The organism is Streptomyces sp. NPDC048389, from assembly GCF_040706335.1.
In the GTDB taxonomy this organism is placed as follows: Bacteria; Actinomycetota; Actinomycetes; order Streptomycetales; family Streptomycetaceae; genus Streptomyces.
Genome location: NZ_JBEZKP010000031.1, coordinates 9,194 through 66,864 on the forward strand (window position 1 = coordinate 9,194; position 57,671 = coordinate 66,864).

Below are 57,671 nucleotides of genomic sequence, written 5' to 3' on the forward strand. Positions count from 1 at the left end.
GGGCCACCCCCCCCGCCGCCCGGTAGTAACCTCGGCCCGGGCCCGCGGCGCCCCGCCCGGTATTACGCGTACTCAGGCGAGGGCCGGCCCGCCGGACGACAATCGCAGAGCACTCCGCCGCCTCTTCCCCTCAGGATCGGAGCAACGCACTGTGGGACGCCCCGCACGTACCGCTGCCGTGGCCGCACTCCTTGCCGTCGCCCTGGCCGGATGCGGCACCGGGACGGGCAATCCGCCCGGTTCCGGCACCGGAACAGGCACCGGCACAGGCACCGAAACCGGAACCGGAACAGGGACCTCGGCACCGCAGGACGCGGCAGGGGCGGAGAGGGCTGCACAGGCGCGGCACGACCGGATGTTCGCGGATGTCGCGGCCCGCTGCCCAAACCGAGCGGAGACCGAGCGTCCCGCGCCGACCCGCACGGCCGGGGAGGGCCCGGCGGACGACGACCGGGCGAACGACGGCCCGCAGCCGGAGAACCCCAAGTACGCCGAGAATCATGCCTTCAAGAAGCAGTTGCCGATGGACGGCGACGCACTGTGCCGGGGCACGGCTCACGCGGAGCGGATCGCCAGAGACCTGACCGTCCCCGGCGGCTCGGCACCTCCGCACGCCCAGCGGGTCCTCGACGGGCTGATCAGGCTGGGGTACCCGAAGGAGAGCGTGCACGTCTCCCAGTCGTCGGACCGGGTCCGGTTCACGGTGTCGGTCCCGCAGGCCGGCCCGTGCGTCACCGGAGACATCGTCGCGGGGCAGGGCACGGACGTGTCACCGCATGGCGTGTACATGGAGGGCGGGTGCGTCGAACCGGTCGGCGGGCACTGACTCCAGCGGCAGCGGCCGGAACTCCCGGACCGGCGGCTGGGGCACCTGCGGTCCGGACAGTACGCGCTGCGGCTCCTTCACGCGCCGGCTGAACCAGATCACCTTGCCCTGATCCGTGGCGCAGGTGCCCCAGCTGTCGCTGAGCCTTGCGACCCTCGCGAGTCCGCCCCGGGTGGGGGACGAGGTGTGCAGCCGGGGCAGGGTCCGATCGCGGTCGGAGACGGAGGCGCCCAGATGGCGACCCGTCCAACGCAGCTCGACGACACACGTCTTGTCGCCGTCGACATGGTCGACGACATTGCCGACGAGTTCGTCGACGGCGCTGCACACCGGCGTGACATGGGCGTCGAGACCCCAGTACCTCAGATGCGCCGCGACAATGCGCCGGATCTGAGGAATGCGCTCAGGGGAGGCCGGCACTTCGATTCTGTACTGGCAGGCAACCGGAACATTCATGACCGTGGCTCCTCACCGCGACGGCCCGTCATTCGTAAATGGCCCCCGAGTACGAAGAGTGAGCCTGTGTCGCTTCTGGGTAATCCTCAGGGTGCACCGGCCCTCCGCCGCCCGCAACACGCGGCCGCAAGGGGCCGCACGTATCGCCGGGCTCTTGAGGCCCGCGCACCCGATCCCGCCGGTGGGCCCGGCCGCCCTCCGGCGCAGGCCCCGGGTTCGCCGAACCATCATGGGGCACACATCGACACATATCGCTAGAATTCGAACATGGCTGAGCGGTCCGGCACGCCGACCGCGCCCGCACTTCACGTGGAGACCGATACGGGTTCCACGGTGATGGATCCGACCCGGGCGTATCACGTCGGACGTGACCCCCTGAGCGACATCGTCATCGACGACGCGCGCGTCTCCTGGCACCACGCGGTCCTGCGCACCGTCGACGGGCACTGGACGCTGGCCGACGTGAACAGCACCAACGGCACGTACACCGAGGGCCACCGGATCCACGAGTGGGGTGTCGGTCCCGGCAGCGTCGTCCGCTTCGGCAGCGCGGTGGACGGCCCGCGGATGGTACTGACGGAGCCGGCTCCGGCATCCACCGAATCGCCCGTCGCCGATCCGCGACCCACGAAACCCCCAGCCCACGAACCGCAACCCGCGGAGCCCCCGGCCGCCGAACCGCAACCCGCGGAGCCCCCGGCCCCCGAAGCACACCCTGCCGAACCGCGCCCCGCGGGACTGCCTGCCGTCGGACCGGGGCCCGTCGAGCCGGCAGCGCCCGCCGCGGGGCGGCCGTCCGGCGTCTCGCTGCCCTCCGCCACGGGGACCTTCCGCAGGCCCACCAGCGTGCGGCCGCTGCCGGCCCGCACCGTGCGCATCGGCCGGTCTCCCGACAACGAACTCGTCGTGGACGACCTCGTCGTATCCCGCCGCCATGCCGAACTGCGCTCGCTGCCCGACGGGACGTACGAGATCGTCGACCTCGGCAGCCACAACGGCACCTATCTCAACGGCCTGCCCGTCGGCCGGGCCCCGGTGCTGCCCGGCGACATCGTCGGCATCGGGCACTCCGCGTTCGTCCTCGTCGGCGACGAACTCCAGGAGTTCGTCGACACCGGCGAGGTCTCCCTCGACGTGCAGAGCCTGGCGGTCTCGGTCGACCGGGGCCGCAAGGTACTCCTGGACCATGTCTCCTTCCCGGTGGGCGAGAGATGCCTGCTGGCCGTGGTCGGGCCGAGCGGCGCGGGCAAGTCCACACTGCTGAACGCCCTCACCGGACTGCGCCCCGCCGACCGGGGCACCGTCCTGTACGACGGGCGCGATCTGTATCGCGACTACGCCGAGCTGCGACGACGTATCGGGCTGGTCCCGCAGGAGGACATCCTGCACGCGCAGCTGACGGTGCGCCGCGCCCTCGCCTACGCCGCCGAGCTGCGCTTCCCGCAGGACACCGACCGGTCCGAGCGGGAGGCCCGCGTCACCGAGGTGATCCGGGAACTGGGCCTGGAGCAGCGGGCGGACCAGCCGATCCACAGCCTCTCCGGTGGCCAGCGCAAGCGGGTCAGCGTCGCGCTCGAGCTACTGACGAAACCGTCGCTGCTCTTCCTCGACGAGCCGACGTCGGGGCTCGACCCCGGCATGGACCGCTCCGTGATGCACATGCTCCGCGACTTGGCCGACGACGGCCGCACGGTCGTCGTGGTGACGCACAGCGTGCTCAGCCTGGACGTGTGCGACCGGCTCCTGGTCCTCGCCCCCGGCGGGCGGATCGCCTACTACGGGCCGCCGGCCGACGCCCTCGGCTTCTTCGGTTTCGCACAGTGGCCGGAGGCGTTCGAGGCGTTCGAGGGCGACCGGGGCCGGGACTGGGCGGGGACGTACCGCGCATCACGGTTCAACCGGCAGTACATCGTGGCCTCCACGGCCCAGCCGCGATCGCCGCAGGCAGCGGCGCCCGGGCCGGTGCCGCCACCGCCGAAGAACCAGAGCTGGGGCGCCCAGCTGCGCACGCTGGTACGCAGATACACCGCCGCGCTGAGCGCAGACCGCACCTTCCTCGTCATCATGATCGCCCTGCCGTTCGTCATGGGTGCGATGGCCCGCGCGCTGGCCGGGAGCCGGCTCGACCGGGAGACGGCCGTGAACGCCCTGCTCATCCTGTGCGTCGGCGGCGTGCTCACGGGCGCGGCGAACGCGGTCCGGGAGCTGGTCAAAGAGCGGCCGATCTACCAGCGGGAGCGAGCCGTCGGCCTGTCCAGGTCCGCGTATCTGATGTCCAAGGTCGTGGTACTCGGGGCGATCACCGTGCTCCAGGCAATCGTGCTGACGCTCGTCGCCCTGGCCGGTGTCGACCTCGGCGCCCCGGGCGGCGAGGGCGTCCTGCTGCCGCCGCTGGCGGAGATCACGCTCGCCGTCGCGCTGCTGTCGTTCACCGCGATGATGCTGGGTCTGCTGGTCTCCGCCGTGGTGCGCAAGGAGGAGGTCACGATGCCGCTGCTGGTCCTCCTCGCCATCGTGCAGGTGGTCTTCTGCGGCGCGCTGCTGAAGCTCGACGGTGTGGCGGTCGTCGAGCAGCTGGCGTGGCTCGTCCCGTCCCGGTGGGCGCTGGCGGCGATGGCCGGCACGATCGACCTCGGGCGGATCGTGCCCGGCGAGATGACGGCCGATCCGCTCTTCGAGCATTCGGCGGGCTTGTGGCTGCTCGACATGGGGATGCTGCTGGTGCTGTCGGCGCTGTTCGGCGTCCTCGTCGCCCGCCTGCTCCGCCGCCACGAACCCGCCGTCATGCGGAAGTAGGCCGGGACCGCCATGGCCGGCACCTGGAACTTCCGCGCCACACATGTCGTGCCGCAGTCGGGGATGTACGCCTGGGAGGCACCGGACGTGTCCCGGCCGACCACCCCGCTCGACCCGCTGCTGCCGGTCCAGCTGGCCGAGCGGCGCGGCGACTGGGGCCGGATCGTATGCGCGAACAGCTGGTCCGCGTGGGTCGACGGCCGCCTGCTGGTTCCCGTGCCGCAGGAGCCGCCGGCCGCCGGCCGGCCCCTCGCCCGCACGGAGGACCCACGGCCGCTGCTGGCCAGGATCGGCGACACGCTGGCCCGCTACCGGCGCGCCGTGGAGGACCTGGCGGACGGGCTGTCCGACGGCGAGACGTTCCGCGACCGTACGCGCGGACTGCGGGTGGGGCTGGTGGTGGACGGCGAGGCGGTGTGGCTGTACGACGCGGAGCACGAGCGCTGGGTGTACTGCGACGGGCTCCGGCTGAGCACGTTCGCGACCACGTCCGGCCCGGCGGCGCGCGCGGAGGCGGCGCCTGACGAGGAGGAGTCGGCCGGGCCCGGCCGGGCCCCGCCGCCGGCCGGCGCGCCGGCGGCGGAGCCGACGCGGGTCGTCGCCCCGGAGACCGCCTCACCGCCCGGCGGCCCCGAACCGACCCGCGTGGTTGGCCCCGAGCCACCCGACGGCCACGAACCGACCCCCGTCGCCACGCCCGAGCCACCCAACGGCCACGAACCGGCCGACGGCCACGAACCGACCCGCGTCGTCACGCCCGAGCGGCCCGAGCCGCCCGGCGGAACACCCGGCCACGAGCCCACGCGGATCGTGACTCCCGGAACACCGCCCGCCGCCGGAGACGGGGACGGGGACGGGGACGGGACCCGGCTCGTCGAGTCGGCCCCGGTGCGGGAGGAGGAACGCCCCGATGCGACCCGCGTCGTCGCGAGTCCCGAAGCGAGCGAGGTCGCGGAACCCTCCGGGACACGGGACGAGGACCGGCCCGACGCGACCGGAGTCGCGCGACGGCCCGACCCGGCCCGTGCCCCGGAGGGCCCCGACGTAGGAGGGGCAACAGAACGTGCCGACGGGACACGGGCGGTCGAACAGCCCGACGCACCACAGGTCGTGGAGCCCCCCGACGCAACACGGGCAACGGAACCCGCCGACGGGACCCGCGTCGTCGAACAGCCCGACGCCACCCAGGTCGTGCAGCGGCCGGAGGGGCCGGTCGGCGGGGGCGGTGAGCACTGATGGCGCAGCCTGCCGGCGTGTCAGGCGGCAGGCCGTCCGACCTGGTCGGCCGGCGAGTGGCGGACTACCTGGTGGAGCGCGAGATCGGCCGCGGCGGTATGGCGGTCGTCTACCGCGCCCGCGATCTTCGCCTCGACCGCACCGTCGCCCTGAAACTGCTCGCCCCCGAACTGGCCCGCAACGACACGTTCCGCAGACGGTTCACCCACGAGTCCCGTGTCGCCGCCGCCATCGACCATCCGCACATCGTGCCCGTCTTCGAGGCCGGCGAGACGGACGGTCTGCTCTACATCGCCATGCGCTACGTCGCCGGGCAGGATCTGCGCGTACTGCTCGACCGCATGGGTCCGCTGCCCGCCGTGGCGGCGGGGCGGATCGCCGCGCAGGTCGCGTCCGCCCTGGACGCGGCGCATGCGCACGAGCTGGTGCACCGGGACGTGAAACCCGGGAACATCCTGGTCGCCGAGGGAACGGACAGCGACCACCCCGAACACGTCTATCTCACGGACTTCGGACTGACGAAGAAGTCGCTGTCGCTGACCGGGTTCACGACGGTCGGCCAGTTCGTCGGCACGCTCGACTATGTGGCGCCGGAGCAGATATCCGGGCGGCCGGTGGACGGGCGGTGCGACGTGTACAGCCTCGGCTGCGTCGTCTTCGAGACGCTGGCCGGCGGTCCGCCGTTCCAGCGGGACGACGACATGGCCCTGCTGTGGGCGCACCAGTACGATCCGGCGCCGCCGCTGACCGGCGAGCGGCCCGATCTTCCCCCGGGGGTCGACGGCGTCATGGCGAAGGCCCTTGCCAAGAGCCCCGAGGACCGCTATGGCTCCTGCGGCGAGTTCGTGGCGGCGCTGCGCGCCGCGGCTGCCGCGCCCGCCGCGGACGGTGCAGCCGCGGGGAGCCACCCGGCGACGGTGGCGGCCGGGCGGAGCATGCGGCCCGGTGATGCGGGCCCTCCGCCACAACCGCCGCACTGGGCGCTGCCCGTCTTCCCCGGCCCGGCCGTGGCTCGTGGTCACTGAGAGCGGGGAGGCGCCTGTCCCCGGCGGTGCACGCGTGCGGCGAGGAGCCCGCCGATCAGACCGGTGACCAGCCCCCATGCGGCCGCGAGACCGAGCGCCGGCCACAGGTTCGGCCGCAGCGCCACCTCGCCGGCGAGGTCGCCGCCGAGATCACCGATGCCCAGCAGCGACAGTCCGTAGTGGGCGTAGAGCCGTACGAGCAGGCAGACGGCCAGCACGGTGAGGACGAGGGCGACGGCCATGTGCAGGGCGTGCTGCCACAGTCGTGTCCGGGCCGGTGAGCGGACCGCCATCAGGAAGGCGGCCGCCGTCACCAGCACGACGGCGGCGACCAGCAGCCACCAGGCGCGGCCGTCGCGTTCGGTGAGAGTGGCCAGGTCGAGACGGGACATGTCGCCGGTGCGGAGCACCTCGTCGAGGAGTTGCGGCATCGGCAGGCCGAAGGGCCCTTCCACCTTGCCCTCCCATGACGCGCCGAGGCCGAGTGTGAGGGCCAGCCAGGCCAGGTTCGGCAGACCGAGGAAGATCACGGCGAAGGTCTCGGCGGTGCTGTCGCGGGTCAGAGCGACCACGACGCCGATGACGACGCCGACCGCGACGTAGGCGAGCAGCAGGGCGACCATCGCGTACGCGGCCGGGCGCACCGATTCCTGGAAGCGCAGCAGCCGGGCGGGCAGCGGGGCGCCGCGCGACACCAGGACCGCCAGGACGAGCACGCCGGCCAGCCACAGCAGGCCGAAGACGAGCGTGAGCGGCAGGTCCGTGCGGAAGCCGACGCGCGGACCGGCGTCCAGCAGCTCTTCCAGGAACCCGCCGGTGGGGTCCTCGACGGGGATGACGAAGGTGTGGTGTGCGAGGGCGCCGAGGCCGATGAGGGCGAGCAGCCACAGGACGGCGATCCTGCCGGCCCAGCCCGCCAGTTCGCGCGCGGAGGCGACGGCCCGGTGGCGCAGCGGCCGCAGGAAGCCGGCGGCGACGGTGAGGGCTCCGGCGAGGGCCACGGAAAGCGGGAGAGCGGTGAGCCCGGCCCTGGTCTCGGCGATCAGGCCGGCGTCTCCGGCGACTTCCACGATGCCGCCGGCCGCCAGCACGACGATCGCCGCGACGACCGGGAGGAAGCCGCCGTCCGGCAGGTCCGCCGCCCCGGCCGCCCACAGTCCGAGTGCCGCGGTGGCGGCCATGACGACGAGGCCGCCGAGGACCGCGGCCAGTGCGTGGGGCCAGCCATGGGCCGGACGGGTCGAGCTGCCTGTGCTGGTGGGTGCCTGCTGACTCACGCTGCCACGCTATGCACGGCAGGTGGGGTCCGCTCCTCGGGTGGTCCGACCGCGTCCGCTTGCGGATGCCCCCGACCGGAGGAAGACAATGGGGCGTATCGGTAACGACGGAAGAAGACGCCCCCTTCCTTCCGCCTCCCCACGCCAGGGAAGAAGAACCCGTGAGTGCCGAACCTCCGTCCTCCGACCGCCCGACCGGTCCTCCCTCGGGTCCGCTCTCGGACCCGTCGCAGCCCGGCGCCACTCCTCCGCCGCCGCCACCGCCATCAGGGCCGTCCGAGCCCGGTCCGCCCGGCCCCCCGGGCGGACCGGGCAGTGGTCCGGGCGGTGGTCCCGGCGGGACCGGGCCCGGCGGTTCGCGCGAGGGTCCGGGCCGGCCCTGGTGGCGGTCCGTGCCCGGGATCGCCACGATCGCCGTCGCACTCGTCGTCGCCGTGGTCCTCGCCGTGGTGCTCACCCGACCGGACGGCGGCGCCGGACCGGAGGCCGGCGGCAGCGGGGAGGTCTTCCTGCAGGCCGCGGGCTCGACGGGGCCCGACCCCTTCACCGAGTCGACGGCGAAGGAGAGTTCACCGCCTGCCTCCACTCCCGCCGCCGAGCCCGGCGGGTCCACCGCAAGCCCCAACGTCACCCGCAGCATCGAGGGATCCGCCCCGGGGCTGTACGGCGGCACCCTCAAGGTGGCCAGCTGCGACGTGGAGCAGCAGATCAGGGCGCTCGGCGAGGACCCGGCCAAGAACCGGGCCTTCGCCGAGGTCCAGCGGATCGAGCCGGCCCGTGTTCCGGCGCTGCTGCGGTCGTTCACCCCGGTACAGCTGCGGATGGACACCCGGGTGACCAACCACGGCTACCAGGACGGCGAGCCGACCGCTTATCAGGCGGTACTCCAGGCCGGCACGGCGGTGCTGGTCGACGACCGCGGGGTGCCCAAGGTCCGCTGTGCCTGCGGCAATCCGCTGACGCCGCCCGTCGCACAACAGGACCCGCGGACGACCGGTGACCCGTGGCCCGGCTACCGTGCCTCGAACGTCGTCGTCGTCGCGCCGGCGGACCGGCCCGTCAAGGAGTTCGTCCTCCGCGACGGCGACGGATGGATCAAGCGTCCCGCGGGCGACACCGGCACCCGGGACGAGGAGACGAAGCCCCCCTCGGGCGAGCCCTCGCCGTCCGCGGACACCTCCCCCTCCGACGAGACCACCCCGCCCTCCGGCCGGCCGTCCGAGCCGCCGGCATCGGAGCCTCCTCCGCAGGAGCCGCCGCCCGAGTCGGACCCGGCGCCCGAGAGTCCTGCCGAACCCGAACAGCCCCCGTCCGAGCCGGCTCCGGAGTCCGGCGCCGACTCCCCCGACGGCCCTGCCCCCGACGGGCCCGCTCCGGACGAACCCGCCCCGGTGGCCCCCGGGCCGGGCGGGACGGCGCCCTGACGGCGGGACGCTTAGCAGCAGGCCGCCGCACCGCGCAAGGGGCCGTGGACAGCCGTCCACGGGCGAGGCTATGGGTCGCGTCACCATTCCTCGCCGCACGGGCCGTTCCTACGGTGACCGGAATCGTTCCGTCGCCTGTGGGAGGTCCCGATGCCACCGCGTCAACGCCGAGAACGCCCGTGCGGGCGTGCCCGTGTACGGGCGACCGTCCACCGCCTGGGCCGCAGCGCCGGCCGTCTGGGCACCGCACTCGCCGTGGCCGCCGGTGGCCTGCTCCTCTCCCCCGCGCCCGCCGCCCAGGCGGCCGCCGGCCTGGAGCGCGTCGCCGACTTCGGTGCCGACCCGGGAAACCTGGACATGTACGTCTACCGGCCTGCCTCCCCGGCACCGGATCCGGCGGTCGTGGTGGCTCTGCACGGCTGCACGCAGAGCGCCCGGGTGTACGCCGACAACGCGGGGCTCACGGCCTTCGCCGACCGCCACGGCTTCCTGCTCGTCTTCGCCGGCACGACGTCGGCGAACAACGTCAGCAGCTGCTTCAACTGGTTCCAGGCGACGGACAACCGCCGCGGGCAGGGCGAGGCGGCGTCCATCCGGCAGATGGTCGCGCACGCAGAGACCGCGTACGGCGCCGACCCGGCGCGCACCTTCGTCACCGGCCTGTCCGCGGGCGGCGCGATGACCTCGGTCATGCTCGCCGCCTACCCGGACGTCTTCGAGGCGGGCGCGGTGATCGCGGGTCTGCCGTACGACTGCACCAGGGACACCGGCCCGTTCGTCTGCATGAACCCGGGCACGGACCGTACGCCGGAGGTGTGGGCTCAGCGCGTGCGGGACGCGTACCCCTCGTACGCCGGACCGTGGCCGCGGGTGGCCGTCTGGCACGGCGACGCCGACGGCACGGTCGCCCCGGTGAACGCCCGCGAGCTGCGGGACCAGTGGACCGCCGTGCACGGGCTCGGCCAGACGCCTGACAGGACGTCGGTGATCGGCCCGAGCGGCACGCGCAGGGAGCAGTATCTGGACGGCAGCGGCAATGTCGCCGTCGAGGTCGACCGGGTGCCGTCGATCGGGCACGGGACGCCGGTGGACCCGGGCAGCGGCCCGCAGCAGTGCGGGCGGACCGGCACCGCGCACTTCATCGACTCCATCTGCTCCAGCCTGTGGGTCAGCGGGTTCTTCGGGCTGACCGGTGACGTCGACGACCCGGGCCCGGGCCCCGACCCCGATCCCGGTGATCCGGAGGCACCGGTGTGCTGGACCGACAGCAACTACGCGCATGTCCGGGCGGGCCGGGCGACGACCGCCGGCGGCTACACGTACGCGAAGGGCTCCGGTCAGTACATGGGTCTCTACAACACCTTCGTCACGCACACCCTCAAGGAGTCGCCGGCCGGGCACTACGTCGTCGCCGACGGCAGTTGCCCCTGACCGGCCGCGCACTCCACCTTTCCGCCATTTCCGACCAGGAGGCCCTTCCGTGCCGTTCGCCCTTCCGCCAGGCATCCTTTCCGCACGCCGCAGACGGTCCGGTACGACCGCACGCGCCGCACGCGCCGTCACCGGGGCCGCGCTGCTGCTCGGGCTGACCGCCGTCCCCGCCGCGGAGGCCGGGGAGGCCCCGGAGGTCCGGGATCCGGGACACTGCGCACACCGGCACACACTGCGGGTGCCCGGCGCCGAGCATCAGGAACTGTCCTGCCTCGACGAGTTGACCACGGCCGGGACGGTCGCCTCCGGGCACACCGACCAGGCCGACTGGGCGGGCCTGACACCGGCGGGGCTCGAAACTCCCCGTGGCGTCCCCGGCATCCAGATCGACGGCTACTTCCCCGACGGCTCGGCCACGAACACCAACCACGGCTGGATGCACGACTCCCAGTTCGTCATCCGGCTGCCCGACCGCTGGAACGGCGGCCTGGTCGTCGCCGGGTCCCCCGGCGTACGTGAGCAGTACGCCAACGACCGGGCGATCGCCGACTGGGTACTCGCCCGCGGCTACGCCTTCGCCGCGACCGACAAGGGCAACACCGGTGCCGCGTTCCACCGGGACGGGCGGCGCCCCGGCGAGGCGATCGCCGAGTGGAACGACCGGGTCACCCAACTGACCAGGGCCGCCCGTACGGTCGTCGCCCAGCGCTACCACCGTCCACCGCGGCACACCCTCGCCACCGGCATGTCCAACGGCGGATACCTGGTGCGCTGGCAACTGGAGAACCGGCCCGAGCTGTACGACGGCGGGGTGGACTGGGAGGGCACCCTGTGGCGCACCGACGGCCCGAACCTGCTGACGTTCCTGCCGCCCGCGCTGCGTGCGTACCCGGTGTACGCGGCGAGCGGCGTCGGTGCAGGGCAGGCGCACCGGGAGATGGTCACGGCCGGATATCCGGCGGGCTCCGAGTTCCTGTGGCCGTACCACCACCGGTACTACTGGGACGTGACGCAGCGGATCTACCGCGAGGAGCTGGACCCCGCTTTCGACGGGGCGACGGAGGCCGGGACACCGTTCTGCGCGCCGGGGACGCCCGCCTGCGACGCGGACTACGACTACGCCTCCCGGCCCCGGGAGGTGCACCGGGCCGTGGACCGGATCGCGCTGACGGGCCGGATCGGCAAGCCGCTGATCACGCTGCACGGCACGCTGGACGTGCTGCTGCCCATCGGTCGGGGGTCGGACGTGTACGCGCGCATGGTCCGCGACGCCGGGCGGGACGGGCTCTTCCGCTACTACCGCATCGAGGGCGGGACGCACGTCGACTCGTTGTACGACGTCTTTCCGGATCGGCTGCGGCCGTTGGCGCCGTGCCACCGCTCGGCGTTCGCGGCGATGGAGGACTGGATCACGCAGCGCGGCACGCCGGCGGCGAGCCACACGGTGGCCCTGCCGGGAGAGGGGCGGGATCCGCTCACCGAGTGCACGCTGGGACGCCGGTAGCGGCGGCGGGCAGCGGTACGGCTCGGGACGCGCCGTCGACCAGGGGCCTTCCCCGGCGTCGACCGGTCCGCTGCCGCTGAGCACGCTGTACGCGATGCGGGACGCGCAGGTCCGGTGCGTCCGGCCGCAGGTGCGCGACAGCTGGTGACGGCCGCAGCCGTTCGGCCGTCTGTGCTGCCACCGGCGGATATATCGCTGAGATTGGGTACCCGCTATGCATGGTCACTTTCAACCAGTCGGCCCAGGGCGTCGAGACCGTCTTCATGGCCGCTGACGGAGCCCCTGCGGCGATCATCTTCGGACTGATCGTGATCGGGCTGTTGGTGCTGCTCGTATGGGTCGTGTGGCAGGTGGGCGCGCGGCGTCGGCGCGACGCGCCGCCGTCGGAGGAGGAGCAGCCGAGGCGCCCCGATCACCAGACCCACTACGAGACCCGTCTGGAGCCCGACGACTTCGACCCGAGCGAGGGCCGTGAGGTCCCGGGCCGGCTGACGCCCCACGAACTCCACGGCTACGGCAACATGGGGGCGCGGCCGGCACCCGAGAAGAAGCCGCCGCGGGACTCGGACGACGGCGGCGGCGCGTTCGGCAGTGGCGGCCACGGCGGCTGAGGCGCCCGGCACCCCGGCGCCGTCGGCCGGCGGCGTTCCGCGCTGCCCTCCACAGGTGTCCGCACCACGGGAGGTCCGACAGGAAGTCCGGACTACCGCAGGTAGTCCGGACTACCGTCGGGATTCGGATCAGGTCGTCGGCAGGGTGCGGACCGCCGTCGGTCATCAGGGTGCGGACCGCCGTCGGTCATCAGGGTGCGAACCGCCGTCGGGCTCTGACCGATCGCCGCGGCGCATGACGGCCGCCGGCACCAGCCAGCAGAGCATGAGCGCCCCGACGAGGGCGGCGGCCATCACCAGCGCTGCCGTGTCGCTGATCGCGGGCACGCTGCGCAGTACGAGCAGCAGGGCCAGCCCCACCATGCCGAGCAGCAGCACGACGCCCGCGAAGGTGAGCCGGGAACCCCACCGGGCCGCCTCGAACTTCAGTCCGCGGCCGGTGACCATGCGGTGGATGCCGACGGGCGCGACGAGTACCCCGATGGCGGTCGCCCCCAGCAGCAGACAGGCGACGTACACGGCACGGTCCACGTCGCCGAGGGCGGTGAAGAGCGGCGTGAAGGCCACGGCCAGCAGGAAGACGAAGAGCAGCTGGACGCCCGCGAGGACGACCCTCACCTCGCGCAACAGCTCCCCCCACAGCCGGTCCAGGCGTTCCCCCTCGCTCTCACGACGCTCTCCCGGGCCGGTGCGAGCCATCCCCCACGGCCCGCCGCCGCTCAGCACGGTCCGGGGTCCTGCTCGCCGCCGCGTACCCGGCGCCGGCCGGAGAACCGTTTGGACCATCGGCAGACGAGTACCAGAAGACCGACCAGGGTCAGCGCCCATGTAGTGGCGAACGCCCAGATGAGGCCGGGCGCCGAGGTGGACGCCGCCATCACCAGCAGGACGCATGTCAGGGTCGCCAGCCCGCTCACTGCGGCGGCGAGCAGATGCGTGCGGAACCCGTGGGTGATCCGCGCGAGCGGCGGGCCGGGACTCATCGTCCGCAGGCGGCGGTCCAAGAGTTCGTCGGCGCGCAGATCCCGTTCGATCTCGGCGAGGATCATCCGCTCCGGCTCGGAGAGTCCGGGTCCGTCCATGACTGGCACCTCCGTACGCTGTCAGCGGCGTGTTCAGTCCTCGCCCCGGACGATATTCGCTTCCGGGTTGTTCTTCTCCGTCTGCCGGTCGGGCTCGCGCCCCTGCGTCACCACTGCGGGCCTGCAGGTACGCACTCGTTCCCGCTCGGAGATTCGGCTGCTGATCCTTCCGGTGTCGGCCCGGCTCTCCACGGCAGACACCTCCTCTTGTTGCTCGGTACCGGCAAGGGGGCCGGCGGTGCCACGTTTCTGTCCTCGCGAGTACCCGGTCCGCCCCGTATCAGTCACCCGTGGCCGGGCCGTGTACGAGTGCTTCGGCGGGCCGTCGAGGGGCACCCGGCCCGTATGTCGAACTCTCATTCTCCGCGCGCGGCCGACCGGACGCACCGGCGTACGCGCACGACGGATTCACACTGGATACGCACCGGCGGCACCACGTCCTACCCTCCCCTGACGGCCGACCTCGAGGTCGATGTGGCCGTCGTGGGCGGCGGGGTCGCCGGGCTGAGCACGGCGTGGGAGCTGACCCGTGAGGGCGGCCGGTCGGTGGTGGTGCTCGAGGCCGACCGGATCGCGGCCGGTGTCACGGGCTTCACGACGGCCAAGGTGACGGCACAGCACGGCATGCTCTACGACCGGCTGCGGCGGACCAGGGGTGCCGCGGGCGCCCGGCTGTACGCGCAGTCCCAGCAGGCGGCCGTCGAGCGCGTGGCGGAGGTCGCCTCCGTACTCGACGTCGAGTGCGAGTTCGAGCGCGGCCCGTCCTTCGTCTACGCCAGGGACCGGGCGGAGCGCGCGGCCCTGAAGAGCGAGGCCGAGGCCGAGGCGGAGGCGGGGCTGGACGCGGCGTACGTGGAGGAGACCGGACTGCCGTACCCGGTCGCGGGGGCGGTACGCGTGGCGGACCAGGCCCAGTTCCATCCCCGTAAGTACCTCCTCGGTCTGGCGCGCGACCTGACCGCGTACGGCAACACCATCCACGAGCGGACCCGGGTGACCGGCCTGCGCGAGGGCACGCCCTGCCGGCTCACCACGGAGGGCGGTCACACGGTGACCGCTCGCGATGTCGTGGTCGCCACGCACTTCCCCGTCTTCGACCGGGCGCTGCTGTTCGCTCGGATGTCGCCGCGGCGGGAGCTGGTCGTGGCCGCGCCACTGCCCGCCGACCGCGACCCGGGCGGCATGTACATCACCGAGGAGGGCGCGAAGCGGTCGGTGCGCACGGCGCCGCTGGACGACGGCCGGCGGCTGCTGATCGTGACCGGGGAGTCCTTCACTCCCGGAACGGCGGACGTCCCGGAGCGGATCGGGATCCTCGACGAGTGGATGCACGCGCACTTCGCCGTGGAGGAGACCATGTACCGCTGGGCGGCGCAGGACAACGACCCGAGCGACCGGGTGCCGTTGATCGGGCCGTTCCATCCGGGCGCCCGGCACACCTATGTGGCGACCGGCTTCGGCGGCTGGGGCATGAGCGGCGGCGTGCTGGCCGGGCGGCTGCTGACGAGTCTGATCTGCGCGGTGAAACCCCCGTGGACGGACCTGTACGACCCGCGGCGGCTGTGGAGCACCCTGCGGGAGGCGCCGACCCTGCTCTCCCAGCAGGCGGAGGTCGGCAAGCACTTCGTCGGCGACCGGCTGCGGACCACCCATGTGGACTCCGTCTCGGACATCGCGCCGGGGAGCGGTGCGGTGGTGCGCCTGAACGGTCAGCGCTGCGCCGTCCACCGCGACGACGACGGCGTCTGCCACGCGGTCTCCGCCCGCTGCACCCATCTGGGCTGCCTGGTGGCGTTCAACGAGGCGGAACGCAGCTGGGACTGCCCCTGCCACGGCTCGAGGTTCGGCGTGGACGGCTCGGTGCTGCACGGTCCGGCGGTCCGGCCCCTGGAGCAGCGGAGCGTCGACGGCCCCGACGCTCCGGACAGCCCCGAAAGCACCGACGGCCCTGACGGCGCCGTCGGCTCCTGAACGACCGGACCGCAGGATCCGCCACAGACTGGTAGGAAGAGAACAAAACGTCACCACCCGACCGGAAGGGCTGCGGCGTGGACGCAACCAGCCGACCGGAGACCTCGGGCGCCCCGACCGGTGAGGGCGCCCATCACTCCACGGTCACCCTGCACGTCAACGGAGTCAGGCACACCCTGGCACTCGACAACCGCACCACCGTCCTGGACGCCCTGCGCGAGCATCTGGACCTGACGGGCCCCAAGAAGGGGTGCGATCACGGCCAGTGCGGCTCGTGCACCGTGATCGCCGACGGCCGGCGGGTCAACAGCTGTCTGATGCCGGCCGTGTCCCACGACGAGGCGCACATCACCACGGCGGAAGGGCTCGCGCCCGGAGGCGGACTCCATCCCGTGCAGGAGGCGTTCGTCGCCAAGGACGCCCTCCAGTGCGGCTACTGCACTCCGGGTCAGGTCTGCTCCGCGGTCGCGATGCTGGCCGAGGCCGCCGACGGCCGGCCCTCCCTGGTGACCGGCCCCCGGAAGGCGGACGGGCCCGTGGAACTGACCCGACAGGAGATCAGCGAGCGCATGAGCGGCAATCTCTGCCGCTGCGGCGCGTACACCAACATCGTGTCGGCCATCGAGGACGTGACCCTGTGAAGCCCTTCGCCTATGTCCGACCCGGCACGGCCGCGGAGGCGGTCGCCGCGTTCGCCGCGCACACCGGGGCGCAGTACCTCGCGGGCGGCACGAACCTGGTCGACCTGATGAAGCTCGGGGTCGCGACGCCCGACGTGCTCATCGACGTCAGCCGGCTGCCGCTCGACACGGTGGAGGGCGTGCCGGGAGGCGGCCTCCTGATCGGCACGGCCGTGCGCAACAGCGACCTCGCGGCCCATCCGGCGGTGCGTACGCGCTACTTCGCGCTGTCGCAGGCGTTGCTCGCCGGGGCCTCCGGCCAGCTGCGCAACGCGGCGACGACCGGCGGGAACCTGCTGCAGCGCACCCGCTGCCCGTACTTCCAGGACATCTCCAAGCCCTGCAACAAGCGGGCGCCGGGCACCGGCTGCCCCGCCAGGGAAGGTGTCCACCGCGACCTGGCCGTACTGGGCCACTCCGAGCACTGCGTAGCCACGCACCCCTCGGACATGGCCGTGGCACTGGCCGCGTTCGACGCCACGGTCCATCTGCACTCGACCGACGGGGACAGGTCGCTGCCGGTCACCGAGTTCCACCGGCTGCCCGGGGACCGCCCCCAGGTGGACACCGAACTCCGTGCCGGCGAGCTGATCACGAGCGTGGAGCTTCCGCCGGTGCCACCAGGCGCGCGGTCGGCCTACCGGAAGGCGCGCGACCGTGCCTCGTACGCCTTCGCACTCGTCTCCGTCGCGGCGGTCCTCGCGGTCGAGGACGGGCGGGTCCGGCACGCGGCGCTGGCTTTCGGCGGCCTCGCCCACCGGCCCTGGCGCGCCCGTCGGGCGGAGGAGCGACTCGCCGGTGCCCCGGTCGGCCGGGAGACGTTCCTCCGGGCGGCGGAGGCGGAGCTGGTGGCAGCGCGGCCGCTGCGGGACAACGCGTACAAGGTGCGGCTCGCACGCAATCTGGCGGTCGACGTGCTCGGCCGGCTGGCCGCAGGAACCGACGACACCGGGGAGCCGTCGTCATGAGCCGGGCCGCCACGGTGCTGGGCGCCCCCGTGGAACGGCGGGAGGCCCGGGACAAGGCGGCGGGCCGCGCGCGTTACGCCGCCGAGCACACACCGTCGGGCTGCGCGTACGGCTGGCCGGTGCCCGCCACCGTCGCCAGGGGCCGCGTGGCGGCACTCCACACGGACGAGGTGCTGGAGCTGCCCGGGGTCGTGGCGGTGCTCACCCACGAGAACGCGCCCCGTCTCGGGGAGCCGGACGATCCGACGCTCCGGCTCCTCCAGGACGACCGTGTCCCGCACCGCGGCTGGTACATCGCCCTGGTCGTGGCCGACAGCCTCGAGAACGCCCGCGCGGCAGCGACCGCGCTGCGCGTCGACTACGAGACCGAGGAGCACGACGTACGGCTCACCGCCGGGCACCCGGGGCTGTACACGCCCGAGGAGGCCAACGGCGGTTTCCCGGCGGTACGCGAACGGGGCGACTTCGAGGGCGCGTACGAAGCGGCCGATGTCCGTGTCGACGCCTCGTACGGCATCACCGCCCTGCACAACCATCCGATGGAGCCGCACGCCGCCACGGCCCACTGGCACGACGGCCGGCTGACCGTGTGGGACTCCAGCCAGGGTTCCGGTTCGCTACGGGACGCCCTGGCTCAGCTGTTCGGGCTGGACAGGAAGCAGGTCACCGCGGTGTCGGAGCACGTCGGCGGCGGCTTCGGGTCCAAGGGGACGCCGCGGCCGCCGGTGGTGCTCGCCGCGATGGCGGCCCGCCACACCGGGCGTCCCGTCAAGGTGTCCCTGCCGCGGCGCCAGATGCCCGCGGTCGTCGGCCACCGCGCGCCGACGCTGCATCATGTCCGGCTCGGCTCCGGCGCCGACGGCCGGATCACGGCACTCGCCCACGAGGTGGTCACCCAGACCTCGCGGGTGAAGGAGTTCGTGGAGCAGGCCGCGGTCCCCGCCCGGGTCATGTACGCCTCCCCCGGCAGCCGTACGGCGCACCGGGTGGCCGCCCTCGACGTGCCGACGCCGTCGTGGATGCGGGCCCCCGGCGAGACACCCGGGATGTACGCCCTGGAGTGCGCGATGGACGAACTCGCCCTCGCCGCGGGGCTGGACCCCGTCGAGCTGCGGCTGCGCAACGAACCGGAGACCGAACCGGACTCGGGCCTGCCGTTCAGCAGCAGGCACCTCGGCGAATGCCTCCGCCTGGGGCAGGAGCTCTTCGGCTGGCGGCACCGCGCCACCGCCCCGGGGGTCACGAGGGAGGGCGACCTGCTGCTCGGCACCGGTGTCGCGGCGAGCACCTATCCCGTGCTGGTCGCGCCGTCGTCCGCGACGGTCCACGCGGGCCGCGACGGAAGCCGTCTGATCCGGGTCAACGCCACCGACATCGGCACCGGCGCGCGGACCGTGCTGGCGCAGATCGCCGCGGAGGCGCTGGACGTGCCCCTGGAGTCGGTGTCCGTCGAGATCGGCAGCTCGGACCTGCCGCAGGCCCCGCTGGCCGGCGGCTCCTCGGGCACGGCCTCGTGGGGCTGGGCGGTCCACAAGGCGAGTTCGCAGCTCGCGGAGCGCCTCGCGGTCCTGGGCGGGGAGCTGCCGCCGGAGGGGGTGACCGTCAGGGCCGACACGAGGGCGGAGACCGGGGCGGAGCCCGCCCACGCCCGGCACGCGTTCGGCGCCGTGTTCTGCGAGGCGCAGGTCGACACGGTCACGGGCGAGGTGGCGGTTCGCCGGATGCTCGGCGTGTACGCGGCGGGCCGCATCCTCAACGCCCGTACCGCTCGCTCCCAGTTGATCGGCGGGATGACGATGGGCATCGGGATGGCGCTGATGGAGGGCAGCACGATGGACGAGCGCTTCGGGGACTACGCGGAGTGCGACCTCGCGATGTACCACGTGCCCGTCTGCGCCGACGTCCACTCGATCGACGCCCGGTGGATCGACGAGGACGACCCGCACCTCAACCCGATGGGCAGCAAGGGCATCGGCGAGATCGGCATCGTCGGCACTGCGGCGGCCGTGGCGAACGCGGTGCGCCATGCGACGGGCGTCCGGCTGAGGGATCTGCCGCTCACCCCGGACAAGGTGCTGGAGTCGCTCCAAGGTCCGGCGGCTACCGGGGGCCGAGGCCGCTGACGCAAGCGGCGCGTTGGAGCACGTCGACGAGCATCGGGAGGGTGAGCCGCCCGGTGAACACGTTGCGCCTGCTGGGGTGGTAGCAGCCGAGCAGGTGGAGTCCGGGCCGGCCGTCACCGCCGGGCAGTACGACGCCGCCGCCGGGCAGTACGACGTGGGCGCCGTGGCCGAACGCGGGTCGCGGCCGGGGCAGCCGGTAGCCGGCGGCCTCCAGAACGGGCAGCAGCGCCTGCCATCCGAACCCGCCGAGGACGACGACGGCACGCAGACCGGTCAGCAGGGACAGCTCCCGGGCGAGCCACGGGCGGCAGGTGTTCCGTTCACCGGGCGTGGGCCGGTTCTGCGGCGGGGCGCAGTGGACGGGCGCGGTGACGCGAACGCCGTGCAGGACGAGTCCGTCGCCCCGGTGCGTGGACGTCGGCTGCGAGGCGAGGCCGACGGCGTGCAGGGCGTCGAAGAGCACGTCCCCGGAGTCGTCACCGGTGAACATACGGCCGGTGCGGTTGCCGCCGTGCGCGGCAGGGGCGAGTCCGACGACGGCGAGCGACGCGTCGGCGGGTCCGAAGCCGGGTACCGGCCTGCCCCAGTACTCCCGGTCGGCGAAGGCCGCCCGCCGGGTCCGGGCGACCTGTTCCCGCCAGGCCACCAGCCGCGGGCAGGCTCTGCACCGGCTGACGGCCGCGTCCAGCTCGCCGAGGCCGGCGCAGTGCGGGGCCGTGCGGGCCGGGAAGTCGTCGTCCGCCGGTTCGGCGTGCGGGGCGGGCATCGGGGGGCCGGTCATGGGTCCACGCTAGGGCTTGTGCGGCGGTGGGGCCGGGTCAGGCCGGGGCCGACCAGCGGGCGGCGAGGAGCAGTGCGATGTCGTCGGGTCGTTCCGCGGTCTGCCGGGCCTGGTTGATCAGCCGGTCGGCGGTGTCCGCCAAGGGGACGGAACCCATGTCGGAGAGTGTGCGGCGCAGCCGCTCGATGCCCAGGTCGATGTCGGTCCCCGGCTGTTCGACGAGGCCGTCGGTGAAGAGGGCGAGCACCGCGCCGGGTTCCAGGGTCAGTTCCGTCGCCGGATAGACGGCGTCGGCGTCGACGCCCAGGACCACGCCGCCGGGCAGGTCGAGGACCTCCGTCCTCCCGTCCGGGTGGCGCAGCAGCGGCTGGAGGTGGCCCGCTCTGACGGCCTGGGCCCGGCCCGTGGCCGGGTCGAGGACGATGTAGAAGCAGCTGGCGAACAGGCCGGGGTCGAGGTCGATCATCAGCCGGTTGGTGCCGCTCACCACCTCCACGGGGGTGTGACCGCTGACGGCAAGTGCCCTGACCGCGCTGCGCAGTTGTCCCATGGTGGCGGCGGCCTGCACTCCGTGTCCCTGTACGTCGCCGATGATCAGGGCCGGTACGCCCCCGGTGTCGATGACGTCGTACCAGTCGCCGCCGACGTCCATGCCCTGTGTGCCCGCGAGATACCGGCCCACGGTGTCGAGCTGCCGGACCACGGGGAGCCGGTGCGGCAGCAGGGCGTCCTGGAGACCCCGGGCGAGGGCCGCCTCCGAGTCGTAGCGCCGGGCGCGTTCGAGAGCCTGGGCGATGAGTCCCGCGAGCGCGGTGAGGACTGTGCGCTCCTCCGGGCTGAAACCGCGGGGCTGGTCGAATCCGAGGATGCACGAGCCGACGGGGCGGCCGGAGGCGATGAGCGGCAGAAAGGCCCTGGCACCGACGTGGGCGTCGAGGGGGATGCCGGGGTAGGCGCCGGCGAGATGCCGCATCGACTCGAAGAAGAGGGGACGGCCGGAGGTGAGGGTCTCGACGCCCGGGAGTTTCGCGTCGAGCCCGACGCCTTCGAAGCGGTCGAGGAACCCTTTGGGGAACCCGGTCTCCCAGGCGAGGTGGAGATGACGGTTGCTCAGCATGTAGATCGCCAGCTGGCGGCCTCCGAAGGCGGGCAGCAGCTCCTCGGTCACCACGGCGGACACCTGACGGGCCGTGACCGCCTCGGTCAGCGCGATGGCGAGGGCTACGGGGCGGTACAGGGCCACGGCACGGTCCGCCGGCGACCCGGCACCGGGGCTGACCATCGAGCTCGGGGCGTAGGCGGGCTCCTCTGCGCGGGTGAGGGTCACGGTCAGCCCCTCGACGTCCGGATAGAGGGCGACGGAGAGCCACGCGTCGGGGTGCCGGACCAGGAACCGCACCGGGTCGGCGGACAGCAGCGCGGCCCGGTAGTGGTCCTCGTGGGCGGGCCCGAACAGATCGGCGGCCTCCCACAGGACACGCCCGGTCAGGTCGGCCCGCTGCCGGCCGAGGAACCGCTCCGCGACCTCGTTCATGTAGGTGATCCGGCCGAGGCGGTCGAGCGAGCACACGCCGAAGGGGAGCCGGTCGGCGGATTCGGCGACGACCGGACCGGCGCCGAGGTCGATGAGGTAGCCGGTCAGATGCGTGGCACCCGATTCGTCGGTGCCGCGGCTGCGGCGGCCCGTCAGTTCAACCAGATGAGGTCGGCCGTCGGCGCCCTGCAGCCGCATCCGGCGGGTCACCGGCTGGTCGGACTCCGCGGACCTTCGCCCGAGGGCCCACAGTCCGTAGGCGTCCTCCGGTTCGATCCGCGCGGCCACCGCCTCCACGGTGAGAGGAAGCTCCTCCTGCCGTACGGCGAGGATGGCGCGCCAGCCCTCGTCACCGGTGACGGTGCCGGCCTCGAGGTTCCAGTCGAAGGCGCCGATGCGCAGCGGCGGTGAGCCCGGGGACTGCAGGGTCACGGCCAGTGGTTCCGCGTCCCACTCGATACGCGGCCGGTGCGGGGCCATGGCCGCCAGCGTGGCGCCGAGCCGGGTGCCGACCTCATGGATGCGCCGCCGGTCGGCGTCGGAGACCGGTATGCCGGGGGTGGCCGGCCGGAGCACCCCGAGCACGCCGAAGCATTCGCGCCCGTGGGAGACCGGTACGTACAGCGAACCGAAGGGGAACGGCAGGCCGGCCATGAGCTGCGGGTAGCGGCGCATGGCCTCCTCCGCGTCGCCCAGGTAGACGGGCTGTCCGGAGCGGTAGACGTCCGAGTGGGGGAACGGGCGGTTCACATGCATGGTCCACCAGTGGCGGAAGAGGTTGAGCGGCAGGCCCGCGATCACGGCGAGCCGCAGCTGCTCCGGCGAGCGGGACCGCAGGTAGAGGCCGCCCGCGAAGCCTCCGACGGCCTCGACGGCGCTCACCTCCGCCTGGGCGAGGACCATGGCGAGTTCGTTCGTCCGCGGGCCCCTCCCATCCCTGCCCACGGGGTCCGGGCCGTGCTCGGCGGGCGGCCCCGGCCCGCCCTTGCCGTTCGAGGTCACCCTGCCAGCATGCTCCCCGGCGGCCGGGCGGCGCATCTCCGTGGCGATGCCCGGCCGCGCCTCCGCCGGCGCACGGCCGGGAGCGGCGACCCGGCTGGGGAAGGCGGCACGGCCGACGGGCACGGCTTCCCCTGTCGCCGGAGCGGCACGGACGGTCCCGGACCGCCCGTCTGCGGAGCGGCACGGACGGCCCGGGCTCCCGTACGCGGGAGCGGCACAGCCGGTACGGGACTCCCGGTCGGCAGAGGAGAGCGGAGGGCCCCGGCTCCGGCCCGCCGGAGCGGCCGAGGGAGCGTCTGCCGTGCGGACGAGCACGCTGACGGACCGGGCAGGTGGGCTATGTTGAGCACGGGCTGGACACAGAAGGGGGCACACCGGTGCCATCAGGGCAGCAGGAACGTGCGCAGGCCGCCGCGATCACCCCGGGCGGGCCGACGGAGGAGCAGGAGCCCGCTCCTGCGGAGCGGGTGCTCGCACTGCTCGGCGGCCATCGTCTCTCCCCCGGCCAGAGGCGCATCGCCCAGTACATCATCGACCACCTGCCCGAGTCCGCGTTCCTGTCCATCACCGACCTCGCGGAACGCGTCGGTGTGAGCCAGCCGTCGGTGACCCGGTTCGCCACCTCACTCGGCTACACCGGCTATCCGGCGCTGCGGGAGGCGTTGCAGCCGATCGCCCTCAGCGCGGTCGCCGGCTCCCCGGAGGGCCGTGCGGAGATCCGCCGCAACGAACTGCAGGCGGCGGTCGACGCCGAGATCCAGAACCTGGAGAGCCTGCGGCGTGTGCTCGCGGACACCGACCGGGTGCTCGGTGTGGGGCGGGACCTGGCGCTGTCGATGCCACTGACGGTCCTGGGGCTGCGGATCTCGGTGTCGCTCGCGGAGTACTTCGCGTATGCCGCGCGCCGTATCCACCCCGATGTACGGCTGGTGACCCGCGGTGGCAGCGTGGCCTACGACGCGCTGCTGCAGTCCCGGGAGGCCGGCGGGACGTGGGTACTGGCGTTCGCGATGCCGCGGCACGCGAACGAGACGCTGGCGGCACTGCGGGCCGCCCGCCGCACCGGGCTGCGGGTCGCGCTGATCACCGACCGGACGCTCGGCCCGCTGGTCGAGGAGGCCGATGTGACACTGACAGCGGCGACGGGCTCGCGGCTGGTGTTCGACTCCTACGCGGCGCCGGGTGTGCTCTCGGCCGCCGTGCTCCAGGCGATGGCCGACGCGGATCCCGGCCGGACGCAGGTGCGGCTGGAGGGCTACGAGCAGGCGGCGGATCAGCACGACTTCTTCATCGACGACTGATCCGCCTGCTTTTCGCAGAGCGAACCGGTCTCTTACCGGACTTTTTCATGCCCAGCGGGGCATGTAATTTTTCATACCCTTGCTTACTCGACGGTATATATATTTACTACTTCTGGCGCCGGGTACTCCGTTGCCACGAGGGCGAGACTCGCGCCCTCCTTCGAGCGAACACCCGGGGACGGCGCTCCCTCCTCGCGCCGTCCCTCGGGTGTTCAATCCGGGCTCCGCATTCCGCCGCGGATGCCCTCGGCGGTCCCGGTCAACCCCTGGGCCGGGACCGCCGCCCCTCTCTCGATCAGAGTTCATCGGCACCACCCGGAGCGACGACGATGTCCCAGACCCTCTCCACGACGAGCCCGGACTGGCCCTGCCAGGTGAAGACCCCGGGCAGTCACGACTGGGAACGCAGCGCCGCCCGCTGGCTGCGCGATCTGCTGCCCGCCCGCTACGCCGGCTACTCGACGCTCAACCGGCACCCCGTCCTGCTGGCCCGTCACGCACAGCTCCAGGTGCAGCACGAGATGCGGGCGGTACGGGTGGCTCTGCACACCTCCCGGGCGGAGCTGCCCCCGCTGGGCGTGGCCGAGGCGGTCATCGAGAACACGATCCGCATGTACGCCGTCGAGCTGGAGCAGCTCGGCCGCCTGGCCCGCGGAGTCAGGCTCGTCGGCGACGCGCTCCTGACGGGCGGCGGCACGCACCGCAGGCGGTAGGCGCCACCCGGCGCGTCGCGGGCCCGTCATGCCAGCTGGCGCCGTACCAGCTCGTGGAGCCGGCCGCCCGGGTCGGCGAGGAGGTCGGCCGGACGGCCCTCCTCGACGACCCGGCCCTCGTCCATCACGATCACCCGGTCCGCGTCCATCACCGTGGAGAGCCGGTGGGCGATCACGATGCGACTGGCGTCCAGCCCGCGGGTGCTCTCGATGACGACGCGCTGGGACTCGTTGTCCAGCGCGCTGGTCGCCTCGTCGAAGAAGAGGATGCGCGGCCGGCGCACGAGGGCCTGGGCGATCATCAGCCGCTGCCGCTGGCCGCCGGAGACGGCGCCGCCGGACGAGATCAGGGTGTGCAGGCCCATCGGCATCCGTCTGATGTCCTCCGCAAGGCCCGCCATCTCGGCGGCCTCCCACACCTCGTCCTGGGAGAACGTCTCCGCGCCGCAGATGCAGTCGAGGATCGACCCGGTGAGGGGCTGTGCGTTCTGGAGCACCACGCCGCACTGCCGGCGTACCGCGGCGGGGTCCAGGGCGGCCAGGTCCTGACCGTCGTAGAGGACGATGCCGGAGGCGGGGCGGTCGAAGCCGATGAGCAGCCGCAGCAGGGTCGACTTGCCGCAGCCGCTGGGGCCGACGACGGCCACGAACTCCCCCTGCCCCACGCGCAGCGACACGTCGTCGAGGACGGGTGGGCCGTCGTCGGTGTAGCGGAAGGTCAGATCGCGCGCCTCGATCGCGCCGGACAGTGTGCCGGGCTGCGCACCGGCTCCGCGCACCTCCGGTGCCTCGTCCAGGATGGGGCGCACCAGCTCGAACATGGGCAGCACGGCCGCGGCGGAGACGAGTACGCCGGTGAGCTGGGTGACGGAGGTCAGCAGCATGGTGACGGCCGTGCTGAAGGTGAGGAACTCGCCCGCCGACATCGTGCCGCGGGCCGGGCCGGCGAGCAGCATGAACATGATGAGCGAACAGAGCGGAAGGCAGACGGCGTCCAGCACGGTGGTCAGGTTCTTGATGCGGCCCACCCGCTGCTGGAGTTCGCGGGAGCGGGCGAACCGCCGCGCCCAGGCGGCGTAGGCGAAGCTCTCCGCCGCCGCGACCCGTAGTTTCGGCAGACCCCGCAGGGTCTGGAACGCCTGGTTGTTGAGCTTGTTGTTCAGCTCCACGAGTCTGCGCTGCCAGCGCACCTGCCACAGGCCCATACCGAGGAAGACCGCGCCGACGACCAGCAGCATGCCGAGGGCGGCGAGCGCCAGCGGCACGCTGTACCAGAGCAGCAGCGCGACGTTCATCGCGCCGACGGTGGTGGACTGAAGGGCCACCGGTCCCATGCCGGACAGGACCCGCCGGATCGAGCTGATGCCCATGGCTGCACTCGCCAGCTCTCCGGTCGACCGCTCGGCGAAGAACCTCGTCGGGAGCCGCAGGAGCCTGTCCCACACGGCGGGCTGGAGGGTGCTCTCGATACGGCCCTCCATCCGCAGGACCGTCAGGTTCTGCAGCAGCATGAACGCGGCGGAGACGACACTCGTGATCATCACCGCGAGGGAGACCTGGACGATCAGCCCGGTCTGCGCCTTCGGCACGTACACCCCGAGGACCTGTCCGGTGGCGATGGGCACGAGCGCGCCGAGCACGACGGTGACGAGGCCGGCGAGCAGCAGGTTCCGCAGGTCCATGCGGGTGCCGCGGAGAGAGAAGGCCACCAGCCGCCGCACGTTCGCGGGCCGCTCGGGCAGCGGCCGGTAGAACATGACGGCCCGCTCCTCGAACTCGTCCGCGTTCTCCTTGCCGATCCGGGTCCGTGAGCCGGTGACCGGGTTGACCGCCTCGTAGCGTCCACGGCGCCAGGTCAGTGCGACGGGTGCGCCGGAGGCGGCCCGGCGGCCGACGAGCGGGCCGGCGTCGGAGCGCCACCAGCGGCCCTGAAGGCGGACCGGACGGGTGCGGATGCGCGACGCGACGGCGATGCGCTCGACGGGGTCGACACGGTCCTTCGAGGGCCCGTGCTTCGGCGGCTCCGTCAGGGCGATCCCGGCAGCGCGGGCGACATGGCGGCACACCGCGAGCAGCGTGTCGTCGTCGCCCGCTCCCCCGTGGCCGCGAGAGGCCCGGTCCGGTCGGCCGATGGAGGCGAGCAGCGCCTCGTCGGCGCGGGTGCCCGCGTCGGCGCCCGCCTTGATCCCGGCGGCCGTCCGGTCCTCGTGGGCCCTCTCCAGCTCCTCGATCCAGCCGTCCACCGCGGACAGCAGCCGGTACTGCTGGTTCACCATGCCCTGCCACATGGTGCCCTCTACGAGCAGGTCCCCCGCCGCCTCGGCGCTGTAGGAGGCGCCGTACTGCACGCTGCCGGGCTCGACCCGCATCCACAGGACGTCGTCGTCGGCCAGGACCTCGTCCGTGGCCGGGCGGCCTTCCAGCGGTGCCTGGAAGAGCACCCCGAGGCCGCGGCCGACGCCGAGCCCGAAGGCGTACTCGAGCTGGGTGGCGGCCGTGCGGCCGTACGGGTCCCGGTGTGCGGGCGGGTACGGCTCGGCGTACTCCCCGTGTTCCCCATACTCCGGCATGCGCAGCTCGCGCAGCGGGATGCGGTGCAGCAGGCAGTGCTGCGAGGGCCGGCCGGTCAGGGTGTGGCGGGGGCCCTCGACGGGGCCGCGGAGCAGCGTGCCCGGTTCGAGGCGGCCGAGGAAGTGCCAGTGGCCCTGTTCCGCGGCGTCCACGGCGAAGAGGTCCAGCGTGCCGTCCAGGACGAGCCACAGAACCAGCGGCCCTTCCAGTGGCAGGCTGCGCAGTCCGGTGCAGTCGACGGGCGTGCCCAGGCCGCCGAGGGCGTGGATCACCGCGTCGGTCCCTGTGGGCGCCGGGTGGTGGCCGCCGGTGGGCGGCAGGTGGAGTGACGACACGTCAGTGCTCCTTCACCAGCCGGGCGTACGGCCCCTGGGCGGCCACCAGGTCCTCGTGGCGGCCGCGTTCGACGACGGTGCCGTGGTCCAGCACGACGATCTCGTCGCTGTCGCGCACGGTGCTCAGCCGGTGGGCGATCACGACGCAGGCGCAGCCGCGCCGGCGCAGGTTGTCGATGATGATCCGCTCGGTCTCCGCGTCGAGGGCGCTGGTGACCTCGTCGAGGACCAGGATGCTCGGCCGGCGCACGAGTGCGCGGGCGATCTCCAGGCGCTGGCGCTGTCCGCCGGAGAAGTTGCGCCCGTCCTGTTCGACACGGCTGTGGATGCCGTCGGGGCGGCGCATCACCACGTCGTGGACGGCCGCGTCCCGCAGCGCGGCCTCCACGGCCTCGTCGGGTACGGAGGGGTCCCACAGGGTCACGTTGTCGCGGACGGTGCCCTCGAAGAGGAAGATGTCCTGGTCGACGAAGGAGACGGAGGCGGCGAGCGCGCCGCGGGGGATGTCCGCGAGGAGCCGTCCGTCGATGCGGATGGCCCCCTCCCACGGGCTGTAGAGGCCCGCAATCAGCCGGGAGACGGTGGACTTGCCGCTGCCGGAACCGCCGACGAGGGCGACCTGCCTGCCCGGACCCACGGTGAGGGAGAAGCCGCTGAGCAGCGGCGCGTCGAGCGGGCTGTAGCCGAAGGTGATGTTCTCGAGTGCCACATGGCCCTTGAGCCGGCGGCTGCTCGGGTCGGGCTCGTCGCGGGAGTAGAGGGGGTCGACGGGGAAGCTCTCCACGTCCTTGAGCCGGGTCATGTCCGCGGCGAAGTCCTGGATCCGGCCGGCCACTCCGTTCAGCCGGGTGATCGGTGCGGTGAAGCGTGCCACCAGCGCCTGGAAGGCGACGAGGAGACCGATCGACATATGGCCTTCGACGGCCCGGAGTCCGCCGATCCAGAGGATGAGCGCGCTGTTGAGGGTGGCCAGCGTGGGCGCGACGACGGCCAGGACCGCGCTGGGCACACCGAGGCGCTGCTGCACGTCCAGGGTGGTGGCGTGCTGGCCGGCCCAGCGGCGGAAGAAGCCGTTCTCCGCGCCGGTCGCCTTCATGGTCTCGATCAGCTGAAGGCCGGTGTACGAGGTGTTGGTGAGGCGGGCGCTGTCGGCACGCAGCTTCTGGGTGTGCGTGGAGCGGAGCCGGATGACGACGCGCATCGCCACGATGTTGAGGAGCGCGATGAGCACACCGACCACGGTGAGCTGGGGATCGTAGCTCCACAGCAGCGCCGCGTAGAGGATGACCACCACACCGTCCACCGCGGCCGCCGCCAGGTCACGGGCGAGGGTCTCGGCCACGGCGTCGTTGGACTGCAGCCGCTGCACCAGGTCGGCCGGGCTGCGCTGGGCGAAGAACGTGACCGGCAGGCGCAGCAGGTGGCGCAGGAAGCGGGCACTGCTCAGGGTGGACGAGATGAGCCGGCCGCGCAGCAGATTCGCCTGTTGCAGCCCCGTGAGCACGGCGGTCAGCGCCACCATCACGGCCATGGCGGTGAAGAGTGTCCCGAGCAGCGAGGTCCGGCCGCCGATCAGGAACATGTCGATGTAGGTACGGCTGAGCGCCGGGACCGCCGCGCCGACGGCGACGAGGAGCAGGCTGGCGAGGAAGGCCGCGAACAGAGTGCCCGTGGTCCCGCGCAGCCGTGCGGGGACCGCCGACATGATGCCCGGCTTGCGGCCGCCCCTGCGGAAGTTCCGGTCGGGTTCGAGGACGAGGGCCACCCCGGTGAAGCTGGTGTCGAAGTCCTCTGCCGGTACGAACCGGCGGCCCTTGTCGGGGTCGTTGATGTGCACACCGGGGCGGCCGAACCGGCGCCCCCGGCCGTCGTAGACGACGTAGTGGTTGAACTCCCAGAACAGGATGGCGGGCGGCTGCACCTCGGCGAGCGCGGACGCCTCCATCTGCATGCCCTTGGCGGCCAGACCGTAACTGCGGGCCGCTTTGAGCACGTTACTGGCGCGCGAACCGTCCCGGGAGACGCCGCAGGCCACCCGCAGCTCCTCGAGCGGCACATGGCGCCCGTAGTGGGAGAGGACCATGGCCAGGGCGGCGGCACCGCACTCCACTGCCTCCATCTGGAGCACGGTGGGGGTGCGGACGGTACGGACGGCACGGCGTCCGGCTATGCGCTGCTTGCGGCGCGGCGGTGCGGCACGGCGCGATCCGCGCCGGCCGCCCGGCGCCGCCGCCGGGGGCCGGTGACGGCCGCGGCCGGCGGCGGGGGCGTCGTGGTCGGTCTGTGTCACGGCAGCAGCCAATCGATCGGGCGCTGCTCTGCGAGGTGGACGGCGCCGCCGGTCAGGGTCATGGATTCGAGCGGGTACGGCGGACCGTCGGACGACGACCACCGGTAGCCGGACTCGGTGCCTTCCGTACGGTCCAGGGCGACCAGGACGGCGACGGGACGGCCGGCCGCCGAGAACTGCTCACCCAGCTGGCTGCTGCCGAGGAAGGCGGTGATCCGCTGCCCGGTCTGGGCGGTCCTGCCGACGGACTTCACACGGCCGCGCAGCACTCCGTACTGCTGTGTCGCCACCGACTGGACGCTGAGGTCGACCTCGGCGCCGACCGGCACCGAGCCGCCCTTCTCCGCGGGGACGTACAGCACGGCCATCAGGGGGTCGTCCGGCTCTTCGATCCGTTCGACCGCCGCGACGTCCGAGCCCGGGGTGACGACGGAGCCGATGGTGGCGACGAGGGCGGTCAGCCGGCCTGCGGCGACGGTACGGACGACGGTGTCGCCCTGCCGGGTGCGGACCTTCAGCAGCGGCGCGTCGGCGCGAAGCCTGTCGCCCTCCTCCCCGAGGACCTCGGTGACCTGGCCGGCGACGGGGCTCTGGAGTACGTAACTGCCCTGGGCGTGGGTGAGGATGCCGGGCGCGTCCAGCGTGGAGGACACGGTGCCCGTCACGGCCCACCCGCCCGCGGCCACCATCACCACGACGGTGACGATCAGCACGAGCAGGCCCTGTGGCCGGGCGAACCGCACCGGAAGGTCGATCTCCTCCGGCGACTGCAGCTTGGAAAGGGCCTGTTGGCGGAACTGCACGATAGCTCTTCCCTCGACTGCGGGGGACTACGGGGAACGGCGCGTGTGGACCGGCCCGCGACACGCGCGGCCGTGTACCCCGGAACCAGGCCGGCTCCGGGGCACACGGCTCGGCGATGCCGGCAGAGCGGGTGCCGGCATCGCCGAGCCGTGGGTCCTACAGGCCGGCGACGAGGCCGGTGACCGGGCCGGTGACGGCCGCGGAGTTGATGCCCGTGGCACCCTCGACGACGCCGGTCACGGTGGCGAGGGTGCCGGAGACCGGGGCGATCGCGTCAAGGGCGGCGGTGGCGTTGCCCACTGTGGCGCTGTGGAGACCGCCGGCGATGTTGTCCAGCTCGGAGTCGGCGATCTCCTGGGTGGGGACGAAGCTCATGAGAAGTTCCCTTCGGATGGATATTCCTGTGCTGCCGCGCCCGGCGCGCGAAAAGAGCAGCACCGGCCGCTGAGCGGGGGTGGGGGGATTCCCGGATCCGGGAACCGTCATCGAATCCCGCAGTGCGAAGGATCAAAGCACGTAGGGCCGTTGACCAGCCAATCGCGAAGAGTGGATCCGCACGGAAGGCGGCCACTCATTACCGCTTCGTGCGCACCCCTGCATGAATCGGCGCCATTTTCTTCACCGAATGGTCGAACACGCATCCCGCCGGTCCGCCCGACATTGGGTGGCGAAGTGGACATTCCCATGCGGCGGCAAATGCGCGCAGGTCAGAAGGTGGTCCAGAATGGGGAGACCGTGTGCCGCCTGGGCATTCGGTGTGCAGATTCACGGGAGGCGCAGACCGTTTGACGCTGCCTCACGGAGATTTCACCGGGGTGGAGCGTCCACCGCGCCCCACCCCTTTCATTGCGTCACGCGACAATTGCGGAGAGTTGCCTCAGTCGGTGTCCGCGGTCATTTCCGGAGCGGGCGCGGTGATCTCGGCGTGCAGTGCCGCGGCATACGCTTCGTCCGGGTCGAGCCGGCGCAGTTCCTCTGCGATGAGTTCGGCCGTGCTGCGCACTTTCAGGGCAAGGACCCGGGTGGGCTGCCCGGGGATGCTCAGCCGGGCGACGGGCCCCTCCGGCCGGTCGATGTGGATCTCCCCGTCCACGGTGCGCAGCCGGACGGCGGTCACCACCGGCCCGTCGGTGACGACCTGTTCGACGGGCACCGCCAGCCGGGCGGTGAACCACCGGGCGAGCAGTTCGGCGCTGGGATTGTCGGCCTCGCTCTCGACCACGGCCGAGACCACCTCGGCCCGGGCCTGGTCCAGCGCGGCGGCGAGCATGGACCGCCACGGGGTGAGCCGGGTCCAGGCGAGGTCGGTGTCGCCCGGCTCGTACCCGGCGGCGCGGGCGTCCAGTTCCTCGATCGGCCGCTCGACCGCGTACGCGTCGGTGATACGCCGCTGCGCGAGTGCCCCGAGCGGGTCCCGGGCGGGCACGGGCGGGGCGTCCACCGGCCACCAGACGACGACGGGGGCGTCGGGCAGCAGCAGCGGCAGCACCACCGAGTCGGCGCGGTGGGTCAGTTCGCCGTGCAGGCGCAGCAGTACGGTCTCGCCGGCTCCGGCGTCACTGCCGAGGCGCACCTCGGCGTCGAGGCGGGCCTCGTGGCGTTCGCGCGGCGAGCGGGCGTGGCGCTTGATGACGACGAGGGTGCGGGAGGGATGTTCACGGGAGGCGTCGCCCGCCGCCTTGATCGCGTCGTAGGCGTTCTCCTCGTCGGTGACGATGACCAGGGTGAGCACCATGCCGACGGCCGGGGTGCCGATGGCGCGGCGGCCCTGGACGAGCGCCTTGTTGATCTTGCTGGCCGTGGTGTCGGTGAGGTCCGTCTTCATGGCCTTCGCCAGCTCCGTCCGTCTCGTGCGAGCATGTCGTCCGCTTCGGCGGGACCCCAGGTGCCGGCCGGGTACTGCGCCGGCTTTCCGCTGCGGTCCCAGAACTCCTCGACAGGGTCGAGGATCCGCCAGGACTCCTCCACCTCCTCGGTCCGCGGGAAGAGGTTCGCGTCCCCCAGCAGTACGTCGAGGATGAGGCGCTCGTACGCCTCGGGGCTGGACTCCGTGAACGACTCCCCGTAGGCGAAGTCCATCGTCACGTCGCGCAGCTCCATCGATGTACCCGGCACCTTGGAGCCGAACCGCACCGTCACGCCCTCGTCCGGCTGGACCCGGATGACGAGTGCGTTCTCGCCGAGTTCCGCCGTGGCGCTGGAGCCGAACGGCGAGTGCGGGGCACGCTGGAAGACGACGGCGATCTCGGTGACGCGCCGGCCGAGTCGCTTGCCGGTGCGCAGATAGAACGGGACGCCCGCCCAGCGCCGGTTGTCGATCCCGAGCTTGAGCGCGGCGTAGGTGTCGGTCACGGAGTCGGGGGCGATGCCCTCCTCCTGGAGGTAGCCGAGGACCTTCTCGCCACCCTGCCAGCCCCCCGTGTACTGCGCGCGCACGGTGTACCGGGCGAGGTCGGCGGGCAGTTGGACGGCCTTGAAGACCTTGAGCTTCTCGGTGACGAGCGAGGCGGCGTCGAAGGAGGCGGGCTCCTCCATCGCGGTCAGCGCGAGCAGTTGGAGGAGGTGGTTCTGGATCACGTCGCGGGCGGCGCCGATGCCGTCGTAGTAGCCGGCGCGGCCGCCGATGCCGATGTCCTCGGCCATCGTGATCTGCACGTGGTCGACGTACGACCGGTTCCAGATCGGTTCGAAGAGCGTGTTGGCGAACCGCAGCGCCAGGATGTTCTGGACGGTCTCCTTGCCCAGGTAGTGGTCGATCCGGAAGACCTCGTCGGGCACGAACACCTCGTGCACGATTTCGTTGAGGTCGCATGCGCTGTCCAGGTCGTGGCCGAACGGCTTCTCGATGACCGCCCGCCGCCAGGATCCCTCGGGGGCGTCCGACAGCCCGTGGTCCTTCAGCTGCTGGACGACCTCGGGGAAGAGCTTCGGCGGCACGGAGAGGTAGAACGCGAAGTTCCCGCCGGTGCCCTGAGCCCTGTCCAGGTCCTCGACGGTGGACTTCAGCCGCTCGAACGCGGCGTTGTCGCCGAAGTCGCCCTGGACGAACCGCATCCCCTCCGAGAGCTGGCGCCAGACCTCCTCGCGGAAGGGTGTGCGGGCATGGTCCCGGACGGCTTGGTGCACCTCCTCCGCGAAGTCCTGGTCCTGCCATTCCCGGCGGGCGAAGCCGACGAGCGAGAAGCCCGGCGGCAGCAGCCCCCGGTTGGCCAGGTCGTAGACGGCCGGCATGAGCTTCTTCCGCGACAGGTCACCGGTGACTCCGAAGATCACCAGTCCGGAGGGGCCCGCGATACGGGGCAGCCGCCGGTCGAGCGGGTCCCTCAGCGGATTGGCCCAGCCGCTTCCCTGCGACGGCTGCCGCGCCCTGAGCTGCGAGCTGTGCTGCGACCCGTTCTGTGACATGCGGTCAGGTCCTCCCTGCGCCGACGGCGTTCGGATGCGTCCAGGTCCGAGGATCGCACCTCCCGCCGATCTCGCGGGGGATCACACACCGGTCCTCGACTGCTGCCTGCCCGCCGGTGCGGCCTGTGTCCCTGATGGTGCCCGTTCGGGAGGCACCAGGTCCGGCAGATGACTACGGAGGGGGTGTCGAAACCTTCGACAGCTTGGATGACACCCCTCAGGAGCCATCCGGGCGCGGACCGCTCCCGGGGTCGGGCCGGTGGCCCGTCAGCCGGTGACGGGGGCCCCTCGGTGACGCAGTGCAGCACGCGGTCATGGGCCGCAGGCACGCTCCGGGCCCGTCAGGCGCAGCCGTACCGTGTGCCGGACGTCGTGCGCCGCGCTGGAGGCGGCGAACCGAAGCTCCACGTCGCCGGGTTCGACGATCCGGCGGCCGCCGACGCCCGTGAGCGTGCGCGCGACTTCCATCACGAGGCCGGTCACGCGGCCGGTCTCGGGCTGCTGCGCCTGCCGGAGCCGCCGACCGCCGTCTTCACCGGCAACGACCTCCAAGCGCTCGGCCTCTACGAGGCCGCCCGGGAGCTGGGCGTACGTATCCCCGAGGATCTCAGCCTGGTCGGCTTCGACGATCTGCCGCCGGCCCGCTGGGTCGGACCGCCGCTCACCATCGTGCGGCAGCCGCTGACGGAGATGACGGAAACGGCGGCGCGGCTCGTACTGGACCTCGGGCGCGGTCGGCGCCCGGCGGCGAGCCGGGTCGATCTGGCGACCTGGCGACCAGCCTGGTGGTCCGCGACAGCACGGCACCGCCCTCCTCCTGATCGCACGAGCCGTGTCAGGCGCTCTTGCCGGCCGCCGGTTTTCCGCGAACAGTACGTGCCATGGCGACCGTTGTACTGGTGGGCACGCTGGACACCAAGGGTGTGGAGTACGGCTGGCTGCGTGAACGGCTGCTGGCCGCGGGGAGCGAGGTGCTGGTGGTCGACGCCGGCGTGGTGGGCGAGCCGGGGATCCGCGCCGACGTCCCGCGCGCCGAGGTGGCCCGCGCGGCCGGAGCCGACCTGGCCGCGCTGCGGTCGGACGCGGACCGCGGCGCGGCTGTGACGACCATGGCCCACGGGGCGGCGGAGACCGTCCTGCGACTGTACGAGGAGGGCAGGCTGCACGCGGTCCTGGCCGTCGGCGGCAGCGGCGGGACGTCCATAGCGACGCATGCGATGCGCCGGCTTCCGCCGGGCGTGCCGAAGGTGATGGTGTCCTCGATGGCCGCCGGCGATGTGTCGCCCTACGTCGGCGCCAGTGACATCACCATGATGTACAGCATCGTCGACATCGCCGGCGTCAACAGGGTCCTGGCACCCGTGCTGGCGAACGCCGCCGACGCCGCGGCCGGGATGGCGAAGGGTTTCGAAGCCCGTCCCCGGGCGCTGGTGCCGGCGGAACTGGCCAGGACCGGCAGGCCGCTGATCGCCGCCAGCATGGCGGGCGTGACGACCGCGGGCGTCGACGCGGCCCGTGCACGGCTGACGGAACTCGGCTACGAGGTACTGGTGTTCCACGTCAGCGGGGCCGGCGGCCGGACGCTCGAATCGCTGGCCGGCCAAGGGCTCTTCGCCGGTGTACTCGACCTGACCCTCAGCGAACTCGCCGACGACCTGGCCGGCGGCATCCTGACGGCGGGCCCGGACCGGCTGACCGCGGCCGGACGGCGGGGCACGCCGCAGGTGGTGAGCCTGGGAGCCCTGGACATGGTCAAGTTCGGCCCGCTCGACACGCTCCCCGGCCATCTGCGCGAGCGCCGTGTCCAGGTGCACAACCCCTCCATCACCGTGGTGCGCACGACGGCGCAGGAGTGTGCGGAGCTGGGCCGCCGCGTCGCCGCCAAACTGCGGGCAGCCACCGGCCCCGCGGTGGTGTGCGTACCCCTGCGTGGACTGTCGACCCTCGGCGCATCCGGCGGCCCGTACCACGATCCGGCGCTGGACGAGGCGTTGTTCGCCGCACTGCGTGAGGGGCTGCGAGGCAGCGCCGTCGACGTGGTGGAGTACGACACGGACATCAACAGCCCGGCGTTCGGCCGTGCGGCGGCGGACCGGCTGCACCGTCTGATCGGCGCGGAGCGCGCACCCGCCGACGCAGGACGGCCGCCCGCCAACGACGGCCCCCGTGCCCTACGGCCCTGAGCACGGCCCGATCAGAAGCCGCCCTCCTTCGTCCCCTCCCCCTTCGTCGGCCCGGTCTCCTCCCCCACCCGGCCTCCTGGGCAGCCTGCGTTGTCGCACGAGCCCTCCGTGTACACCGGCACGTACAAGCCCATCGTCTTGCGGCGCTCCACCGCGGTGGGCAGCGCGTGTCCGCACGCCGGGCAGGCATGTCCGGCACGCCCCGCCGGACGCTTCTCACTGAGCATGACGCTACTTTACGCCCGCTTTGCCTGCATTTGAACCCTCCTTGGGGTCGCATGCGCGACCGTCAGGCGTCCTTCTCCGGCTGCCGCTCGGCGGACGGCTGCCGCTCGGCGGACGGCTGCTGCTCGGCGGACGGCTTCCCGTCGGCGGGCGGCGGCCGCAGCACGCTGAGCACGACGGAAACGCCGAGGACGACGACGATGACGCCCAGACTGACGGGCGAGGGGATCTCCGGGACGGCCGGGCTGATCATTTTGTGGGATGCCTGCAGGATCAGCTTGACGCCGATGAACGCCAGAATCAGTGCCAGGCCCTTGCTGAGGTAGTGGAACCGGTCCAGCAGACCGGCCAGCATGAAGTAGAGCGCCCGCAGGCCCAGGATGGCGAACGCGTTGCTGGTGTAGACGATGAAGGGGTCGTGGCTGACCGCCAGTACGGCGGGCACGCTGTCCACGGCGAAGACGAGGTCGGCCGCCTCGATCGCGGCCACCACGGCGAGCAGCGGGGTGGCGACGCGCTTGCCGCCCTCCTTGATGAAGAACTTCGCTCCGGCGTACTCGTCGGACACCGGCATGAGTCTGCGCAGCAGGCGCACGGCGATGCTCCGGCCGGGGTCGAAGTCCTCCTCCTCCTTGAGGATCTTGTAAGTGCTGTAGAAGAGGACCGCGGCGAAGGCGAACAGGACGGCGGTGAAGCGGCTGACGACGACCACGCCGGCGGTGAGGAAGATGCCTCGGAACACCAGTGCCCCCAGCACCCCGAGGAAGAGGACGCGGTGCTGGTAGGCACGCGGGACCCTGAAGTAGGCGAAGATCAGCGCGAACACGAAGAGGTTGTCCACCGACAGACTCTTCTCCAGCAGCCAGGCGGTGGTGTATTCGACGCCTGCCTGTGTGCCGACGATCAGGAAGACGGCTCCGCCGAAGAGGACCGCGAGACCGACCCACACCGCACTCCAGGCAGCCGCCTCCCGGAAACCGATGATGTGCGCCTTCCGGTGGGCAAGCAGATCGACCGCCAGCGAGATCACCACCGTGGCGGCGAAGGCGACCCACAGCCAATACGGCACGTCGTACGACACGAAGCAGACCTCACAAGCGACCGGCGGAACCGGGCAGTGCCCCTCACTCTACGAGTCTGGACGACCCGACAGCCGTTGTCCTCCCGTGCCGGCGCTGATTCACCGGGCGGCGAGCAGCACCCACACCTGGCCGGGAGCGAAGTTCAGCCGCTCCCCCGCCGCGTCCGTGAAGACCGTGTCGCCGTCCGGGGCCGCACGCTGCCACCGGGCGTCGTAGCCACGGCCGTCGCGCAGCACCAGCGCCGTGCCCGACCCGACCGTCTCCGTGTACGGGGACACGCTGCCCGACCGGTCGCTGAACCGGGAGGGGCGGACCTCGGTGTACTGCACGACCACCGTCGCGGGCGTGAGCCGGCCGCCGTCCGTGGTCCGCGCGGCGGCGCCGTCCATGGCCACCAGCCATCGCTGCCGCTCCGGCGACCAGGTGAAGGTGTACCGGGCGGAGGGGTAGCGCACAGTGTGCTCGGCCAGCGGGCGGCCGCCGCCGGGGGCGGCGCCGAAGCGCATGCCGATGTCCGAGGAGTCGCTCACGTCACGGGCGGCGGCGAGGGCGCGTTCGGGAAGCAGATACAGATTGTGCGGAGCGGGACGGTCGTCGGAGCGGACGAAGGCGTCGGGCGCCTCGCCCTGCGGCAGCGCGGCGACCGGAGCCGCCTCGATCAGGGGTTTCAGAGCCGACTGTGAGCCGGAGTAGGCGAGCGCGGGCCGGCCGAACTGCCGCAGCAACTCGAGGTCGGACTCCCGCGCGCTGCGCACCGGGCCGATCTGCGGCGGCAGTCGGGAGGAGAAGACGGCCAGTATGCGGCTGAGGCCCGATTCGACCTGCTCGACATAGACGATGTCGGCCGCTCCCAGCCCGGTGTGGGGCCGCGCCGGACGAACATTGTCGATCTTGACTGCGAGGACCGGCCCCTGAGCTGCGGGCAACCCGGTGAAGGGGGACGTGCTCCGTTCCGGCGCCGGTGTGGTGGTCTCCCCCGGTCCCGGCGGCTCCGAGTCGGTGCACCCGAACAGGGAGAGCGCCAGCATCGCAGCGGTGACCACGGCGACCGCTGCGGTGCCGTGCCTCCCTCGGCTGCCGCGTCTGCGGCTGGGTCCGCGCTCCGTGTCCATGGGCCACCTCCGCGTGCCATCAGTGGACCACGAGGGTCCTTGGTCCGACAGGTCCCGGTCGCCGCCTAGCCGGGCAGCAGCTGCTCCGTCCAGATCGTCTTGCCGGCGGCCGTGTATCTGCTCCCCCACCGGTGGGTGAGCTGGGCGATCAGGAACAGTCCGCGTCCTCCCTCGTCGGTGAGCCGCGCCCGGCGCAGATGGGGCTGGGTCTCGCTCGGGTCGGAGACCTCGCAGACCAGACGCTGGTCCTTGATGAGCCGTACGCTCACCGGGCCGCCGGCGTAGCGAATGGCGTTGGTGAGCAGCTCACTGACGATCAGTTCGGTGGTGAAGCGAGCAGATCCTCGACGGTGCTGTTCTGGAGCTCGGCGGCCGGCCGACCGGTGAGTTCGACCGCTCCGCAGGTGCAGGCGAGGACCGCGCCGTCGCGATCGACCACGAGCAGGGCGGAATCCTCCGGCCGCTCCGATCCCGAGTCCACGATGTGGCAGCTGGTGCTCACGCGTCGATCACTCCCAGATGGCGCTCCCGAGCTCCGTGTCCGGTACCGCAGACGCGGCAGGGCTGTGAAATCCCGGGCCTCCATTGAACTCCACACCGTGCGGCGCTGCCCGTCGGCAACAGGGCGCAGAGCGAGGCGGACGCGTGACCCGCCGGTCGAAATCGAACATGACAGCGGGCGGCAGAGGGTCCTAGGATCATGTGCACGGCATCGCGTGCCGGTCACCGACCGGGTGAGGCATGGAGGTGCCCGTGAGTTTGCCTTACGGAGGCATTCCACAGTGTCAGTAGAGTTCAATCACACCGCGAGCGTCGATCACGAAGTCCAGCTGCAGCACTACGCGTTCCTGATCTCCGAGGACGAGTTCGACCAGGTCTTCCGGCGCGTACAGGAGGCGGGACTGACGTACTACGCCGACCCGCACGGCGAGCGGCCCGGCGAGATCAACCGCAACGACGGCGGTCGCGGCATGTACTTCATCGACCCGGCCGGTCACGGCATGGAGGTCATCACCCGGCCGTACGGCAGCGGCAGCTGACCTCACCGCCCTCGTGCGCCCGGGCCGCCGCGGTCCCGGCGTGCGAGGGCACCGCCGGCTGCCGGGCCGGCGCCCGCAGCGCGGGCCGCCTCGACACCTCCGTTTCCCCTCGCGGCTTCGAGTCGGAGCGCCTCGGCGGCTCACCGCGCCGCACCACGGCTTTGCCCCGCAGGGTCCGGAGCCGGTCCGCGCTCCGGCCTCCGGCAGTCGCCGTGGGCGGGCGCCGTCGCCGACCGCCCGGAAGCGGGGTCCCGGAAAGCCGGGTACGGCGGCGCCGGGCGTCCGGCGGGCCCGGCCGGGGTTCCGCCCCCGGAATGACGTCGAGCGGAGCAGGGCGCACCGTTCCCGGATGGCGCAATGTCGCTTTATGCCCATTAGATGTAACGAAGTGTGCGCGCTCAGGCGGCGCACGACGAACGACACGGTGTACGCCTACCCGGATGTTCCGCGAACGGAGCCCGCGCCATGACCACCGACCCCCGCACCCCTCCCCCGTCCGATTACCAGGACGACCGACCGCGGCCCCCCGACGGGAGCCCGGACACGGGGTTCAACGCCCCGCCGTACGGGACCCGCGCGGTGCCCCCCATGCCGCCGCACCCGCCGGCCTTCCCCGGCCCCCCGGTGGTCGCCGCGGCCCCCGTCGGCCCCGCGAGCCTCGACCCCGTCCACCCCGGTCACCCCGCTCCCGAGGCGCCCTGCCCGGAGCCGGAGCCCTTCCCCGGCCATGAGACGCCGGCGAGCACGGGCACGGACACGGGCGTCGACGCGAGTGGTCCGAAGACGGCGGGACCCGACCCCGCGCAGCGGCCCAGCCCGGTCCGCACCCCGGCGGAGAAGCCGCGGGCACCGCAGGACGGCAACGGAGCAGAGGCGCAGTCACCCCGCCCGGCCGGGAGCCGGACACCGGCGCCCGGCACGGACGACGGAGCCGCACCGGCGCACGCCGCCTACGGCGACCCGGCCCCGGACCTGAAGAGGGAGACGGAGACGGAGACCGGGTCCCGGGTCAAGGGCCCGACGCCCGTACGCGACGCGATCCAGGACCCGCGTCCGCTCCGCCAGGAGACAGCGGCGCCGATGGGGCCGTCCTCGCCGGAATCCGGCACGGACCGCCTCCGCGACGACACGCAAGCCGACCCGGTCGCCGCCGGCCCTGCCCAGGACCCGGCGGTGAACGAGAGCGAACAGCCCATACGCACGCTGCTGTGGACGGCCGCCACCGAACGCCCGGTGGAGGAGGTCGCCGCCCTGGTGAGCCGGCTCAAGCGGACCGGCGAGGTCGACAGCCCCGGTGACCTGGCCCTGCGCGCCGCGGCGGTCTCCCGTCCGCTCGAGGAGGTCCGGCAGCTGGTCGCCCTTCTCAACGAGTACCCGCACCCCCTGCACGAGGCCGACACCACGCTCCGGGCCGCCGCCGTCGGCAGGCCCATCGAGGACGTGGTGCAGCTCGTGAACATGATCGGCACCGACGCCAGCCAATGGCGTTGCGTGGCTGACGAGGCCGCCTCCGAGGAGCCGCCGCCCCCCGCCGGCGCGGCGGACGACAAAGCCCCGGCCGGCTCGCGGACCACCGCTCCCGCCGAGCCGTCGCAGAAGAAGCCGCCGTCGCAGAAGAAGCCGCCGTGGCACATGGCAGCGCTGAACGGCGCCCTGGCCGCAGGCCCGAACGGCCACACCGTCTCGCCCGCCCTGCGCTCGGCGCTCCGCTGGCCCGCGGCGCTCGTCCTCTTCGCGTGCGGCGTCATCCACCTGCCGACCGACGTCGCCGGACTGCGTTCCGGCGGCTACGCCGAGACCCTCTCGGTCGCGGTCACGGTGCTCTGCCTGGTCGTCGCCGTCTGGCTGGCCGTACGGGACACCGCACTGGTCTGGGCGGCCGCGGCCGGGCTGGCGGTCGGTGTCGTCGCCCTGCACGCGCTGGCGGGCGTGGGCACGCTGAACCTGCTGCAGAGCAGCCTGGGCGACTCCTTCGTCTGGGCCAGAGCGGCGGCCGTACTGTGCGCCGGGGCCACCGCGGTGCTCGCCGGTTCCGTTCTGCTGCGCCGCCGGCAGCCGACCACCGGTGCGACGCGCAACACCTGACCCACCCGGCCCGCCGTGCCGGTCGCGCGCGGTGGCCCGCCTCCCGGGCCTTCCGCCACGGCCTCCGCCGCCCGTGCGGGAGGCCCGCGGTGTGCCGTCGGTTCTACGGGTTGCGCCGGCCGGGTCCGGCCTTCTGCTCCCGTACGGACTCGTCGGGTTCCTCGTCCCGTTCGCCTTCCGCCTGCGACGGGGTCGTCCGGGCGTAGTTCGGGCCGAGTTCGTCCTCGGGGCGTTCGCCCTCGGCCTGGGACGGCGTCTGCTCGCTCATGGGACCACTCCTCACCGTCGAAGCCCGATGCCACGTCCGGGTGCCGGACCCGTGGCACCGGGAATCCGGGCCCAGCGGCGGGTACCCCCGCCCACGGCTGCCAATCATTCGGCGCGGAGCACGGCAGTCCGCGCGGGTGCGCCCGGCGCCGGGGCCGCCGATGATGGCAGCGGTCCGACACACGCGTATCAGCGGAGAAAGGGCGGTGGCAGACCGTGGAATCCCTCACCGACTTCCCCGACCCGGCGGCGGGGCACGCCGCCGCGCGAACCGCCGAGGAGACGGCTCGCGCCGCGCTGGCCGGCGAGGGCGTGCATCTGATGCCCCCGGCCGACGTGCTGGCCTGCACCGGCACCGACGAATCCGCCTGGGCCCGCTTCACGACGCACTGGGACGACCTGTACGAGGACGAGTACGCGGCACGGCGAGGCACTTGCAGACTGCGGCGCTACGGTCACTTCTCGTTCATGCCCGCGACCGGCGAACTGAGGCTCCTGCCGCACACCGGATTCGTCCAGCCCGGCGGCACCAATCCGCTGTACGAGAGGGTGGACCGTCGCTTCGAGCCGCTGACCGGTGCCTTCGTCGCCGATCCGGTGCTGCGCGCCCTCATCGGAGTGCTGGGGCGGACGGCCGGCGCGCTGGACACCGCCGAGCGGTGGAGCGTCAAGGTGCACCCCTTCCGGGTCCTCGCCACGGCGGACGGCAGCGGGGAGCCCACCCCGGAGGGCCGGCACCGGGACGGCGTCACGCTGGTGTCCTCGCTCCTGGTCGGCCGTGACAACGCCACCGGCGGCGAGAGCACCGTGTACGGCCCGGAGGGCGAAGAGATGCTGTCGGTGACGCTCGACGAGCCGGCGAGCCTGCTCCTCTCCGACGACCGGGGCACCCTGCACGAAGTGTCACCCGTCAGACCGTCCGACGCCGGGGCCCCGGCCCGCCGCGACGTCCTGGTGACCACCCTCACGCCGGGCTGACGGCCTCACGCGGGACTGACGTCGCCCCGCCCGGCCGTCGTGGCGAGGAGGTCGTCGACGACGTCGGTCACGCGTGAGCGGCGCACCCACGAAGCCCGCTGCCGCTGTGCTCCGCAGCCTTGCCGGTCCAGTCGCCGCAGGAGTGCGGCGACCTCGTCGAAGTCGCCGCACTCCTCCAGCTGCGGCCGTACGTGGCCGACCAGCCGCCGTGCCTGGGCGGAGAACGGCAGGACGTGTCCGGTCAGGGCGTCCGGGCCGCTGCCCGGCCAGCCGTCGCGCGCCGCGCGCCAGTAGGCGGCGCGCAGCAGCTCGCCGCAGACGGGCGGGCCGGGGTCACCGTCCCGTACCCGCTCGGCCGAGCGCACGACCAGCGCCCTGACGAGGGCGGTGAGGGCGGCGGTGTCCGTCGCGTCCGCGGGCACGTCCATGACCCGGACCTCCAGGGTCGGCACCCGCGGGTTGGGCCGTACGTCCCAGAACGGGAGGCTCGCGTCGAGCATCGCCCCGGACTCCTGAAGTGCCGCCGTCAGTCGCTCGTAGTGGGCGAGAGAGTCGACGTACGGCGGGGCGCTCAGTGCCGGAAAGCGGCCGCGGATGACGGTCCGCCAGCTCGCGTAGCCGGTGTCGCGACCTTCGAAGAAAGGGGAGTTGGCGCTCATGGCCACCAGCAGCGGCAGCCAGGGTCGCAGATGGTTCGCGGCGAGTACGGCCACTTCCCGGTCCGGCACATGCACATGCACATGGGCGGAGCAGACGGTGAAGTCGTCGAGCATGCTCCCGAACTGCCGTACACCTGCTCGGTAGCGGGGGTGGTCGCCGAGGACACGGGCGCCTGCCCCGCCGAGGACGGGCGTGCCCGAGGCGCACGGCCCGACACCCTCCGTGCCGCAGGCGTCCCGGGCGACCGCCCGCACGGCCGTCAGCTGCCGCAGCAGTCCGGCGGTGTCGTCGCACGGCGGGGTCCGCACCTCGAGCTGGCCCTCGTGGAACTCGCCGGAAACCAGGTCCCCGACGGTTTCGCGGGCGCGGGCCACGATGCGCGCGCCCGCCGGCTCCACCGCCCGGCTGTCGGTACGGACGAGGAAGAACTCCTCCTCCACTCCGATGGTGGCGGTCATGCCGCCGCGGTCCCCTCGGCCGCCCCGGGGTACGAACGGACCGGGCGGCCGCGGGGCGCGGACGTGCGACGAGGCGGCGTCACCTCTCGTCGGCCGTGCTGTCGTTCGTCGCGCCGGGACGGTCGGCACGGTGCCGGGTACCGGGAAGGAACTCCTGCACCTTGGCCTTGAAGCCCTGTTTGATCATCGAGGCGCGATCGCTGTCACCTTGGAGGACGGCGGCGGCGGCGGACTCGATCTGGTCGAGCGAGGCGTGCGGGGGGATCGGCGGGACGGCCGGGTCGGTGCGGAAGTCGATGACGAAGGGCCGGTCGGCGGCGAGCGCCTGCTTCCAGGCGGCCTCGACGTGCTTGGGCTTCTCGACCCGTACGCCCCCCAGGCCGATCCGTTCGGCGATGTCGGCGTACGGCAGGTCGGGGATGTGCTGCGACTCCTCGAACTGCGGGGCGCCGGACATGGCGCGCATCTCCCAGGTCACCTGGTTGAGGTCGCCGTTGTTGAGCACGGCCACGATCAGCCGGGGGTCGGACCATTCGTGCCGGTACTTCGCCGCGGTGACCAGTTCCATCATGCCGTTCATCTGCATGGCGCCGTCGCCGACGATGGCGATCGCGGGCCGGTCGGGGTGCGCGAACTTGGCTCCGATGGCGTACGGGACGCCGGGGCCCATCGTGGCGAGCGTCCCCGACAGGGAACCGCGCATCCGGCCGCGCAGCCGCAGGTGGCGGGCATACCAGTTCGCGGAGGAGCCGGAGTCCGCGGTGATGACGGCGTCGTCCGGAAGCATCCCGTCGAGTGCGTGGACGACGTACTCGGGGTTGATCGGGTCGGCGTCGACGGCGGCCCTGCGCTGCATGACCTCCCACCAGCGGTCGACGCCCTTCTCGATCTCCTCCCGCCAGGTGCGGCTCTCCTTGCGGTGCAGGCGCGGAAGGAGCCGCCGCAGGGTTTCGCGGGCATCGCCGACGAGGTTCACCTCGAAGGGGTACCGCATGCCGATCATGTGCGGGTCGATGTCGATCTGCACGGCCCGCGCCTGGTCGAACTCGGGCAGGAACTGCGTGTACGGGAAGCTGGATCCGATCACCAGCAGGGTGTCGCAGTCCCGCATCAGCTCGTACGAGGGGCGGGTGCCCAGCAGCCCGATGGCGCCGGTCACGTACGGCAGGTCGTCGGGCAGCACGTCCTTGCCGAGCAGCGCCTTGGCGACACCGGCGCCCAGGACGTCCGCGAGCCGTTCGACCTCGGCGCGGGCGCCACGCGCGCCCTGGCCCACGAGGACGGCCACCTTCTCACCGGCGTTGAGGACTTCGGCCGCGCGCTCCAGGTCCTCGTCGGCGGGCACCGGTGCGTAATGTCCGATGCCCATGCTGGACGGGACCATCTTGAAGGCGTGCCGGGGCGGACTGTATTCCAGCTCCTGCACATCGGCCGGGATGATGACGGCCGTCACGGTCCGCCGGGCGTACGCGGTGCGCATGGCCCGGTCGATGAGGTTGGGCAGCTGCTCGGGGACGGTCGCCGTCTCGCAGAAGTCGGAGGCGACGTCCTTGTAGAGGCTCTGCAGGTCGACTTCCTGTTGGTAGGAGCCGCCCATCGCGCTGCGGTTGGTCTGCCCGACGATGGCGACCACCGGGACGTGGTCGAGCTTCGCGTCGTAGAGCCCGTTGAGCAGATGGATGGCGCCCGGGCCGGAAGTGGCGGCGCAGACCCCGACCTTGCCGGAGAACTTCGCGTACCCGACGGCCTGGAAGGCCGACATCTCCTCGTGGCGGGACTGGACGAACTTCGGCTGGTTGTCCGCCCGGCCCCAGGCCGCGAGCAGGCCGTTGATGCCGTCCCCCGCGTAGGAGAAGACATGGGTCACGTCCCAGTCCCGCAGCCTCTGGAGGACGTAGTCGGACACTTTCGTACTGGCCATCGGTGTTCCGCTCCTCTGTGCCGTGCAGCGCGTTGTTCCCCGCTTGTCCTGGGTAACCGGGCGCGCGGCGGAGGAAACCTGGGGATGTCACCCGGCCGGCGCTGCGCACGGCGTGCCGGCACCTGCAAGGGGTACGGCTCTGCGCATGAAGGCACTGGTGATCAACTGCACGCTGAAGACGTCCCCGGACCCGTCCAACACCCATGCGCTGGCGACTGTCGTCGCCGGGCAGCTCGAGAAGTACGGGGCGGAGGTGGAATTCGTCCGGGCGGTGGACATCGACATCAGGCCGGGCGTGGTGAGCGAGGCGGTCGCCCCCGGCGACGGGTGGCCGCAGATCCGCGAGAAACTGCTGGCGTCCCAGATCCTCGTCATGGCCTCGCCCACCTGGCTGGGCCGTCCCTCTTCCGTCGCCCAGCGGGTGCTGGAGCGGATGGACGCCATGCTCTCCGAAACGGACGACGACGGCCGCCCCGTCGCGTACAACCGGGTCGCGGGCGTGGTCGTGACCGGGAACGAGGACGGCGCGCACCATGTGATCAGCGAGATCTCCGGTGCCCTGGGCGACATCGGGTACACCGTGCCGGGTCAGGCGTGGACGTACTGGCACCTCGGGCCGGGACCGGGGCCGGACTATCTCGACGACGAGCGGGGACGCGACTGGTCGCACAGGACCGGCCGGGCGATGGCGGCCAACCTGTTCGGCACGGCGAAGGCACTGGCGGCGAATCCACTGGGGGCGCCGCCCGAGTGAGCCGCCGCACGGTCCTGACGGCCGCTGGGCCCGCGCCGTGCCGGGGCGGCCCGTACCCGCATGGCATCGGCCCCGGGGGCCGTTCGCCTCGCCCGTGCGGCGGAGGCGGATCGCCCCGCAGACCGATGCTCCGCGGTCACGGCGGCGGGCAGACTTCGTCGTGGATCACGACGAGCCGGGCCGGGGTGGGTACACATCCGATTCGCCGGCCACGGAACGTCACCGAACAGGTGGAGGTCGACGTATGAAGCTCCTGAACACCGCACACACGTCCCGACCGTGGCGGATCCACGAGATCGCGCCGGACTTCCGGTGGGGCGACAGCCGGAGGGGGCCTGGAGCGTGGGGCGACAGCCGGAGGTGGCCGGCGGCCTGAGGCCCGGGGCGACAGACCGAAAGCACCGGCGGCCTGAGGCGGGGGCGCAGACCGAAAGCACCGGCGGCCTGAGGCCCGGGCGACAGACCGAAGGGACCGGCCGCCGGGTCCGGGGGCGGCTGCCTGAGGCGGAACCGACGCCTCCTCGCCCGCCGGCCGACAGCCGGTCCACCACCGCGCCCGGCGCCGCGCGTCCCGCGCCGTCCGTACTCCCCACGTGCGCGGTCCATCGGTCCCCGCCCCCTCGTGCGGGGAGCCGATGGAGCCGCAGCCACCCGGCCGCGCCCTTCGAGGGCCGCCCGGGTGGGTCTTGTCGCCGGTACGGGGGCCCGCCGCCGGCGGCGGTTCGGGTCCGTGCCGTGCGGACCTGCCGGGAAGGGTCCGGTCCGTCAGACGACGGAGCAGGGCGTCCCGTTGAGCGTGAACCGGTCCGGCTCCGCGAAGGTGCCGGTGAGCGTCCCCTGGAAGCCGAAGGACTGGGTGCCGCCGGCCTGGATGCGCCCGTTGTAGCCCGCGTCGCGTGCCGTCACCGCGCCGCCGGCCGGTGCGACCGAGGCGTTCCACGCGTGGGTGACGCTCTGGCCGGCGGGCAGGGTGAAGTCCAGGTTCCAGCCGTCGACGGGTGCGCTGCCGGCATTCTCGACGGTCACCTCTGCCGTGAAGCCGCCGGGCCATGACTGTGCGGCGTAGCCGACCCGGCAGCTGCCTGCCGGGTCGCCGGGAGGCTCCTCCTCACCGCCACCGGCGTCGTCGGTGACGGCCGACGCGAAGGAGCCGACCGACAGACCCGCACCTCCCTGCCAGGGCTCGAAGCCGGCCTGGACGCTGGTCAGATACCAGTTCTCGGCCGCCATGCCCCGGCTGACGGTCTGGTCGACGAAGTCCATGACGTCGAAGGACCAGCCGGTGACGGCGGCGGGAGCCACGAAGGAGATGACGTCGTTGCCGCCGTTGTTCCCCGTCCACACCTCCCACTCACGGTCGCCGACGGTCGCGGAGCCGGTCCGCGAGCCGATGGGCTGGATGGGGCCGACACGGTTGAACCAGATCATGATCTCGGTGCGGTTGACACCGTCGGTCCTGGGCTCGGGGTCGAGCCAGATGTCGAAAGAGGCGTTGTAGACCGCGTTGCCGACATAGCCGTACGAGACGCTGGTGGGCGCGGAGCCGATGGTGCTGATCCGCTTCGGCAGTTGGGTGCCGGGCGAGCACTTGGTGTAGTGGCAGCCGTTGAAGACGGAGGGGTAGGACTTCGGCGCGCCGTTCGTGGGCACGGAGCCGTCGGCCCGGGTGAGGGTGAAACCGGTCCCGGTCACTTCGACGCACTGGGTGGCGCCGGTGCCCCAGCGGTTGTTCTGGACGATGTACCGGTCCTGGAGGGTCGCGGTGCCGTACTGGTCGCAGATCTCCGCGGCGGCCTGCGCGGCGGGTGCTGCCGACAGCAGCGCGGCCGGCGCTCCGAGGGTGAGCAGCAGAGCCGTCATCAAGGCGCGTAAACGGTGTCGCATGATGTCCCTTCAGCAGTGGGAAATGCCGTGGGAGCGCTCCCAGTCGCAGCTGGACTGTAGGAGTGTTTCGACCTTCTGACAAGACGCGCGGACCCGATTCAACGGGTTCTGTTCAAGACTTGACGCAGCGGCGGACGCGACCTGCGCCGCCGGCTCGTCCCGCGCGGCCGGCCGCGCACCCGTCGCCGCCGGCCCGTGCCATGATCGCCGTCATGCCTTCCGCGCCCGGCACCGCCGCCTGGCCCGTCACCCTCACGACGCGCCGTCTGGCGCTGCGTCCCGTCGCCGCCGCGGACGTACCGGAGATCGCGCGTCTGTGGACCGACGCCGAGGTACGGCGGCATCTCGGGGGGCCCGTCGCCGACAGCGTCGTACGCATCCGGGAGAAGAGGTGCGTCGGCGCACCGGGGGCCTTCGCCGTGGCGCGGCGGAGGGGCCGGGCCGTCGTCGGCCTCGTGACGGTGGAGCACGGGGCCCGGGACGGCCGGACCGAGGTGTCGTACCAGTTGCTTCCCGAACACTGGGGCCGGGGCTACGGCCGGGAGGCCGTGGCCGCGGCCGTGAGCTGGGCATGGGGTGACGCGCCCTCCGGTGCCCCCGGGGTGGTCGCCCTGACGCAGCAGGCCAATCTCCGCTCACGACGTCTTCTCGAAGCCCTCGGGGCCACGGTGGACGGCACCTTCGTCGACTGGGACGAGCCCCAGGTCCTCTACGCCTTCCCGGTGCCGCCGGCGCGGTAGCCGGGCGGGCGGCCCGGCACGCCCCCCGCTGCGGGCGCGGGACACTCCCCCGGAGACCCCGGCGGACGCAGGTCACGCACGGTCGGCGGCCTCGTACAGAGCGGCGATGTCGATCTTCTTCATGCCCAGCATGGCCGACATCACGCGCTGGGACCGTTCCTCGTCCTCGTCCTCCAGCAGCTCCGTCAGCACGACGGGGGCGATCTGCCAGGACAGGCCGTACTTGTCCTTCAGCCAGCCGCAGGGACCCTCCTGCCCACCCTCGCCGAGCCTCTGCCAGTAGTGGTCGACCTCCTCCTGGTCGGCACAGTTGATCAATAGGGAGATCGCCTCGTCGAAGGTGAACTCGGGACCTCCGTTGATCGCGGTGTATTCCTGGCCGTCGAGCTCGAAGTCCACGGTCAGCACGGTGCCGGCCGGCCTGGGCCCGGCCTCGCCGTAGTACAGGGTGCGCTTGATCCGCGAGTTCGGGAACACGGAGACGTAGAACTCGGCGGCTTCCTCGCCCAGGGTGTCGAACCACAGGTTCGGCGTGATGCGCGGCATGGGTCCATACCTTTCTTCGTGGGTTCGTTCCGGTCATTCGTAGGATCGGGAAGCCCAGGGGTCCTGGGTATGGCTGTCATGTGTCTGCCGTAGTCCTCCTGGCGTGTCGGTGCGGGCAGGTGCCCGCTGTCCCTCTTGTGACCGCCGCGCCGCGCGCAATTCATCGCTCGCGTGCCCGCAGGACCGGGCGCAGGATAGGACCGATGGCAGGATCCGTGACCTTGATCGGTGAGAGCCCGGAGGACCCGTACGCGCACGGTCGAGCCGCCTCCGTGGTGCTGGACCGCCACGGCCTGGTGAGCGGCTGGAGCGAGCGCGCCCGCGCGCTGGTCGGCTACTCGGCCGCGGAGGTGCTCGGGCACCGCGCGGTGGAAGTGCTGGTGGACCCGGCCGACCGGGACGTCGTGCTGGAGGCGACGGCGGCGTGCGTCCGGCAGCGGGGCTGGTTCGGGATCGTGCCCGTGCGGGCGCGGGACGGCCGCAGGATGGGCTTCGGTGTCCGGGCCCGTCGGGTGACGCGGTCGGAGGGGGCCCGCGAGTGGTATCTCGTGGCGGCGCCGGCTGAGGAGGTGGCGCAGTGGGAGATCGACCGGTCGGTGATGGACGGCCTGTTCCGCAGATCACCGGTCGGGCTGGCGGTGCTCGACCCCGACCTGAACATCCTGCGGGTCAACCGCGCGATCGCCCGCATCGGCGGCGTCACCACCGAGGAGACGCGCGGCCACCGAATCGGCGACTTCCTCGTCCCCGCCGACGCGGAGACGGTGGACGCGGGGCTGCGGGAGGTACTGCGCACCGGCACGCCCATGATCTTCACCGAGCAGCCGTGCCGGATGGCGGCCGCTCCGGGCACCGAGCGGTACGTCTCCGTGTCCGCGTTCCGCATGGAGGACGCCGGCGGCCGGGTACTGGGAGTGACCCAGCTGGTCGAGGACGTCACGGCCGGCCACCGGGCCCGGCGCAGGCTGGCTCTGCTCACCGAGGCGGGCGCCGCCATCGGAACCACCCTGGACGTCCGCACGACGGCGCAGGAACTGGTGCGCGCTGCGGTGCCGGGGCTGGCCGACTGCGTCTCCGTGGACCTGCTGGAAGCGATCAGCCGAGGCGAGGAACCGGTCGCCGACGGGGGCGGCGGGCCGGTCCGCAGGACGGCGTACACGACCGTCACCCCCGAGACGGAGGCTCTGCTGTTCCCGGTCGAGACGATCAATTCGTTTCCCGAGGGGTCGCCGCAGGCGCGGTGCCTGGCGACCGGGCGACCGGTCCTGGAGCCGTTCATCGACATCTCGAAAACCGTCACCGTCCGTGGACCCGGGGTCGAGGAGGCGGCCCGGGCCGTCCACTCGCTGATGGTGGTCCCGCTGACGGCGCGCGGGCTGGTCCTCGGGTTCGTGAGCCTGTGGCGGTCCCGGCTGCCGGAGCCGTTCGAGGAGGACGACCTCACCCTGGCCGGTGAGCTGGCGGCCCGGGCGGCGGTCTCCCTGGACAACGCGCGCCGCTTCACCCAGCAGCACCGGGCGGCGCTGGCGCTTCAGCGGCGTCTGCTGCCGCGCGAGCTGCCCGCGCACCCGGCGGTCGTCGTCGCTCACCGCTACATGCCGGCGGGCGGTGCGACCGGGGTCGGCGGGGACTGGTTCGACGTCATTCCGCTCTCCGGTGCCCGGGTCGCCCTCGTCGTCGGCGACGTCGTCGGGCACGGCATCAACGCCGCGGCGACCATGGGCCGGCTGCGTACCGCCGTGCACACGCTGGCCGATCTCGATCTCGAGCCCGACGAGGTGTTGTCCCATCTCGACGACCTGGTGACCCGTCTGGCCGGGGAGCAGGAGCAGGACATCGAAGGCGGCCCCGGCGAGCAGGTGGTGGGTGCGACCTGCCTGTACGCCGTGTACGACCCGGTGACCCGGCAGTGCTCCCTGGCCCGGGCCGGCCACCCGCCGCCTGCCGTGGTGACACCGGGCGGAGAGGTGAGCCTCCCGGAACTGCCCGCCGGGCCTCCGCTGGGGCTGGGCGGACTGCCCTTCGAGGCGACGGAACTGACGCTGGAGGAGGGCAGTGTGCTCGCCCTCTACACCGACGGCCTGCTGGCATTCGCCCCGCAGGACATGGACGCCGCTCTCGCGAAGCTGTGCTCGACGCTGGCCGGTCGCGGCCGGCCGGTGGAGGAGATGGCCCAGGCGGTGGTCGACGAGCTGCTGCCCGCGCGGCCCGGCGACGATGTCGCCCTGCTGCTGGCGCAGACGCTCACGCTGGCGCCGGAGCTGGTCGCGACCTGGGAGCTGCCCGCCGAGCCGACGGCACCGTCCCGGGCCCGCCGGCTCACCGCGGACCAGCTGGCGGCGTGGGGGCTGGCGGACATGGCCTTCTCGACGGAGCTGATCGTCAGCGAACTGGTCACCAACGCCTACCGGTACGCCGGCGGGCCCGTGACCCTGCGGCTGATCCAGCATCAGCGGCTCATCTGCGAGGTCTCCGACCCGAGCAGCACCTCGCCGCATCTGCGGCGGGCCCGCAGCACCGACGAGGGCGGGCGGGGTCTGCTGCTGGTCGCACAGCTCACGGCCCGGTGGGGCACCCGGCACTCGCGCGCGGGCAAGACGGTGTGGACGGAGCAGGCGCTGCCCCCGCCGCTCGGCGGAGCCGGCGGCACGGAGGCGCTGCTCCGGTCCGCCTCCGAGCAGCTTCCGCCCGGCTCACCCGGCGGAACCTGACGCCGCCGCTTTGGTCTGGACCTGCCTATTGCCGCGGCCCTCTCGGCGCGCCAAGCTCCAGGCATGGAACTGGAGTTGCGGCACCTGAGGACGATCCGGGCCATCGCCGACGCCGGGAGTCTCACCAAGGCGGCCACCGCGCTGGGGCTCGCCCAGCCGGCGCTCAGCGCGCAGTTGAAGAGGATCGAGCGCTCACTCGGCGGGACGCTCTTCGAGCGCGGACGCAGCGGAGTGCGGGCCACCGCACTGGGTGAACTGGTCCTGGACCGCGCCCGGATCGTGCTGCCCGCGGTGCACGAACTACAGGAGGAAGCCGTCCGGTTCGCCCGGGCGGGCGCCCGGTGCGGCCCGAGGACGGCGTTCCGGCTCGGCGGCACCCACGGCCCGCTCCTCGGCGGGCTCGTCGACCGGCTCGCAGCCGCGGAACCGGGCGTCACGGTGGTCACCCACACGTCGTGGTCCGAGCGTGAGATCGCCGCCTCGGCCGCCGAGGGCCGGCTGGACTACGCGCTGATCGGCGCCTGCGGCGAGAGCGCGCCGCCGGAGGCGGGCCGGCTCGCATGGGCGGAAGTGGCCCGCGATCCGGTCTTCGTGATGCTGGCCGCCGACCATCCGCTCGCCGCCCGGCCGGAGATCGAACTGGCCGAACTGGCGGCGGAGGCGTGGACGAACGTGCCGGGCGACGGCTGCTTCGCCGACTGCTTCGCCGCCGCCTGCGTCCGGGCGGGCTTCACCCCGGCGTGCGTGTACGAGACGGACACGGCCTCCTGTGTCCACCTGGTCCAGGTGGGGCGGGCCGTCGGCCTGTGCCGCGCCACGTTCCCCGAGACACCCGGCATGGTGACGCGTCCGCTCAGCGGCGCACCCCTGCTCTGGCGCCACCTGCTCGGCTGGCATCCGGAGGCACCGGCGGCGCTGCGTGCGGCGGACGTCGTCGGCCATGTGCGTGCCGCGCACACCGACGCGGCGGCCCGCAGTTCCAGCTACGCCCGCTGGCTTGCCGACCGGAGCCCGGTCCTCCATAACGCCGTGGAGAGGGTCAACCGATAGCTGCTGCAACGGGGTTGTTGTTCCCTACGGTTTCGGCACACCTCCCACCGAGACCTAGGGGACTTCCATGCTCCACAGACACGCCAGGTCAGCGTGTGTCGGTGCCGTCGCCGCAGGCACGCTGGTCCTGACCGCCCTGCAGGGGGCCGCCTCGGCACAGCAGAGCGGACCGGGGCCCGTCGCCCGCAGCGCGGCGGACACGCTCGCCGTGTCCGCCGCCCAGCCGGAGCTGCTCCGGGCCATGCAGCGGGACCTCGGCCTCACCCGGGCTCAGGCAACGGAGCGGCTGGTGAACGAAGCCGAGGCCGGAGCGACTGCCGCCGGGCTCCAGCACCAGCTCGGCGGATCGTTCGCCGGGGCCTGGGTGGAGGGCGCCGACTCCGGCAGACTGACCGTCGCCACCACCAGCGCGGCGGACGCGGCCGTGATCAGGAGCGCCGGCGCCGACGCCGAGATCGCCTCCCACACGCTGGCCGAACTCGACCGTACGAAGGCGGCGCTCGACCGGGCCGCCGCACGGAACTCCTCGACGGACGTGCCGGTCTGGTACGTCGACGCCCGCTCCAACTCCGTGGTGGTCCGGGCCGTCAGGGCGTCCGCCGCCGAAGCACTGATCGGGGCGAGCGGCGCGGACCGCGACCGGATACGGGTCGTACCGACCCGTGAACAACCGCGCCCGCTGTACGACATCCGCGGCGGCGACGCGTACTACACGGGCGGCGGCGGTCGTTGCTCGGTCGGCTTCGCGGTCACCCGCGGCACCACCCAGGGCTTCGCCACCGCAGGGCACTGCGGCCGGGCCGGCACGACCACCAGCGGCTACAACCAGGTGGCGCAGGGGACATTCCAGGCGTCGACGTTCCCCGGCCGGGACACCGCCTGGGTGGCGACGAACGCCAACTGGACCTCGACCCCGTACGTCAAGGGGCAGGGTGGTCAGAACGTGCGGGTGACCGGCTCGGTGCAGCAGCCGGTCGGTGCGTCGATCTGCCGCTCCGGTTCCACCACGGGCTGGCACTGCGGCACGATCTCGCAGCACAACACCAGCGTCACGTACCCCGAGGGGACCATCACCGGCGTCACCCGTACAACCGTGTGCGCGGAGCCCGGTGACTCCGGAGGCTCGTACATCTCCGGCAGTCAGGCGCAGGGCGTCACCTCCGGCGGCTCCGGCAACTGCCGGACCGGCGGCACCACGTTCCACCAGCCGCTCAACCCGCTGCTGCAGGGGTACGGGCTGACCCTGAAGACCAGCACCGACGGCCCGGGCGAGCCGCCCGGCGAGCCGGGCGGCACCTGGGCGGCGGGCACCGTCTACCGCGCGGGCGACCAGGTGACGTACGGCGGCGCGACCTACCGCTGTCTGCAGGGCCACCAGGCCCAGACCGGCTGGGAGCCCCCGGCCGTCCCGGCGCTCTGGCAGCGCGTCTGATCCGACCGGCCTCCCCGAGGGGGGGGGGGGGGGGGGCGGGCGCCGGGCGGGGGCCGGGCTCCACCAGGCGACCCGGCCGAACGGAACAGCACCCCACAGCCCACCCCCCCGGCGGGGCCCCCCGGGGCCCCCCGGGCGCTCGGCCCGCGGTAGCGACCCCCCCGCCCCCCCGGGGGGGGGGGGGCGGGGGGGGGGGGCCCCCCGCCCCCCGCCCTTCCGCGTCCTGGTGCCGCTTCACAGCGCGGCCCTGCCGCCCACCGCCGGGCGGGGCGAACCGGACCGTGGACGGCGGCGGGCCGGACGGCCGGGGACGTGGACCGCTGCGAGCCGGACGGCCGGGGACGTGGGCCGCTGCGAGCCGGACGGCCGGGGACGTGGACCGCTGCGAGCCGGACGGCCGGGAAGGCGGACGGCGGTACGGGTCACCAGTCGCCGTCGGTGACCGCCTTCCCTCGCTCCGGCGCGTCGCCGAGCGGCATGATCTGCCCGGGCGCCGGGGGCTGCCAGGGGGTGTGGTCGCCGCCGAGCCACTCGCCGACCGGCTTCACACCGGTGAGCGGGCCGGCCGGCGCCAGGTCGATGGCGCTCTCGTCGTAGTAGTCGTACCAGGGCAGCCCCGCACGCGTGTAGGCCGCGCGGTCGACGGGCGAGGGCGGCGCGTCCTCGCCGGTGATGCGCCGCCACTCCGGCGGGGTGACGAGGTGCACGAAGACCCGGCCGGAGGGCTCCTGGGACCAGTCGGCCGCAGGCCGGTCGTCGCGGTAGACCTCCTGCAGCATGGAGCCCCCCACACCGAGCCCCATCGACGCCGCCCTGGCCCGCGGTGCTCCCCCGGGCCGGGCGGGTGCCGCCGCCCGGGGCGGCGGCGCCCCGAAGGCCATGGGGACGGCGGGCGCCCCGCCCGCCCGTGCGCCGCCGGCGGCGCGCTCCGCACGGGCCCGCTCCTCCTCCCGCCAGGCACCCAGCGCCGCAGCCGACAGGCCGAACGCCTGGAGCTGTACGCCGCCCCAGGTCTCCTCGCCGGTCACCTGCCCCTCGACGGTGGCACCCATCCCGAGGGGTACGGCGACGAACTGACGCACCGTCCCCTTGCCGGAGTTGATGCCGTCCAGCCACGGCTGGCGGGGCAGCACCACATAGTTCTGCGGGGTACGGGTCAGGGTGGTGCGCCACGGCTCGCCCGAGACCGCGCAGACCTTGCCTACGCCGACCTGGAGGGCGGCCGGCTCGCTGCTGCCCGCGAAGCTGAGCCACATCGCCTCGCGCAGGTACACGGGCAGCATCACGCCGCCGCGCTCACGCATCTGCGGCGGCACGGCGGAGAGGTGGTCCTCGACGCGCCGTACCGGGAACTCGCCGAGCCCCGGAGGCAGCTGGTGCGTCCCCGATTCCGGCAGCCGGAGCGTCCTGATGAAGCGGACCCGCACTCCACCGCCCAGCAGCAGACTGTTTCCGTCGGTCCGCACGGCACTCACGGCCACGGTCGACTCCCCTCGTCCCGGTTTCTCCTCGCTGATACCACGACGGACGGCCGGATCCGGTTCCCCGGCGACGGGCTCCGTCGCCGGAAAGCGGGCCGCCCGGGACGGGCGCGACGAGCTCCGTCGCCGTAAGGCGGGCCCGGGGCGAGGTCATGCCGTGGACACGATGTCCTGCTCGGCCCAGACGACCTTGCCGTCGGCCGTCCGGCACGAACCCCAGCGCCGGCACAGCATGTTGATCAACTGGAGTCCCCGGCCGCCTTCGTCGTTGAGCGTCGCGTGCTGGATGAGCGGCAGGTCGGGGCCCGTGTCGGACACTTCCACGACCAGTCGCTCATGGCGCAGCAGCCGCAGTTGTCCGGGGCCGCCTCCGTAGCGCAGGGCGTTGCCGACGAGTTCGCTGACGACGAGTTCGGTGGTGTCGGCCAGCCCTTCGAGGCCCCAGCCGGCCAGTTGTTCCACCACCAGCCTGCGGGCCGCGGACGCGGCCGTGGCGTCGGCCGGCAGCGTCCAGACCGCCAGGTCCTCACCCGGGCGCCGTGCGTATGCCGTGGCGACGAGCATGACCGCCTCGTCGAAACGCTTGCCGGGGCCCCAGTCGCCCGCCAGCAGCTCGCACGACTCGAGCTCCGCGGCACCGGCGGCACCGGCGGCACCGGCGGCCTTGCGCAGCCGCGCCAGCTGCACGTCGACGTCCTCCGTGCGGGTCTTGATCAGTCCGTCGGTGTAGAGCAGCAGCCGGTTTCCCGCGGGGACGGTCACCGCCGCCGGGTCGTACGGGATGACACCGGCGCCCAGCGGTGCGCCCACCGGCACGTCGACGTACTCGGCGTTGCCCGCGGCGTCCACCAGCAGCGGCGGCGGATGACCGGCCGTGGCGAGGGTGCATCGGCCGGTGGCGGGGTCGTACACCGCG

The 57,671-nt window shown here is 72.9% G+C and carries 46 protein-coding genes and 2 pseudogenes (1 of these 48 cut by a window edge); 24 read left to right on the top strand and 24 right to left on the bottom strand.

From position 1 onward, the window contains the following. Positions 1 to 151: 151 nt before the first annotated feature. Entirely contained in the window at positions 152 to 826 is a 675-nt protein-coding gene (locus tag AB0903_RS21190) for a hypothetical protein (protein WP_366704967.1), read from the top strand. On the opposite strand, the gene AB0903_RS21195 is transcribed toward AB0903_RS21190, so the two are convergent. Further along, complete coding sequence (locus tag AB0903_RS21195; protein ID WP_366704969.1) at positions 770 to 1,282, bottom strand: ATP-binding protein; 513 nt, start codon at positions 1,280 to 1,282, stop codon at positions 770 to 772. The two genes, AB0903_RS21190 and AB0903_RS21195, sit on opposite strands and share 57 nt — an antisense overlap. A 267-nt stretch (positions 1,283 to 1,549) precedes the next feature. On the opposite strand from AB0903_RS21195, the gene AB0903_RS21200 reads away from it, so the two are divergent. The 3 genes from AB0903_RS21200 to AB0903_RS21210 are packed head-to-tail and all read left to right on the top strand — an operon-like array spanning position 1,550 to position 6,339. Further along, positions 1,550 to 4,078, top strand: coding sequence for an FHA domain-containing protein (locus AB0903_RS21200; RefSeq protein WP_366704971.1), 2,529 nt, complete (start codon positions 1,550 to 1,552; stop codon positions 4,076 to 4,078). 12 nt (positions 4,079 to 4,090) lie between these two features. Beyond that, on the top strand, positions 4,091 to 5,314 hold the full coding sequence (locus tag AB0903_RS21205; RefSeq protein WP_366704973.1) for a hypothetical protein: 1,224 nt from the start codon (positions 4,091 to 4,093) through the stop codon (positions 5,312 to 5,314). Then, on the top strand, positions 5,314 to 6,339 hold the full coding sequence (locus AB0903_RS21210) for a serine/threonine-protein kinase (RefSeq protein WP_366704975.1): 1,026 nt from the start codon (positions 5,314 to 5,316) through the stop codon (positions 6,337 to 6,339). The genes AB0903_RS21205 and AB0903_RS21210 overlap by 1 nt, the downstream gene beginning before the upstream one ends. Here AB0903_RS21210 and AB0903_RS21215 read toward each other — a convergent pair. Beyond that, positions 6,333 to 7,616: a streptophobe family protein gene (locus tag AB0903_RS21215; RefSeq protein ID WP_366704977.1), complete on the bottom strand. Its 1,284-nt coding sequence runs from the start codon at positions 7,614 to 7,616 to the stop codon at positions 6,333 to 6,335. The genes AB0903_RS21210 and AB0903_RS21215 overlap by 7 nt on opposite strands. A 161-nt stretch (positions 7,617 to 7,777) precedes the next feature. Between AB0903_RS21215 and AB0903_RS21220 the strand changes: the two genes are divergently transcribed. The 4 genes from AB0903_RS21220 to AB0903_RS21235 all read left to right on the top strand — a co-directional run bounded on the left by AB0903_RS21220 (position 7,778) and on the right by AB0903_RS21235 (position 12,586). Next, the gene (locus AB0903_RS21220) at positions 7,778 to 9,040 is read left to right on the top strand and encodes a DUF6777 domain-containing protein (protein ID WP_366704979.1); all 1,263 of its coding nucleotides are present in this window, start codon (positions 7,778 to 7,780) and stop codon (positions 9,038 to 9,040) included. 150 nt (positions 9,041 to 9,190) lie between these two features. Next, positions 9,191 to 10,471: a PHB depolymerase family esterase gene (locus tag AB0903_RS21225; protein WP_366704981.1), complete on the top strand. Its 1,281-nt coding sequence runs from the start codon at positions 9,191 to 9,193 to the stop codon at positions 10,469 to 10,471. Positions 10,472 to 10,625: 154 nt separating this feature from the next. After that, positions 10,626 to 11,975 carry a tannase/feruloyl esterase family alpha/beta hydrolase gene (locus AB0903_RS21230; RefSeq protein ID WP_366705067.1) on the top strand — a complete coding sequence of 450 codons (1,350 nt, stop codon included), beginning with the start codon at positions 10,626 to 10,628 and terminating at the stop codon, positions 11,973 to 11,975. A 218-nt stretch (positions 11,976 to 12,193) separates the two neighbouring features. Beyond that, a complete protein-coding gene (locus AB0903_RS21235) occupies positions 12,194 to 12,586 on the top strand; it encodes a DUF6479 family protein (protein WP_366704983.1) in 393 nt (130 codons plus the stop codon). 165 nt (positions 12,587 to 12,751) lie between these two features. Here AB0903_RS21235 and AB0903_RS21240 read toward each other — a convergent pair whose 3' ends face one another. Both AB0903_RS21240 and AB0903_RS21245 read right to left on the bottom strand, forming a co-directional pair. Beyond that, positions 12,752 to 13,285 (bottom strand): DUF6328 family protein, encoded by a 534-nt coding sequence (locus tag AB0903_RS21240; RefSeq protein ID WP_366704985.1) that lies wholly within the window; start codon positions 13,283 to 13,285, stop codon positions 12,752 to 12,754. Positions 13,286 to 13,305: 20 nt separating this feature from the next. After that, positions 13,306 to 13,668: a hypothetical protein gene (locus AB0903_RS21245; RefSeq protein WP_366704987.1), complete on the bottom strand. Its 363-nt coding sequence runs from the start codon at positions 13,666 to 13,668 to the stop codon at positions 13,306 to 13,308. A 345-nt stretch (positions 13,669 to 14,013) separates the two neighbouring features. On the opposite strand from AB0903_RS21245, the gene AB0903_RS21250 reads away from it, so the two are divergent. The 4 genes from AB0903_RS21250 (at position 14,014) to AB0903_RS21265 (ending at position 19,410) form a co-directional block, all read left to right on the top strand. Beyond that, entirely contained in the window at positions 14,014 to 15,639 is a 1,626-nt protein-coding gene (locus AB0903_RS21250; RefSeq protein WP_366704989.1) for an FAD-dependent oxidoreductase, read from the top strand. Between the two features lie 77 nt (positions 15,640 to 15,716). Then, positions 15,717 to 16,280: a 2Fe-2S iron-sulfur cluster-binding protein gene (locus AB0903_RS21255; protein WP_366704991.1), complete on the top strand. Its 564-nt coding sequence runs from the start codon at positions 15,717 to 15,719 to the stop codon at positions 16,278 to 16,280. Next, entirely contained in the window at positions 16,277 to 17,287 is a 1,011-nt protein-coding gene (locus tag AB0903_RS21260) for a xanthine dehydrogenase family protein subunit M (protein WP_366704993.1), read from the top strand. The genes AB0903_RS21255 and AB0903_RS21260 overlap by 4 nt, the downstream gene beginning before the upstream one ends. Then, a complete protein-coding gene (locus AB0903_RS21265; RefSeq protein ID WP_366704995.1) occupies positions 17,284 to 19,410 on the top strand; it encodes a xanthine dehydrogenase family protein molybdopterin-binding subunit in 2,127 nt (708 codons plus the stop codon). Before AB0903_RS21260 ends, AB0903_RS21265 begins: the two co-directional genes overlap by 4 nt. Here AB0903_RS21265 and AB0903_RS21270 read toward each other — a convergent pair. After that, positions 19,388 to 20,191 carry a uracil-DNA glycosylase gene (locus tag AB0903_RS21270; protein ID WP_366704997.1) on the bottom strand — a complete coding sequence of 268 codons (804 nt, stop codon included), beginning with the start codon at positions 20,189 to 20,191 and terminating at the stop codon, positions 19,388 to 19,390. The genes AB0903_RS21265 and AB0903_RS21270 overlap by 23 nt on opposite strands. 37 nt (positions 20,192 to 20,228) lie before the next feature. After that, positions 20,229 to 22,628, bottom strand: a complete 2,400-nt coding sequence (locus tag AB0903_RS21275; protein ID WP_366705069.1) for a SpoIIE family protein phosphatase — start codon at positions 22,626 to 22,628, stop codon at positions 20,229 to 20,231. Positions 22,629 to 23,104: 476 nt separating this feature from the next. Between AB0903_RS21275 and AB0903_RS21280 the strand changes: the two genes are divergently transcribed. Both AB0903_RS21280 and AB0903_RS21285 read left to right on the top strand, forming a co-directional pair. Further along, a complete protein-coding gene (locus AB0903_RS21280; RefSeq protein ID WP_366704999.1) occupies positions 23,105 to 24,028 on the top strand; it encodes a MurR/RpiR family transcriptional regulator in 924 nt (307 codons plus the stop codon). A gap of 329 nt (positions 24,029 to 24,357) precedes the next feature. Then, a complete protein-coding gene (locus tag AB0903_RS21285; protein WP_366705001.1) occupies positions 24,358 to 24,741 on the top strand; it encodes a hypothetical protein in 384 nt (127 codons plus the stop codon). A gap of 26 nt (positions 24,742 to 24,767) precedes the next feature. Here AB0903_RS21285 and AB0903_RS21290 read toward each other — a convergent pair whose 3' ends face one another. The 6 genes from AB0903_RS21290 to zwf form a co-directional block, all read right to left on the bottom strand. After that, positions 24,768 to 27,647: an NHLP bacteriocin export ABC transporter permease/ATPase subunit gene (locus AB0903_RS21290; RefSeq protein ID WP_366705003.1), complete on the bottom strand. Its 2,880-nt coding sequence runs from the start codon at positions 27,645 to 27,647 to the stop codon at positions 24,768 to 24,770. A 1-nt stretch (position 27,648) separates the two neighbouring features. Further along, positions 27,649 to 29,937 carry an NHLP family bacteriocin export ABC transporter peptidase/permease/ATPase subunit gene (locus tag AB0903_RS21295; protein WP_366705005.1) on the bottom strand — a complete coding sequence of 763 codons (2,289 nt, stop codon included), beginning with the start codon at positions 29,935 to 29,937 and terminating at the stop codon, positions 27,649 to 27,651. Next, entirely contained in the window at positions 29,934 to 30,740 is an 807-nt protein-coding gene (locus AB0903_RS21300; protein WP_366705007.1) for an HlyD family efflux transporter periplasmic adaptor subunit, read from the bottom strand. Before AB0903_RS21300 ends, AB0903_RS21295 begins: the two co-directional genes overlap by 4 nt. A 157-nt stretch (positions 30,741 to 30,897) precedes the next feature. Beyond that, positions 30,898 to 31,116 (bottom strand): type A2 lantipeptide, encoded by a 219-nt coding sequence (locus AB0903_RS21305; protein ID WP_366705009.1) that lies wholly within the window; start codon positions 31,114 to 31,116, stop codon positions 30,898 to 30,900. A 502-nt stretch (positions 31,117 to 31,618) separates the two neighbouring features. Further along, the gene (opcA, locus tag AB0903_RS21310) at positions 31,619 to 32,566 is read right to left on the bottom strand and encodes a glucose-6-phosphate dehydrogenase assembly protein OpcA (RefSeq protein WP_366705011.1); all 948 of its coding nucleotides are present in this window, start codon (positions 32,564 to 32,566) and stop codon (positions 31,619 to 31,621) included. Then, complete coding sequence (gene zwf / locus AB0903_RS21315; RefSeq protein ID WP_366705013.1) at positions 32,563 to 34,146, bottom strand: glucose-6-phosphate dehydrogenase; 1,584 nt, start codon at positions 34,144 to 34,146, stop codon at positions 32,563 to 32,565. The genes opcA and zwf overlap by 4 nt, the downstream gene beginning before the upstream one ends. 459 nt (positions 34,147 to 34,605) lie before the next feature. On the opposite strand from zwf, the pseudogene AB0903_RS21320 reads away from it, so the two are divergent. Together AB0903_RS21320 and AB0903_RS21325 are read left to right on the top strand one after the other, a co-directional pair. Beyond that, positions 34,606 to 34,967, top strand: a pseudogene (locus AB0903_RS21320) (substrate-binding domain-containing protein); the annotation flags it as partial. A gap of 60 nt (positions 34,968 to 35,027) precedes the next feature. Next, positions 35,028 to 36,329, top strand: a complete 1,302-nt coding sequence (locus tag AB0903_RS21325) for a Tm-1-like ATP-binding domain-containing protein (protein WP_366705015.1) — start codon at positions 35,028 to 35,030, stop codon at positions 36,327 to 36,329. Between the two features lie 11 nt (positions 36,330 to 36,340). Here the strand turns inward: AB0903_RS21325 and AB0903_RS21330 are convergent, their stop codons facing one another. The 5 genes and pseudogenes from AB0903_RS21330 to AB0903_RS21350 form a co-directional block, all read right to left on the bottom strand. Continuing rightward, positions 36,341 to 36,556, bottom strand: coding sequence for a hypothetical protein (locus tag AB0903_RS21330; protein WP_366705016.1), 216 nt, complete (start codon positions 36,554 to 36,556; stop codon positions 36,341 to 36,343). Between the two features lie 62 nt (positions 36,557 to 36,618). Beyond that, positions 36,619 to 37,635, bottom strand: coding sequence for a TerC family protein (locus AB0903_RS21335; protein ID WP_366705018.1), 1,017 nt, complete (start codon positions 37,633 to 37,635; stop codon positions 36,619 to 36,621). A 99-nt stretch (positions 37,636 to 37,734) separates the two neighbouring features. After that, positions 37,735 to 38,748, bottom strand: coding sequence for a DUF3048 domain-containing protein (locus AB0903_RS21340; protein ID WP_366705020.1), 1,014 nt, complete (start codon positions 38,746 to 38,748; stop codon positions 37,735 to 37,737). 65 nt (positions 38,749 to 38,813) lie between these two features. After that, positions 38,814 to 39,080: pseudogene (locus AB0903_RS21345) on the bottom strand (ATP-binding protein); the annotation flags it as partial. Continuing rightward, positions 39,065 to 39,250, bottom strand: coding sequence for a hypothetical protein (locus AB0903_RS21350; protein ID WP_366705021.1), 186 nt, complete (start codon positions 39,248 to 39,250; stop codon positions 39,065 to 39,067). The pseudogene AB0903_RS21345 and the gene AB0903_RS21350, both read right to left, overlap by 16 nt. A 232-nt stretch (positions 39,251 to 39,482) precedes the next feature. Here AB0903_RS21350 and AB0903_RS21355 point away from each other — a divergent pair, with 232 nt between their 5' ends. After that, entirely contained in the window at positions 39,483 to 39,788 is a 306-nt protein-coding gene (locus AB0903_RS21355; protein WP_366705071.1) for a hypothetical protein, read from the top strand. A gap of 465 nt (positions 39,789 to 40,253) precedes the next feature. After that, positions 40,254 to 41,873, top strand: a complete 1,620-nt coding sequence (locus AB0903_RS21360) for a hypothetical protein (RefSeq protein WP_366705025.1) — start codon at positions 40,254 to 40,256, stop codon at positions 41,871 to 41,873. A 103-nt stretch (positions 41,874 to 41,976) separates the two neighbouring features. Here AB0903_RS21360 and AB0903_RS21365 read toward each other — a convergent pair whose 3' ends face one another. Then, on the bottom strand, positions 41,977 to 42,141 hold the full coding sequence (locus AB0903_RS21365; protein ID WP_366705027.1) for a hypothetical protein: 165 nt from the start codon (positions 42,139 to 42,141) through the stop codon (positions 41,977 to 41,979). Positions 42,142 to 42,356: 215 nt separating this feature from the next. On the opposite strand from AB0903_RS21365, the gene AB0903_RS21370 reads away from it, so the two are divergent. Continuing rightward, the gene (locus tag AB0903_RS21370) at positions 42,357 to 43,118 is read left to right on the top strand and encodes a 2OG-Fe dioxygenase family protein (protein ID WP_366705029.1); all 762 of its coding nucleotides are present in this window, start codon (positions 42,357 to 42,359) and stop codon (positions 43,116 to 43,118) included. Between the two features lie 5 nt (positions 43,119 to 43,123). Here the strand turns inward: AB0903_RS21370 and AB0903_RS21375 are convergent, their stop codons facing one another. Continuing rightward, complete coding sequence (locus AB0903_RS21375; protein ID WP_366705031.1) at positions 43,124 to 44,236, bottom strand: glutamate--cysteine ligase; 1,113 nt, start codon at positions 44,234 to 44,236, stop codon at positions 43,124 to 43,126. Between the two features lie 79 nt (positions 44,237 to 44,315). Further along, on the bottom strand, positions 44,316 to 46,157 hold the full coding sequence (locus AB0903_RS21380; RefSeq protein WP_366705033.1) for a thiamine pyrophosphate-requiring protein: 1,842 nt from the start codon (positions 46,155 to 46,157) through the stop codon (positions 44,316 to 44,318). A gap of 145 nt (positions 46,158 to 46,302) precedes the next feature. Here AB0903_RS21380 and AB0903_RS21385 point away from each other — a divergent pair, with 145 nt between their 5' ends. Next, positions 46,303 to 46,911 carry a flavodoxin family protein gene (locus AB0903_RS21385; protein WP_366705035.1) on the top strand — a complete coding sequence of 203 codons (609 nt, stop codon included), beginning with the start codon at positions 46,303 to 46,305 and terminating at the stop codon, positions 46,909 to 46,911. A gap of 765 nt (positions 46,912 to 47,676) precedes the next feature. Here the strand turns inward: AB0903_RS21385 and AB0903_RS21390 are convergent. Beyond that, positions 47,677 to 48,795, bottom strand: a complete 1,119-nt coding sequence (locus tag AB0903_RS21390; RefSeq protein WP_366705037.1) for a cellulose binding domain-containing protein — start codon at positions 48,793 to 48,795, stop codon at positions 47,677 to 47,679. 212 nt (positions 48,796 to 49,007) lie between these two features. Here AB0903_RS21390 and AB0903_RS21395 point away from each other — a divergent pair, with 212 nt between their 5' ends. Continuing rightward, the gene (locus AB0903_RS21395) at positions 49,008 to 49,535 is read left to right on the top strand and encodes a GNAT family N-acetyltransferase (RefSeq protein ID WP_366705039.1); all 528 of its coding nucleotides are present in this window, start codon (positions 49,008 to 49,010) and stop codon (positions 49,533 to 49,535) included. 72 nt (positions 49,536 to 49,607) lie between these two features. On the opposite strand, the gene AB0903_RS21400 is transcribed toward AB0903_RS21395, so the two are convergent. Continuing rightward, entirely contained in the window at positions 49,608 to 50,081 is a 474-nt protein-coding gene (locus tag AB0903_RS21400; protein WP_366705041.1) for a VOC family protein, read from the bottom strand. Positions 50,082 to 50,284: 203 nt separating this feature from the next. Here AB0903_RS21400 and AB0903_RS21405 point away from each other — a divergent pair, with 203 nt between their 5' ends. From AB0903_RS21405 to AB0903_RS21415, 3 genes are all read left to right on the top strand, one after another. Continuing rightward, positions 50,285 to 52,792, top strand: coding sequence for a SpoIIE family protein phosphatase (locus tag AB0903_RS21405; protein ID WP_366705043.1), 2,508 nt, complete (start codon positions 50,285 to 50,287; stop codon positions 52,790 to 52,792). 63 nt (positions 52,793 to 52,855) lie between these two features. After that, positions 52,856 to 53,842 (top strand): LysR family transcriptional regulator, encoded by a 987-nt coding sequence (locus AB0903_RS21410; RefSeq protein WP_366705045.1) that lies wholly within the window; start codon positions 52,856 to 52,858, stop codon positions 53,840 to 53,842. A gap of 67 nt (positions 53,843 to 53,909) precedes the next feature. After that, a complete protein-coding gene (locus AB0903_RS21415; protein ID WP_366705047.1) occupies positions 53,910 to 55,274 on the top strand; it encodes a carbohydrate-binding protein in 1,365 nt (454 codons plus the stop codon). A gap of 422 nt (positions 55,275 to 55,696) precedes the next feature. Here the strand turns inward: AB0903_RS21415 and AB0903_RS21420 are convergent, their stop codons facing one another. After that, positions 55,697 to 56,755, bottom strand: coding sequence for a hypothetical protein (locus AB0903_RS21420; protein ID WP_366705049.1), 1,059 nt, complete (start codon positions 56,753 to 56,755; stop codon positions 55,697 to 55,699). A 150-nt stretch (positions 56,756 to 56,905) separates the two neighbouring features. After that, positions 56,906 to 57,671 carry the 3' portion of a SpoIIE family protein phosphatase gene (locus tag AB0903_RS21425; protein ID WP_366705073.1) on the bottom strand. Its footprint extends 905 nt past the window's final position, so only the last 766 of its 1,671 coding nucleotides appear in the window; its start codon lies off the right edge, out of view; the stop codon is at positions 56,906 to 56,908.

Coding starts and splice junctions, on each gene's coding strand:
- AB0903_RS21195 (WP_366704969.1), bottom strand. CDS start 1,282: ATGAATGTTCCGGTTGCCTGCCAGTACAGAATCGAAGTGCCGGCCTCC.
- AB0903_RS21200 (WP_366704971.1), top strand. CDS start 1,550: ATGGCTGAGCGGTCCGGCACGCCGACCGCGCCCGCACTTCACGTGGAG.
- AB0903_RS21205 (WP_366704973.1), top strand. CDS start 4,091: ATGGCCGGCACCTGGAACTTCCGCGCCACACATGTCGTGCCGCAGTCG.
- AB0903_RS21210 (WP_366704975.1), top strand. CDS start 5,314: ATGGCGCAGCCTGCCGGCGTGTCAGGCGGCAGGCCGTCCGACCTGGTC.
- AB0903_RS21225 (WP_366704981.1), top strand. CDS start 9,191: ATGCCACCGCGTCAACGCCGAGAACGCCCGTGCGGGCGTGCCCGTGTA.
- AB0903_RS21235 (WP_366704983.1), top strand. CDS start 12,194: ATGGTCACTTTCAACCAGTCGGCCCAGGGCGTCGAGACCGTCTTCATG.
- AB0903_RS21240 (WP_366704985.1), bottom strand. CDS start 13,285: ATGGCTCGCACCGGCCCGGGAGAGCGTCGTGAGAGCGAGGGGGAACGC.
- AB0903_RS21245 (WP_366704987.1), bottom strand. CDS start 13,668: ATGGACGGACCCGGACTCTCCGAGCCGGAGCGGATGATCCTCGCCGAG.
- AB0903_RS21250 (WP_366704989.1), top strand. CDS start 14,014: ATGTCGAACTCTCATTCTCCGCGCGCGGCCGACCGGACGCACCGGCGT.
- AB0903_RS21265 (WP_366704995.1), top strand. CDS start 17,284: ATGAGCCGGGCCGCCACGGTGCTGGGCGCCCCCGTGGAACGGCGGGAG.
- AB0903_RS21270 (WP_366704997.1), bottom strand. CDS start 20,191: ATGACCGGCCCCCCGATGCCCGCCCCGCACGCCGAACCGGCGGACGAC.
- AB0903_RS21275 (WP_366705069.1), bottom strand. CDS start 22,628: ATGGTCCTCGCCCAGGCGGAGGTGAGCGCCGTCGAGGCCGTCGGAGGC.
- AB0903_RS21285 (WP_366705001.1), top strand. CDS start 24,358: ATGTCCCAGACCCTCTCCACGACGAGCCCGGACTGGCCCTGCCAGGTG.
- AB0903_RS21305 (WP_366705009.1), bottom strand. CDS start 31,116: ATGAGCTTCGTCCCCACCCAGGAGATCGCCGACTCCGAGCTGGACAAC.
- opcA (WP_366705011.1), bottom strand. CDS start 32,566: ATGAAGACGGACCTCACCGACACCACGGCCAGCAAGATCAACAAGGCG.
- zwf (WP_366705013.1), bottom strand. CDS start 34,146: ATGTCACAGAACGGGTCGCAGCACAGCTCGCAGCTCAGGGCGCGGCAG.
- AB0903_RS21325 (WP_366705015.1), top strand. CDS start 35,028: ATGGCGACCGTTGTACTGGTGGGCACGCTGGACACCAAGGGTGTGGAG.
- AB0903_RS21330 (WP_366705016.1), bottom strand. CDS start 36,556: ATGCTCAGTGAGAAGCGTCCGGCGGGGCGTGCCGGACATGCCTGCCCG.
- AB0903_RS21340 (WP_366705020.1), bottom strand. CDS start 38,748: ATGGACACGGAGCGCGGACCCAGCCGCAGACGCGGCAGCCGAGGGAGG.
- AB0903_RS21360 (WP_366705025.1), top strand. CDS start 40,254: ATGACCACCGACCCCCGCACCCCTCCCCCGTCCGATTACCAGGACGAC.
- AB0903_RS21365 (WP_366705027.1), bottom strand. CDS start 42,141: ATGAGCGAGCAGACGCCGTCCCAGGCCGAGGGCGAACGCCCCGAGGAC.
- AB0903_RS21375 (WP_366705031.1), bottom strand. CDS start 44,236: ATGACCGCCACCATCGGAGTGGAGGAGGAGTTCTTCCTCGTCCGTACC.
- AB0903_RS21380 (WP_366705033.1), bottom strand. CDS start 46,157: ATGGCCAGTACGAAAGTGTCCGACTACGTCCTCCAGAGGCTGCGGGAC.
- AB0903_RS21385 (WP_366705035.1), top strand. CDS start 46,303: ATGAAGGCACTGGTGATCAACTGCACGCTGAAGACGTCCCCGGACCCG.
- AB0903_RS21390 (WP_366705037.1), bottom strand. CDS start 48,795: ATGCGACACCGTTTACGCGCCTTGATGACGGCTCTGCTGCTCACCCTC.
- AB0903_RS21395 (WP_366705039.1), top strand. CDS start 49,008: ATGCCTTCCGCGCCCGGCACCGCCGCCTGGCCCGTCACCCTCACGACG.
- AB0903_RS21400 (WP_366705041.1), bottom strand. CDS start 50,081: ATGCCGCGCATCACGCCGAACCTGTGGTTCGACACCCTGGGCGAGGAA.
- AB0903_RS21405 (WP_366705043.1), top strand. CDS start 50,285: ATGGCAGGATCCGTGACCTTGATCGGTGAGAGCCCGGAGGACCCGTAC.
- AB0903_RS21410 (WP_366705045.1), top strand. CDS start 52,856: ATGGAACTGGAGTTGCGGCACCTGAGGACGATCCGGGCCATCGCCGAC.
- AB0903_RS21415 (WP_366705047.1), top strand. CDS start 53,910: ATGCTCCACAGACACGCCAGGTCAGCGTGTGTCGGTGCCGTCGCCGCA.